Below are 57671 nucleotides of genomic sequence, written 5' to 3'. Positions count from 1 at the left end.
ACCGCATTGATATATGCATTCACACTTGATTTAACGATATCGGTGCTGATACCACGACCATGGTACAAGCGACCGTTGTATTCCACCTTGAGGGTGGCTTCCCCGAGGGCATCTTTACCGGCTGTAATCGCGCGGATCTGGTAGTCTTTCAGGCTGATCGGCAAGCCAACCACACGTTCAACGGCCTTGAGGGACGCGTCTACCGGACCGTCGCCGACCGCAGCATCCGCTCTTTCACCATCCGGAGTCATGAGACGGACATCAGCGTATGCGTAACCTTTTTCACCCAATTTGTAGTATTGAGCCACGAGCTCGAACGCTTTTTTATGATGAATATTGTCCACCACAAGGGCGATAATATCGTCGTCGTACACTTGTTTTTTGCGGTCCGCCAACGCTTTAAACTTCACAAACAGATCGTTGATTTTTTCCTCCGTGAAAGTATGGAACCCAAGGGATTTCAAATGATCATCGAAGGCATGGCGCCCCGAGTGTTTACCGAGCACGATGTTCGTCTTCTCGGCCCCGACGGACTCAGGTGTCATGATTTCATAGGTTTCAGGATTGTTGAGCATACCGTGCTGGTGAATACCGGATTCATGCGCGAATGCATTGGAACCGATAATCGCCTTGTTCGGCGGCACTACAACGCCTGTTAAACGACTTACGAGTTTGGATACCTTTGTAAATTGTTTCGTATCGATATGTACCTGGAGGTCGCCGAAGTAATCGTGACGCGTTTTAAGGGCCATCACGACCTCTTCGATACCGACATTGCCGGCCCGTTCGCCAAGTCCGTTGACGGTACATTCCACCTGACGCGCCCCCGCCTCGATAGCCGCCAGGGAGTTCGCATTGGCAAGGCCCAGATCATCGTGACAGTGAACGGAGATAATCGCCTTATCAATACCCGGTGTATGTTCCCTGATGTAGCGAATCTTATCGGCAAATTCTCGCGGCATCATATAGCCTACCGTGTCCGGCACATTGAGAATCGTAGCGCCGCCGGCGATAGCTACGCCGAATACTTCACACAAAAAGTCAAGATCCGTACGGGATGCATCTTCACCGGAGAACTCGATTTCGTCGAATTTACCCTTGGCAAATTCCAAAATGGATCGTACCTTTGCCAACACCTCTTCACGAGTCATCTTCAATTTATATTTCATATGGATTTCGGATGTAGCGATAAACACATGCAACCGGCTGCGCTCCGCATCCGCAAGGGCCTCCGCCACCTTCTGTACATCCTTCTCATTGGCGCGCGCCAAGCCGCAGATGGTTGCGCCCTTCACTTCGCGTGCAATGGTCTGTACCGCTTCAAAATCCCCCGGAGATGCGGCCGGGAATCCGGCTTCGATTACGTCGATGCCGAGGCGTACTAGGCCTTTCGCAATTTCCACCTTCTCCGGTGTCTGCAGTGCCACACCCGGTGTCTGTTCTCCGTCACGAAGCGTTGTATCAAAGAAATATATGCGATTCTGTTCCATAATAACCACCTTTTCCTATACTTTCACAAATAAAAAAGCCCCTCAGAACAACCGTCGTTGCTCAAAGGGGCGTTATATTCATAACACGGTACCACCCTAATTGGGACTCGTTTCGGCGATAACGGAACCACCGTCGATGACTACTGACGTTCGCCACCGAAGCTCGCGGGAGAGTGTCAGCGTACAACCTCTATTGCCTCGCACCGGCCGGCAACTCTCTGAAAGCAGGATTTGTAAACCTTTATACCCGTTCATCGCTTGATTTAAGATATAAAGGTATTATACGGCATTCTATAGAACTGTGTCAACAGGGCGGACATGTGAGTTTTGTGAAAGCACAGTTTTATCATTACAATTTGACATAGACCATGATTTCTCGCATACTGAAAGTAAGCAGTACCAAAGATTGGAGGAATTATTATGAGTGGTTCAAGCAGATTATTCTTTATTGTATCGGGCATTGTAAGCATTATCCTGGGGATATTCTTACTATTAAACCCCGTTATTAATCTCATGGCTTTTGCCTGGCTATTTTCTATTATCTTTTTTGTCAGTGCAGTCAGCTCCATTATAAATTATTTTATGTTACCCTCTGAACTGCGTAGCGGCTGGTATCTCATCAGCGGCATTATCAATGCTTTATTCGGTATCTTTCTCGTGTGCGGCGGATTTGCATTCCTACCGTTGGTATTCCCGATCACAATCGGTATCTGGATGGTAATCGATGCTATCATCATTTTCATTAAATCCAGAAATGCCGACTCCATGGGATCACTACTGGGAGGCAGTGCAAAATGGCTCGCACTTGTTCTGTTACTACTAGGCCTGTTACTCATATTCAAGCCGATTGCTTCCGGTGAGGTATTTATATACTTTATCGCTTTCGGTTTCCTGTTTGACGGTATTCACTCCATCGCGGAGGCTTTCAGAAAATAAAATAACAATACACTGTTAGATTGACCCGTACTGCCACATAACTGTCACAATTGCGATTATATATCGTTCTTGTGACAGCTATCTTATTTGATAGTATCTATCTAAAAACATCCTACTAGTCAAACATAATGTAAATGCTATAATGAAAGCATCAAAAGGGACAGATGCTCATACGTTGCTATTTATAGCCTCATGTTTCTGTTCTAAAACTATATAGTCAGCAGCATATATAGGAGGTACTCATGACACACGCACAATTAACACAACTCGTACAAGCTTTATTAGATGCACCGACCAGCAATGAAACGGTAAAAGAGTTCGCTCAATCCTGGCTCAATGCGGAAGGCACACCTAAACAAGCGGAACTCACAAAACAACTCGTATCCGTGGCGGAACAGAATATCGCCTTCATCGATGAAACAATAGGCTTTGCAGGCTCCGATCTGGCAAAACAAATGCTCGGTGCCGAAGTAGCCGCACAGTTATTGCAACACGCAAAAGACATTAAGGCAAAAGGCGCTAAATTCTGCGACTGTCCGGGATGCACGGCGGCTAAACATATTATTGATTTGAAAGCGGAAATTGCATAGTAATATATTACTTATTGAGAGGTCATCAACACACGTTGATGACCTTTTTATATACAAAAAGCGACCCCTCATGGAGGAGCCGCTTTATTTAACAATATGTCTGTATATCTATGAAAGCTTTCCGTTCACAGTCTAATCAGATTGTCTTTGTAACGTCTGTAATATTTTAAAACTCACCGCAATGTTTACAAGGATAAGCAGCAATGTTATGAACGAATACGCCAAGAGCCAGTAATTCGCTGATACCACATCATACATCTGATAAGTACAATAACCGGCCGTGATGATGCCGCTAAGGACACCCGGTAAGTACTGTCGCAGGAAAATACTTTGGAATATATGCCCGATCACATGGTATATATACGCTATGATGACGGTGATGTAAATGTCGAAGCTTTTAAAATAAATACTCAAGCCCAGCACAATCAACAGGAGTATAAATTCCTGACAAACGATGGCATTGAATCTAGACGGTGTAAATGCCCCCGCCAAAAATCGACGTTGCAACTGCTGATTTTTCCCCATAAAATGAGGAAACAAGAGCATCTCCTCAAATTCGTGCAACATAAAAATACTGGGAAACAATAAGAAAAAACTATTCAGATCCATAAGGTACCTCATTCATAATTCGATCAATTTCCATACCAATCGGTATTCCTAACTGACTATCAGCATAAATCGAATAATGATTTCCATCAACGTAATTCACATGAATTTTATCCCTAAATCGCTTTTGCCACAAAGTCTTATCCAAGTATCGAATATCAAGCTTTTGTAACAAATCAAGGTTTTCAGCCTCTTTACAAATAAAAATATAAAGATGACTATGAAGCATTTCACTGGGAGCTGTATACCCCTTTAGCATATCATGGTTAAGTCTCCATATAAGACCGTATTTCTTTACATTTTCATCAGCAAGCTCTTTCCCTACAACACCTTGTTTCACAAATTCATGTACAGCGTCTTGAATATCGATATCTGTAATGTGTTTCTTAGTAGACTCATTATATGCTTCAACAGGATGCGAATCAATCATAATCACATCCGGTACATCAGAATTCCTCTCTGACTGAATTTGATGAGCAATCTCAAACGCTACATTTCCTCCAAATGAATACCCGCCTATGATGTATTCTGATGGATTCTTTTTCAAAAAATCTGAAATACATTCTTTATAATAGCTAGCCAACTGTCTTAAGCTAAACAACTTCACAAATTTAAGATTAGCAAAAGGAAAGGAGATTAAGATGATATTATAGTCATTATCTATATCCTTGAAGAAATTACTATACCCATTAATTGTTCCGCCGGCCGGATGAATTAAAAATAAGGTCTTACGTCCCTTATTGAATGTCCCCAGTGGATGTAATACTTCGTTAAATGCGTTACTTGTATCGGACTCATTTAATTTACCCAGAACACATTCTATTAACGGTTTATCGATTTCCTGAAAGTCACTCATATCCAACATAATATGGAATTTATTTTCTATTGCATCAATTAAATCCAATAATGTATACGATTCCAAGTCTATTTCACTTATCGTTTTTTGTACAAAACTAATATCTTCACCCAAATATTCACTGATGAATTGAGCAATGTCCTCTCCACTACTAGCTGTTATAGAGCCTCTATTTTTTCTTACATCATTTCTAGACTTTAATGGCGCAATCCAATACGGTCCGGATTCTGTAAAAGAAACAGGTATAACCTTAGAGACTTTAAAATCTGAATTATATCTTTGCAATATGATATGCGCGTTTGTTCCACCGATGCCGAATGAATTAATAGCTATATTATTAATAGGCGCCTCTTGAGAGCTCTGATTAATCATTATTCGATCATTATTTAAAAATGGATGTTTTTCTGAAAAGTTAGCTTGCTTAGGCATTACTTGATTCTCAAACATCAAAATCACTTTAAGAATTGATAAAAAGGACGAGCTATTATCTAAATGACCATAATTTGCCTTCGCTGAGCCAATATTTAAAGTACAATCAAATACTTCTGATATACTTTCAAACTCAATGGCATCCCCAATGGCAGTACCCGTACCATGAGTCTCAAGATAATCAATATCCGATGGTACTAACTCACAAGAGTCATACGCAGCCATAATAGCTCTGCACTGACCGCTAACACTAGGGGCGGTATAGCTCGATTTTTCACTTCCATCATTCGATATACCTATAGCCTTAATTACAGCTAAAATGGAGTCACCATCTTTCTCAGCATCTGTTTTTCTCTTTAATGCCAATACAATACTTCCAAAGCCCGGAACCATACCGGCACTAGATTTATCAAAAGGGGCACATAGGCCTGTCTTAGAAAAAATTCCATCTTTTCTATATCTATATGAAATAGAGTTTTCAGTCGGCAATCGCGATGTACCTACAATGGAACAATCCACCCTTCCTAGCATTAGGTCTTTAACTGCTTGTTCAAGTGCTAAAGACGCACTTGAGCAAGCTGTAGAGATATTAACAGAAGGTCCATGGAAATTAAAGTTATAAGATATCTTTGTGGCTGCCGTATCCGGTACATTATTTATATATGTTGTATAATCTACATTTTCTTCAGATGCTAACAAATTATGTAACAAATAATGACTCGTCCCAACAGCAGTATATACACCGGTATTATTAACATCATTTCCTATATGCGTTAAATTATAAGTATGTAATAACTTATACGTTAATACCAATAATCTCCTATGTTGAGGATCCATCTTCTTAATTTGCTCAGCAGTATACTTAAATAACTTGTCAGGAAATTTTTTAATCTTATCCAAATCATAATTATTTAATGTAAACTGAGATTGCTCTTTATCATGACAACTATAATAAGTTATAACCTTTCCGTCATATAAGTTACGCCATAACGTATCGAATGTGTCTGTATCCTGTAATTCAAATGTAGCTCCAACAATTGCAATATCCACGATTCCGCTCCCTTATGCAAAATAAACATCTTCAAATAACGTTATCGATTTAAATTGAAATAAGTCTATAACATTAACCGCTTTTTTCAATTTAAATCGATCCATAATTTTTTTATGAAGATCTATAAGTTCTACCGATGATAATCCTAATCCCATAAATGAGGTATTTCCAAAATCTATACCTTCTAATCTATACTCTCTGAGTAACCATAATTCAAACTCTGTATAATCATCTATATTACTTGCTTCATTCATTATGATTGTATTGTCATATATATTTTGCAACTGTTTTTTATCAACTTTACCGTTAACGGTTAGAGGCATACTATCAAGCATGATAAACTTTGCGGGAATCATAAATTCAGGCAACCTGTCTTGAAGGCGTTCCTTTATATCAATACTTTTACCATTCGCAACCCGTGTGTAAAAGCACAAAAGCCGATTTTGATACTTAATGATTTCTATATGTCTAAGACTGCGGTCAACATCTAAGATATTAGCCTTAACATCATCCAGCTCAACTCTAAAACCATTGACCTCCACTTGATCATCTATACGCCCTATATAATTAATGTCCCCATTCGGAAGATATTCCCCTAAATCACCGGAGAAGTATAATCGACCGTCCTTGCCAGTCTTAAATCGCTTATCATTTTCCGCAGGATTATTGATATATCCAGCACTAACCGTAGGCCCACTAACGACGATTTCGTAATTATCAGTATTGGGAATTCTTTCGAGATACACATTATCCCCAAATATTCCTTTACCTATATTTGAAAAAGTCGTATTAAAATCATTCGCTACCACCTTATGGAAAGTACCATGTATGGTAATTTCTGTAATGCCATATAAGTTATAGAATTCAACACCCTTAGGATTATATTCCTGATAATATGGCTGTAATTCCCCATAATCTACCTTTTCACCGCCAAAAATCACAGCTTTCAAATTACTTATAGTTTTCGTATCTAAAAAATTCATCAAAGAGAAAAAGGCAGTGGGCGTCTGATTTAATATCGTCACGTGACTCTGCTTGATAAGTTCTGAAATCTTATCAAATTCATAGATTTTTGCATGTTTTCCCAGTAAAACTAGATTGTTTTTATAAAAAAGCGGTCCGAAAATTTCCCAAACAGAAAAGTCAAACTCTAGCGAATGCAAATTAATCCAAGTATCGGATTCAGTAAACGTGAAAAATTTACCTAATTCAGTAAGCAAACTGATTAAATTATCATGTGTAATCTTTACCCCTTTAGGCTTACCTGTAGTACCGGAGGTAAATATGATATAGGCGAGATTCTCATCATTTTTATTCGGGCTAAATTCATGGGGAATGATGTCTAATGTTCCGTTATCATCGATCCTAATTTCACTAAATGTTTCTAACGAACTCTTTATTAAATCGATTCGCTTCTTAGGAGTAAATTTATTAATCGGCACATATGTTTTTCCGACTTTCCATAAAGCTAATATAGTTGCTAAACAATCAACAGTACTTTCCATATAAACAATCACTAATTGATTGATCTTACTTTCAGAAATAACTTTATACTTTTCTTCAACACGATCAAATAACTCTTTCATAGAAAATTGTTTATCATCTTCCATGATATAATTATTCAAGTTATCACGTAAATTTTCTTCTAATATCTGATATGTGTTATTAACCGTCATATATGCTACCATCCTTCACCATTACTATAATTATTAAGAATATTTTGAATGCTATCCCGAACATACAGTTCGGGATCACCAAAATATCCCGTTTGTATTTCTGTCATTAAAACATTATTATCATTAAGCATGATATGAATAGGGGCCGGAGAATTAATTGTAAACAACGAATTAACTCTCAAACAGCTATTTCCGCATTGCACATGAAAATCTGATGGGTAATACGTAAACATGATGTCAAACTTTGAAACCTTATAGAAATAGTTGTTATAATCAAAAAATTGCATTTTCAAATTGTCAAATAACTGACAACATATACTATTTCTACAATCTTCTAATGTATCCCCTGCTTTTACCAATATTGGATATGTTGTAACAATGCTCGTAACTAACTTTCTATTATTACGATTTCTATTCGGAACCGGTACGCCAACTAAAACACTACTTTGATTCGTCATCTCTAGATATTTATGAGCGAACGCAGCAATGATAACCGAAGATCGATAATTATTACCGGTCTTCAAATCCAGATTAAGCTGATTTCTATATTCATATTTTTCTTCACTTAATAAGTCAACTGATTTCATCGTAGAAATATCATCAATATTTCCCATAAATCTAGTTTGAAACTTATCAATAAAACTTTGTAATTCTCCTTTCTCTCTAAAAATATCTATTGTATCCATCTGTTCTCGAATAATATCTTCTTCAAGCAAATTATTCTTTGCTTCAATTTCATCCACTATTTGCTGTGAAAAAGCTACGCCACTATAGAAATCAAAAATAAAATGATGCACTGAAAATAATATATAAAACCGCCCTTCTCTATCTTCAATTATTTTGATTCTAAACAATCGTTTATCCGATAATAAATCAAATGGGATATGAAATAGATCTTCCTTTTTTAAGTCTTCTAAGCTCTTTGTTGACCATTCATACTCGATTTCTTCCGGTAAAAAGGGCTCCCCAACGGACAAATAAATACTTGATTCTTCTACTATAGGCGTGGATATTAAAACCGGCTGTTTATTCACAACACGACAAATCAAATCCTTAATTTTAGTCTTACTTAATGATTGCAACGTACTTAATGAAAAAATCAAATTGATACTATATTTCGTGTTTGCCGACTTATTCATTAAACACTCTAAATAAAAGTCTCTTTGTATTGGGCTAATCTCAAATTTCATCAAGTGTTTTCTCCATTTTTTCTACGAATAACGGTAAGTCACTTTCATTAGTAACTAAAGTCACTATATAATTTTCCTTCAAATACCCTATACCTTTTAATGTCGGAAAATTAAAAAACTGCGCCTTATACATTTTTTCTCCACTCATCTCAATTAAATCAATTTCAAAAATCTCCTTTCTTGCCATTAACCCTATTCCTAAATATTTTCCCAAGCTCTCTTTAAAACTTGTCATTAGCTGCAATAAATATTCTTCTGAAAGATATCCGTTAATCCACGGTCGTTCCGAATTAAACCACTCTAACTGATATCCTATGGTAAGCTCTTGAAGGTCGACCCCTACAGTCAACTCTCTTGTAGTTTGGCACACTAATGTATAATGTCCCGAATGTGAAATAGATACATTATAGATGCCAACCGGCACAGGTTTTCGGTTAGAATCATGCGCATATAAGTCTTTCCAAACTCCTTCTAGTAAATAAAAGTGTATAATAATTTCACCTCCTGACCGCAGCTTGCAAATGACAATCCCTCTCAATTACTATCTATTTGACTCCTTAGAAATGAAATATTCATGAGTAATTTTTGGTACATTATGAAATTCAAGAAAATGAAATGAGCCCTCTATATTACGATAACCGCAATATAGAGGGCTCATTAAGCTTTCAAAATAATCCATTTTAAATTTGTATTATATTTACATTCATAAATTTAACTGAATTTTATTATAACGTTCTTATCTCTACCCCCTTTTCACCTGAACGCGCAGTACAGTCTTCAATTTTGCGGGCTCCACCTTTCGTGCATCGGACAAGTAGATTTCCCGATGCCACTCGTCGTTAGCACGTTGCAAGTCATGAGCAGAGCAGAATTCATCTACTTTCATAAACGATTCCGGTTCATTATCATAAAGCCCGATATGCAATATCTGTACGCAATCCCCATCCTCTATCGATTCGAGCCGCACGTCCTTAAATCGAGGCAACGATTTTTTCTTGGACACATTAATAATGGCCGCCTCCAACACGTCAGGAGTCACAAAATCAGGTTGTCTGATCATCACCCGATATTGCAGATTATTTTTATCAAACTGCTCCGTATGCTCAATCTGCTTCCAGAGCGCCTCCAGCGGATACACGGTGTAATCAAAGTACCCATCCGGCGTCACGCCCTTTTTCGGCAGCATCTTTATCCCGTAGGACAACGAATATAATGCCTCGATATCATCGGCAAAGGCCGCATGATTAGGATTTCCCACGCCGTCCAGCACGAGGAACTTCATGCTCGGCACCGTAACCTGCACCGCCTGCTGCTTCGGACAATACAATTCCTTTTCGTGCTTACGCCATTCATGCTTTACTGCTGTCATAATCAGACCTCTCTTTCTGAAAGAAAACATGTGATTTCTTTTATGGTAAGGGAGGAATATGAAAAAAGCGTAAAAGCTTATAAAAATCATAAATAGTATTCTCTAAACTACGCTATTCTCTATATATTATCTCATCTAATTGTGAATCACTTAACCTACTATATTTTTCACTATAATAATTCGGTAACTCTTTATGATATTCATCTAAAGCATCATTATTTTTCTGCGTATAAGAAGTTACTTCATTATATTGCCAATATTTTCCCGAATGACGTTTACTTTTAATAATCTCCTTTTTAGGAATAGGTTTTCCATCAATCATGTATCCTCCCTCTTCACGTATTCGTTCAATTATAATCCTAGAAAAATATTGTCCTGTACCAAACAAATAGTTTTTTCTAAGGATACACTTAGGAACAAGCAATAATTCCCGACCATCAACACAACATACTGGCTTTTCCAATTCTTCCCAATATGCCTTTTCCTGATTCCAACTCCAAAACTTCTTCGTCTCAATACTATTCATCCCATATTTTTTCATTTGCTCCAATGTATAGTCATTTAAATGTTTATGTAAAATATTGGTCAACAAATCTGACAATCCATCCTCTGCAAAACCTGGAAGTAGTACTACCAAGTCTACATCTTTCTCTATAGTAGGAATTTTAGTAATAAGTTTTTCTAAAGGCTTAAATAAGTTAAGTAACCCTTCTGCAGTATTGCCTTTTCCATTACTCCCAGAACCATACCCTAAATGAGTTGCATTTTGTTCCCTTGCATGTAGCAATAATTCTTTCTTCCTTTTCCTATTGTTTTCTTTATATGCTTTATAAAGCTCATCAAAAAATGATGTAATAATTTCTTTTGCTTCTTTACACCATTTATTTTTTTTAGTCTCAATCAATACAGGATCAATAAATAGTAAATTATCACTATTTACTGCTACATCTGCAAAATCATAATTAGAATGTCCTTTTATTTTCTTATTACAAATATCTGATACAAACTTTTTCATATGATTTCAAACCTTCTCCCCACAAAAACATATAAAATCACATTATACGCATTTACTTATCTTCTAATGCCTGTAACCATTGTACTAACCTATCTATATATTCATAGATATTATCGATACATTCAATTAAATATTTAAATACCTCCTATACACAAATAATACGTTTTACCTCATACTATTATATTTCTACAAATTATTAAAAACTCCTGCATATATAAGTACAGTTAATTTATTTTTATAAATTTTATACTTTTGATAAATTTTTAGGCTATTAAACTTTTTACAATCAGAACCACCTGTAAAACGGGTGGTTTGCTCACGGGCTATAAACCCGTAGTACTAGGCCAGCGTCTAAAGGCGCTGGCTTTCACTACGTTCAAGCCACATAGCCATTGACTCGTAACCTTCCCCTCAAAGGGGATATGTATTACTTGCTACCCTTAAAAGGATCCTCATATTCTTTTACACTCAACTTATCCTTCATTTGGTTATGTAACTCTTGCTCACGTATATATTTTCTTACTGTTGCCTCATTTAGACCTACTGTACTAACATAATATTCCTCGGACCAAAAGTGTCTATTTCCAAATTTATACTTTAAGTTTGCGTGTTTATCGAGCATCATAAGTGCACTTTTACCTTTTAAATATCCCATAAAAGATGAAACTGCTATTTTAGGTAGGATTAATACTAACATATGCACGTGATCTACCATAAACTCCCCTCTATAATCTTGACGTCCTTATATTCACATAAACACCTCAATATTTCACGTAAACTATTTCTATATTGATTATATATAACTTTGCGTCTATACTTAGGTGTAAATACTATGTGGTATTTGCATAACCATTTTGTGTGCGCAAGACTCTGTGTCTTTGTTGCCATAAAAAAATCACCTTTCTTTTGCATATAATGCGGCTTGAACACCTACATTATACTTAAGCAAGGTGATTTTTTTGTATAACTTTCGTTGCCGCACCCGCATAACGGGTGCTTTTATGATTCACGACTACGTCGCGAACCAGTCTAAAAACAATGATATAATAAAAAATAAGTTTTTGATATTAAAAGTAATATTATTTAGGTAATTAGAATGGCGGCTCATCTTCTTCAAGATAAGCATTAATTACATCCATATCTTCCGTATGTCTACTACGTCTATAACATTGGTCATTCGTATTATATATATCAACAATCCTTCGAAGATCTGAAGCAGTAAGTTCCTCCACATGATTTTTTAAAAAAGCCATATAACAATCTGCATCATCAAATCCATTATAGTCTGGAATAGCAGAAACCATAATACTACAGAATTCATATAAATTAAAATCTTCACAGTTTTTAACTACTTCAAAAAGCTCCTTAATATATTTATTTTTATGAAGAGATGAAGTATCCTTAAAAAATCCGTACTCAGACCTTGGGTCCTGAGGATAGAAAGCACGATACTCCGCTAAACCGGTTGGAATTAAGACACGTTTTTTCAAATATTCAAATACTTCCACATTTTCTCTAATAATTTCCATAATAATAGAATATTTCAATACCATAACAACCAAAATATCAATACGAATAGAGTGGTTTTCTAATTCATCAACCTTAATTTTGGAAAATTCATCTAATATTGCTGGCTCTCGAAGAAGAGCTATACGGCCTTGTTCTATTAAATAAGTAGTCATAGAAAATATAAACGCATATAATCCAAGTATATTCCTAATACACTCTTCATCATCTGAATTATACAAAAGTTTAAGAAACGTTTTATAAGATTTCCTTAATGAAACATCTGTCATCCTTTGCAAATATTTATCTATAACTTTTCTTTTTATTGTTTCATTTAATCCATCTGGATCAAATATCCTAATTTGTTCAGTAAATTTTTCAATATCTTTTTTTGCAAGCTTAAATAAATCCATAATAAATGGTGCTTTAACAGAAAGAACATGATCATACATAGAACAAATCATCATTTTAGCATGATAATCATTAGGAACATATAGGGAATTATCATTTACTTTCAAATGAGCACATTTGTTACGACAAGTTTTCAAATAATCAATATCTTCAATAAATCTTTCAAAGTACAACGAACAATTCTTTTTAAAGAATTCAATAATCTCATTCTCTACTTTTGAATATTTTTCATCTGAGTTTATCATATCATTGATTTCATCTAATTTGTTTTTTGCTTTACTATCACCTTCATCCGCCATAGTTTGTAACTTAATAAATAAATCATAAATCACAAATGAATATAGTAAAACAATTGTAGCTCGATAATTCTGACTATAATATGATTGAAGTATTTCTTTGAAATAGTTCCGAGAATCTGAATTATCAAATACACGCAAATCTTTTTCATCATATAACATATAACCACCGCCTAATAATATTATTTATTAATCATATCTATTTTTATAAATTTACATATATATTATTATATCAAAACGGATATATTTTTTATAACCACGCTTAATCACAAACTATCAATATATAATATAAAATAGCCCCTCATAATGCATTATAATTTAAAGTTAAAACAACTCATTTATACGCTATTATAGAGGGGCTTTCGTTTATAGACCCGCTTCCACTAATGCTCGTGTATACGGGTGTACCGCTTCTTTGAGTCGTTTTGATTCGATTATCTCTACGATTTGTCCATCTTTCATCACTAGGATTCGATCTGTGACCGCTTGTAGCAGTCCGATGTCATGGCTCACAAACACATAGCCGAAGGGTTGTTCTTTATATAGTTTTTGTAATAAATCGAGTACGAGTTTCTGGTTCACCGCATCAAGGGCCGATGTAGGTTCATCAAAGAGTACCAGTTTCGGCTTCATCAGCATGATTCGCGCCAGTACGACACGCTGCAATTGACCTCCGCTGACTTCGTGAGGGTATTTTCGGATAATCGTTTCCGGTAAATCTACATGTTGGATCCATTTGCGGATATCTTCCTTCGCTTCGGCCATGTCCATGATTCCATAGTTAATGTACGGCTCAAGTAGAAAGGCTTCCAAGTTCATCCGCGGCGGAATGACCGCCAACGGATTTTGAAACATCATCTGCAGCGAGCGGTACACTTCCGTATGGTTTTGGATCTGCCATATATCTTCGCCGAAGAGTAGCAACGTACCCGATGTAGGTTTTTCCAGCATCGCCACGAGTCTAAGCAGCGTACTTTTACCGGAACCACTACCGCCGGCGATGCCTACCCGTTCATGTTCAGCAACAGTAAAGGACACTTCATCAACGGCACGCACCATATGATTGTGGTTCGTATAATATTTACATATATGCTCAGCTTGTATCATATTACACCACTTTCATCACGGAATCCAACAATATACGTGTATAGTCATCTTTAGGATGCGCCATTACCTCTTCGGTAGCGCCGATTTCAACGAGGCGCCCCTTATTCATCACGCCGATGCGGTCGGCAATGCGCGCAGCCGCCTTGATATTATGGGTCACCAGAATCACGGTTGCCCCGAGGGCCTGTGTTACTTCTTTCAGTAAATCCAGCACCGACGATTGTACCAGCATATCTAAAGCACTGGTCGGCTCATCGGCAAATACGATGTCCGGTTTCAGAATCAGGCTCAATGCAATCGCCAGACGTTGCTGCATGCCGCCGCTCAGTTGAAACGGATAGGATTGTAAAATACGTTCCCCCTCCGTCAAGTGAACGAGCTTTAACATATGTAGCACGCGATTTACATCATACGGTTCATCATGAGCACGCAGTAAGTCTTTGAAATGGTTTTCCACGGTACGAACCGGATTCAAATAAGCACTAGGATTCTGAAAAATCATCGACGTACTCATGCCGCGCATTTGTCGCCAAGCCTTATCGCTCAACGTCGTAATATCAGTGCTGTTCAGCAAAATTTGACCACTTATAGTAGCTTTCTTCAGCATACCGAAAGCGGCGCGAATCAACGTCGATTTCCCGGAGCCGCTTTCACCGACGATGGCAAATACCTCACCGGTATGCACGGAAAAGGATACATCGCGTACGGCCTGTTCCGCACCGTATGAAATTGATACATTGTCAAATACTATGCAATCAGATTTATTCAATAGTAGAATCCTTTGTTAATAAGTAGTAATCGATCGGATGTACCGGTACATTTTTAACCTTGGATGTGGAGACCACATTGGCAGCAGGATACAACAAATAGATGTCAGCCACGTCATCAAGCAAAATGGACTGTACTTGTTTAGCCACATCAGTACGTTCATTTTGATCGAATGTAACCGCCAGTTTATCGATTAATGCATCCACCTGAGGATTGTTATAACCGCCCACATTGGCTTTAGAACCGGATTTATAGAACAAGCTGAGGAACCAGTACGGATCGTTTGTGGACATGGTCACCACATTGCGTTCCACCAAATCAAATGCGTCTGCGCCGAGGGTATCCACTTCATTAGGGCTCTGCAATTTTCTGAGTTCTACCGCGATGCCTGCCGGTTTCAATTCCTGTTGAATTTCTTCATACATGCTGGTATCCTTACCCCAAATAGCGAGGGTCAACTTCAATTCCTTGCCGTCTTTTGCATAGATACCGTTGCCGTTCTTCGCATAGCCCGCTTGCGTCAACAATTCATTTGCTTTTGCAAGGTCAGTGACTTCCTTATTTGAAAGCCCGTCATAGCCCAAGTCTGCGGAAGGAGGGAACGGAGCACCGCCCGCCAATGCACCGCCGCCGATAACTTTCGCCATCGTATCATAATTGATGATATGAGCCACCGCGGAGCGTACATTTTTATCATGCAGCGCGGATGCTTCCGTATGATTAATTTTTAGCATCATTATGCGAACACCTGCCACCTCTTGAATGTTGAATCCGTCTTTAAACAAGCTGCGATTAGCGGAGTCCACCTTTTGAATGACATCCACATCTTTAGATTGCAACGCCATAGCGCGTTTATTGTTGTCTTCGATATCTTTTACAGTTACAGAATCAAGGCCCGGTTTGCCGCCCCAATAATCGGCGAACGCCGTTAACTCGAGGCTTTCACCCTTTGTGAAAGAAGTGATTTTGTACGGCCCTGTAAGAACCGGTTTAGATGCCACATCTTTTAGGTCCGCCGTATCCATAATAACGAACGCAGGTTCAGTCAAGCTGGACAACAAGGAGCCGTTGGGCTCCGTAGTTTTAATGATCAAGTTTTGACCATCGACGGTAATGGATTCGATTTTAACGGCCTTTGCGGAACGAGGACTCTGTTTCATCGTATACTCGATGGACTCTTTTACCTTTTGAGGTGTCATCGCTGTACCGTTGTGGAATTTTACATTTTCTCTGATATGGAATTTCCATGTAGTTTCATCAATGTTTTCCCAGGAATCAGCTAACTGTCCGACAAATTTCATATCCGGTGTCACCGTAGCCAAGGTTTCCCCTGCCCCGATACGTGTCAATGTCCACGCATCCCATTCATGCGTCGGATCTAATGTTTCACCAAACCAGTATAGGCCGACATTCAGATGCTTGCCTTGTTTAGCCGTATCATTGCCGCAGCCCACCAGAAGAGCTACCATACACAGCATGGATACACATGCCAATAACCAACGTTTCATAAATACTCCTTTTCACACACCCCATCGTAATGAGGCTTTCACTAAAAACATTCATATTGTACGCGGTCATCGTGACACATCGAGAGCATCGCGCAACGCATCGCCAATATAGTTAAACAGAACAACGGTAATGAAAATTGCAAGCCCCGGATAGATCAACAGCCAAGGCGCGGTTTGCAGAAAATCGCGGGAGCTCAACAGAATCGCTCCCCACTCGGGATCAGGCGGTTGCACGCCGATACCGATAAGCGAGAAACTGGCCACCAGAATGATGGCGTCCCCTAAATGTTGAATAATGACAATTAATAGCGGCGGCAGTACATTCGGCAGAATATAGCGCCATAGAATGCGAATCCTCGAAGCGCCGGACATGCGAGCAAAGGTAATATACTCGGCGTGGCGTTCGATATGCACGAGCCCCCTCGTGATGCGCGCATATTCCGCCCATTTAGTAATGCACAGCGAGATGATCACATTCGTTATACTTGGCCCCATGATACCGATAAACGCAATGGCGATCACCATATTCGGAAATCCCAGCACCAAATCGATCAATCGCGACAGCCAACGGTCGATGCGCGGCGTGGAAAATCCCGCCAGTCCGCCGATAACGATGCCTATCGCTCCGCTGATACCGATGATGGCGAAAGCAATCCACAACGACGCCTTCCCGCCATAAAGGATACGGGACCATACATCGCGTCCCAGCTGATCGGTCCCGAGCCAATGAGTGCTGCTGATATCCTGCAACCTGTCGGCCACATTCGTCGCCTCCGGATTATAAGGCGCTATGTACGGAGCGCAGAGGAAAAATACGATCCACAACACCGCCAGTACAAGCATGATATATAGGCCGTAAGGCTTTCGTCTATTCATAAGAGCCTCCTTGTATAGCGGCCCTTCGTTTCGGATTAAGCCAGATACTCAATACATCGATGATGATGTTGATTACGATGAACACCAATGTAATCCAGATGATATACCCCTGCATCAATACATAGTCACGGGCGGTTATGCCCTGTACCATCATATAGCCTATGCCTTTGATGGAGAACACCGTTTCAATAACCGCGGAGCCGCCTAACATGGCCCCCATCGTAACGCCCATCATAGGCAATAACATAAGTCCTACATGAGGGAAGATATAGCGACAATATACCATCCACTCCGGTAAACCGAGAGCTCTGGCCCCTTGTACAAAGGGTTGTTTCTCAACCTCCAGAATAGCATTGCGCAAACGGCGAATGTATAAGCCGCAAATCCAAAGAGCAATCGTCAAGGCCGGCAGTATATACACGGTGAAGCCCTTTGTATTCGTCACCGATACAAGCTGCAGCTTCACGCCAAATAAATACAATAGCAAGAGCCCTACCCAGAACCCCGGAATCGCCAAGGCTAAGAACGTAAATAGTCGAATCACATGATCGACCCAGGAATCCTGATACCGTGCCGACAACATGCCAAGCGGTATCGTTACGACTACGCCCATAATAAGTGCTAAGGATACGAGCCCCAATGTATTCGGCAGTGCGCCGCCCAAAATAGTTGCTACCGGTAGCGAATACAATATAGATTCACCGAAATCGCCTCGCACCAGTTGGCCCAGCCAGCGTACATATTGCTGCCACCACGGGTCATTGAGGCCCAACTGTTCCCGCATCTGTGCTACTAATACCGGATCAGGTGTAGCCCCTACCAGATTAAACTTCATCGACACGGGGTCAATGGGGGATACTTTCATCAGTAAAAACATTCCCAAGGTGACGGCCAATAAAATACCTGCAATACTGACCAGCCGTTGCAGTACCAATCGATACAATCCATCACCTTCTTTCATTTATAAATACTCATAATAATATTTTAGCAAAAACGGCGTGGACATATGTATACCCGTGGCGGTATATTGGAATTATTCTCATTATGAAAGTTTGGCATAATACAGAAACGACGTTTCATATTAAACCGTAATAAAACTGAATACTTATGCTATTATAATGCAAAAAACAGCCCCTACTAAAGGAGCTGTTACATTATGAATTATTTTGTATATTTTGTATGTTGTTTTTGCACCACCGTATTGGCAATGATCGCTTTTGCCATATCGCGTGTCACAGGGCGTTCAAATGACATCGAATGGTTTTGTCCGTCCTTAGCCCAGTTTACGAGATACACCATTTTCTCGCCGCCGCTGAAAGTCACTTTCACGCCGTCAACTTTTTCAGTCGCAGTCACTTTGTGCTGTGTATATTCACCGCTGATGTCCTCTTTCAACGTGGAAACACGATAGGTAATGCGTTTGCCGTTCGCCTGATTTCGTGTTGCATCTTCGCCGTCCCGGTATGTATAAATCACTTGAAGGATATCCTTGTTGATGGTGCTCACAGATTCAATATTATAGCCCACCGGCAATACCTTCGGCATCTGCGGAACTATATTCATGTACTGAGCCGCTTCATCAACGGTTTTAAATTCATGCATCGGATTCGGCATGCCTGTCTTAGGTGCCGCAGCTTCATTAGCCACCTCCACGGACTGAGACATGTCAGCCTTTACCGCATCACCTTTTAACACATCGGAACTGACGCCCGCCGCACCGGCCGTACAATATGAAGCTGTACCCACACAGGCACAAGCCACAGCTGTTAACAAAATTTTTTTCATCGTAGATTTCATTGTTACTCCCTCACACAACAAATTGCATAACTCTACATTATTAAAATTTTATTAAATTTTCTTTAACAATATTAGTATAGCTTAAAATGTGAAGGAATTCAATCAAATTCGTCATATATGATGCTTGACTCCGCTTTCACGTTAATTCGCACCGGTGCCTCATTTTTTATGTACCATAAATCCCGCCGCCTGCTGATTCGCCATGATGGTTACGTCCGAGATCTGCATCCGTTTCGGCTGGTTCGTCACATACACGACGACGTCGGCCACATCCTGCGGCTGCACCGCATCAATGCCGGCATAAACGGCTGCCGCTTTTTTCTTATCCCCGTGAAAGCGCACTTCGCTGAACGGCGTTTCCACAATGCCCGGCTGAATGGTGGTCACCTTGATATCCGTGGCGATCGTATCCATGCGAATACCGTCACTGAGGGTTTTAACCGCCGCCTTTGTAGCGCAGTAAACGGCTCCGCCCGGATATGCATAAATACCGGCTGTTGAACCCATATTCACGATATGCCCCTCATTTTTGGCAATAAAGAACGGCAATACCGCCTTCGTCACATACAGGAGGCCTTTCACATTCGTATCAATCATCGTTACCGCATCATCAACAGAACTATCCTGAAACGGATCGAGCCCCTGTGCAAGACCTGCGTTATTCACGAGAATATCGATACCGCCGAACGACTCAATCGCAGCGGGCACCTTGGACATGACATCATCACGATTCTGTACATCAAGCACCAACGTTTCCACGCGCACGCCGTACTGTTCCATCAATTGAGACTGCACCGTATCCAACAACTCGGTACGACGCCCCGAAATCAATACATTATCGCCATTCTTGGCATACGCCTCTGCAATCGCAAGACCGATACCGGACGTAGAACCGGTAATAAATACATTACGAGACATAATAAACACCTCACATTCTCACAATTCATATACACCCTATCCATATTAAATGATGTGTAGGCGCATCGTATACAGCTAATAATACATTCAAAAGGATTACCGTCTTAACATAAGTATAATACTTTATAAGAAACACCTTGCTAATGTCAATTTACTTTAGTAATGAAATTGAGGTCCCCCTTTCCGAAAACGACTTGGCACACGAAGTGGGTGGCCTTGGAGGCTTTCGGGAAGGGGACCTCATACAAAACTTACAAAGGATACCCACAAGGTATTTCTCGTATATTAAATTGTCTATCGAAAGGCGGTAATCCTTTATAACGAATCTATACGGCTATTTCAGATGCGCCAACATATCATGTAAAACTTCCATGCAATCCCCCACAATCCCATAGTTCGCGTGTTGAAAGATTTCCGCATCAGGATCGTTATTGATGGCCACGATGGTATCTGCACCGGAGATGCCGCTCACATGTTGAATGGCTCCGGAGATACCGAATGCCAGATACAGCTTAGGGCTCACGGTCTTACCGGTCTGTCCCACCTGGTACGGCAGTTCAATCCAGCCCTTTTCAACGAGAGGACGGGTTGCGCCTACGACGCCGCCGATGGCATCCGCCAGTTCATAGAGTTTATCAAAGTTCTCCTTCGAGCCCATACCTCGACCGCCGGCAACGATGATATCCGCCTCCTGAATGTTATAGCCGGACTTGCTGAACGGAATGAATTCGAGGCGTTTCGTCCGAATGTCTTCAGATGAAAGTTCAAACGCTTCATACTGAATACGGCCCCAGCTCGCATCATTGCGTTCCGGCTTCTTGAATACGTTCGGACGAACGGAGCCCATTTGAGGGCGATGGTTCGGGGAAATGATCTCCGCCAGTATATTGCCGCCCAGTGCCGGACGAGTCCACTCAACGAGGCCTTCCTCCGTATCGACCGTCAAAATCGTACAGTCCGCTACAACGCCGTTCTTCATACGTCCCGACATGCGAGGCGCCAGATCACGGCCGTTATTCGTCGCACCGATTAAGAGAATATTCGGCTTATGGTCTTCAAAGAAATCCGTCAATACCTTCGTATAGCCGTCAGTTGTGTAGTATTTCAAAAGAGGGCTTTCAAAAACATGGACAATATCCGCCCCATACGCGACGAGTTCCTCCGCCTGGGACTGAACATTTTCGCCAAGGAGCATAACCTGCACCAGCTGCCCCATTTCCTTTGCGATGCGGCGGCCTTGTCCGACGAGCTCGAATGTAACCGGATGCACCACGTCATCGATGGTATCGGCCACGACAAAGACGTCTCTATATTCATCAAAGTTTGTTACAGCCATTACCGGTCACCTCCCTGCACATCTGTTGAACCATCCGTACTTGCTTCGCTATTATCGGGGGCAGAAACTGCCGCATTGCTCTTCGCACCGGCGGCCCGAGCCGCCTCCCTGTTCTGATGAAGCGCCGCCACGACCTTGAAGTCGCTGGGCGATACGCTCTCTACGGATGCCGCACGCTGTACGGGATCCTTTACATCTACTCCGTCATCGACATCCTCCGGCGCCTCCTGTTCCTCAGGAACGTCCACGGGAACAAGCAGATGGGCAAACTTCTCCGGTTTAACAAGGTACGCCAGTTCGAGAACCTTTTTAGCCCCTTCTTCGACGGAGTTGATCATTTCCACCTTGCCTCGAAGCGGCGGCTGATACACCTTACGCACCCGGGTAGGCGAACCGGTGAGACCGATTCTGCTTTCATCGATACTCGGCATATCCCGCAACGTAAGATTTGAAATCTCATAGCGTTTTGCGTAAATGGAACTCCAAAGCCCCGGTTGACGCGGCTCGTTGAGTTCCGCCGTAGCCGTCACCAACAGAGGTAACGGCGCCTCAATCACTTCATAACCGTTTTCGTGTTCCCGTTTAACGATGGCCTTTTGCGCCCCTTCATCAACGGATAATTCACATGCATAAGTGGCCTGCGCGATGCCGAGTTCCTCCGCAATCTGAGGGCCCACCTGTGCCGTATCACCATCAATCGCCTGCTTTCCACAGAAAATCATTTGGAACCGGCGATTCATATTTCTTTCAACGTGACGGATAGCCATCGCAATGGTATAGCTCGTCGCCAATGTATCGGCGCCGCCGAACGCACGGTCCGTAACCAGCACCGCATCATCCGCGCCGAGGGCCAAACACTCCCGAAGCGCAGCCTCCGCCTGCGGCGGGCCCATGGTGATAACCGTTACACGACTGCCTTCGTACTGATCCTTCACGGATAGCGCCGCCTCAAGGGCATGCATATCGTACGGATTGACGATGCTCGGAAGGCCGGTACGGATCAGATTATTCGTCTCCGGATCCAGCCTGATTTCAGATGTATCCGGCACCTGTTTTATACATACTAGTAATTCCATGCACTCACCCCTGTCTAAATTCAATGCCCTTGCTGTTGCGCGGATATTTCCAGGCTTTCACAATCGTATCACCGCACAGAACGCGGCACGTGCCGCACTCGAGGCAACCCGCAAAATCAAAGACCAAATCACCGTTTTCCTGCAAGGTATACAACCCCGCCGGACAACCGTTGACGAGCTTCATTTTCTCTTCCTTGCTGAACCCCGAGCCATCCACCTGAATGTGAGGACACGTTTCATCTACATAATATTTATTGGCACCCAGCCGTTCTTCCAATCTCATAGGGAACGCACCCCTTTCCATGCATCACGAATCAAGTTGGTCAAGCCTACATCACCCACGCGGTGCATTATCTTTTTCATCATCGGCACCGCACCGTCGCCATTGACGGTGAACACATCGCGCATCAGATGATTCACAAATTTCGGATATTCATTGAAAATACGCGGATGAGTAGCGAGGAATTTCGGCATATCCTTATAGAGCTTCAAATCCTTATGAAGCCACGAATTCTTGATATTCTTTTCGTACAGTTTCGGAACGCGGTCCATATTTTCGTCGCGCAGACCCACATTGACGGCCTCCGCCGCACAGATACCGGACTCAATAGCGAGGTCCATGCCGCGAATCGTATACCCCAGATTCATGCACATCCTAGCCGCATCACCGATGATGATATATCCCGGACCGCCCAGCTTCGGCATCGAGCGATAACCGCCCTCCGGCACGAGATGGGCGCTGTGTTCCTTCAACTGTCCGTTCTTCAATAACGGCGCGATGCGAGGATGGCTTGTGAAAGCAGTGAGCATATCGTCCACGGAACGATTGGCGGAACCGATGTCATCAATGCCCACAACCATACCTACAGACAAACTGTCTTTATTGGTGTAAATAAAGCCGCCGCCCAGCAGCCCGTCCGTCATATCGCCCAAGGTAAGCCAGGCCATACCGTCATCACCGGTCAGCATGAGTCGATTTTCAAGGTCCTCTTTCTTGAGTTTATACACCTCTTTAACGCCTACGGCCATCGTCTTCGGATCCGTAGGCCCCGTGAGGCCCGCTTCTTCCAACAGAACCGTATTGGCGCCTTCAGCGATAATGACAAGCTTGGCATAGACTTCGTCATCATGACAGCGCACGCCCACAACGCGGCGCTTTTTGCCTTCCCCTTCGGTGATGAGCTCCGTCACCTGCACGTTCGTTACGAGAAGGGCACCCTTTTTCTCCGCCTCTTCCGCAAGCCATTTATCGAATTTCGCACGCAATACGACATACGATTCCTCGTTCGGCTTCACATCCTGATAACTATATTCAACGGTCGTCATTTCATCGCCTGCACCGATGGAAATGCGTTCTTTCGTCACCTTTCTCTCAAGAGGTGCACGGTCTCTGAAATCCGATACGATGCGTTCCAAGGAATGGGTATAAATACGCCCCCCCATCATATTTTTAGCACCCGGTGCGGTACCTCGTTCGATGAGCAACACTTTCACCCGTTTCTCCGCCAGACGCAACGCCGCGGCAGCCCCTGCAGGCCCTGCACCGACGACGATCACATCAAATGTTTCATTTCGATCAATTGCCATATACTCAGCTCCTTTTGATGAAAGCTTGAACTTACATAAGTCTATATAATATATATTCACGATAAAGACCTAAAATACCTGCCCAACATACCACAAAAGTATGAAAATAATCTGTATTCATGAATGTAAAATGTAAGATTCCGGCAGACTTGCATAACCAAGATAGACTTTCACATACTTATTCATGCAATACATTTTCAATGTGCAATAAAATTCATCAATTCGTGAAATTTATAATTTTTTCTGGCTTTCACGGAAAAAAGAGGGTATGATAAAGGTAAGAAAACCCTATACGGAGCAACACGCGTATAATACGACCGCATAATGCAGGACCACGGTCAAGGTTAGGCACTCATTATTTTGGAATATATCACCAGAGGAGGCCATATGGACCCGTTAAGAATCTTGAAAGCATTATCAAATCCACATCGGTTAAATATTATATTGTGGCTGAAACGCCCGGAGCAGGAATTCGGTGTACAGATACACGCCGACAGTCTCATCGATTTCCCACACAGCGTCAGTGTTAAAAGCATCCAGAAGCGCTGCGGTGTATCGCAGTCGTCCATTTCCACATTCATGAGCATCCTGGAAAATGCGGAACTCGTAGAATCCCGTAAAATCAATCAGTACACATATTTCCGACGCAATGAACCGGTTATCCGCGAATTCGGTAGCTGGTACAACAAGAAAATCTCCATCCAGAACGACGACGCCGAAAAATTGCTGCAAACCGTGAACCTGGAAGACACATCGTACCCCATCGCAGAGGAGTCGGCCCTCTCTAGTGAATGTCCGGCTATGGAACTGCGTACTAAGGGGACTCGCGATGAAGATGAAAATAGATAAGAACAAACTGTTAATCATAATGATTAAACATTCAAATATAGTTACACAATAAAATGACCTTCGCAAACTAGATGTAATCTAATATGAGAAGGTCATTTTGCTATTCATAATAAATTTCTTATAAGAGCTTAATTGTAGAATGAAATTGAACAAATAAAAAATCCATAGTGAACCTTGTGTTATGATTTAGGTGCCTAATCAAAATATAACCGAGGTAATCACTATGGACTACAATAATCATAACACGACATTACGCACAAACAAACACTTAAACTTCGAAGAACGATTTTATTTAGAAAAGAGAATCGTTCTAGGAGACAGTATTACTGCAATTTCACGTGCACTGGGCCGTTCCAGAACAACTATTTATACAGAATTAAAACGCGGTACTGTAATTCAAATTCGACAAGGTAAATCTCAACTTGTATATTTAGCTGATTCTGGACAGGCAACCTATGAAAGACAACGTATGGGCTCCTTTAATACCATGAGAGTTGGTGCTATAGAATCTTTTATAAATTGGATTGAAAGCAAAGTTCTAAATGATCATTGGTCCTTTGATGCTGCTGTTGGATATGCTAAACATAAGGGTTTGTTTGTGCGTAATGAAATGGTTTGTGCTAAAACTTTATATAATTATCTTCACAAAGGTGTATTGAGAATAAAAGCAATTGATTTACCATTGGTAGTACGGCGTTCCCAACGAAAATCTATTTCTAGAAAACATAAGCGAGAACTTGGTAAATCCATAGAGCTTCGTGATCCTAATATTGAAACGCGCGAGGAATTCGGACATTGGGAATTAGATACCGTCCGTGGAATAAAAGATAAGACAGACCATGTTTTAATCTCTTTACTTGAGCGTAAAAGCAGATTGTATGTGGCTTTACGATGTCCATCAGCACGGGCTACTGATGTAAAAGAAACACTGCATGCATGGTTAAATACGTTTAAAGATGTTAATCTAGCCTGCTTATGTAAAACAATAACTGCAGATAACGGTTTAGAGTTTTCAGAGATATCTGATTTAGAAAATGAAACTTTGTCTATTTATTTTGCTCGACCTTATTCTGCTTGGGAACGTGGATCGAACGAAAGGCATAATGGTTTACTTCGTAGATGTATACCGAAAGGAATGCCAATAAAAGCCGTTTCGGAGGAAACAATTCAACGAACACTTCAATGGTGTAATAATTTGCCACGCAAGCTTCTAAATTATAGAACCCCTTTGGATGTCTTTCTTGAAGAAGTTAATAAAATTGTAGATTTGGATACTGTTCAATTTCATATTGCAATTTAAGATTTCTTATAAGAATATAATTACTAAATTAATATCACAAGTTTTGATATACTTTTTCAATCCTATGTATCTCCGTTTGAATATCATATCCAGCCTGTCTTAACTTATCATGAGCATCAAATCTTGATACTGTTTTATATTTTGAAATACACTCTACCCATTCGTTAATATCATCAATAGATAAAAACTCTGTCGTATCTAAAATCTTTGATTCTTTAGTTATTGTATCTGCCAACAAACACGGAATACTCGTCGCCTGTGCTTCAACAGCGACTAGTGGAAGTCCTTCAAAATTAGATGGCAGTAAAAATATATCGGCTGCTTGAAGTAATTCAGGAATATCTTGTCGAACCCCCAAGAAAACTACGTTATTCTTGCATGACAAAGTATTAAGTTTGTGTTGGATCTCTAATCGAAGTGGTCCATCGCCAACCAATAAAAGTACCGCATTATTATCTAACTTATAATATTCATTAAACACATCTATTAAAAATGTATGATTTTTTTGATAGGTAAAGCGTCCGATATGAAGTAAGAGTGTTTTATCCGTAATCTTTAATTCTTTTCTTTTTTGTTCACGAACCTCTCGCTTAAATCGGAAAGGCTCTAAATCAATAGCATTATTTGCAACTATAACTTTATCTTGCACCCTTGATGGATACAACCACTTACCGGCCAACTTTGAACAGGCCAACAAAGTATTACCTATAAAAGGTGTCACTTCCTTACCAATTCGATGTATAGCCGTCTTTACAACCCTTTTCACTGCATTAGCATCATCAATTTTGGAACTATGAGAATGAATAAGAATTTTTTTATAACCGGCTAATTTAAAAGCTAATAATACGATGATATTTGCATACGATGTATGAATGTGTACCGCTTGATAATTATATTTAAGTCTAATAGCTCTTAATCTTTTTATATAACTTATAAAATATATTGGCGATGTAATTCGATGAAATAAAGCACCTTTCTTTATAAACTCTTCCTCAAAATCTAAAATATCTTCATAAGTTAAAAAGCCGAACTGATATTGATCTTTATCAATATATCTATAATTTTGACAAATATATTTTGTCAATCCTCCCTTATCATTAGATACAGTCGCTTGCAATATTCTATACATTTTCCCTCTTACACTTCCCCCAAAAGCAAATATACTATTTCAATTTATTAATAACCTTATATACCAAATCATGTTCATAATTATTAAATGAGAATTTAATATAACACGCCAACAGTAGAACTACATAAATAAAAATCAAAACTATCCATACACTCAAAGATGGTTGTGTATATAAATAATTCTTTATATACAGCATAATCGGAACCAACACACAAGGAATAATCGCAATCTTTATAATTTCTAGCCAAAACTTTACTATATTTATATTCATATAACGATAGTAATAATAATTCATTACAAAGCCGTTGCCAATTAACATACATAAAGCAGTAGAATACGCTCCCCCAATAATGCCATATACCGGTATCCAATAATAAGAAAGAGCTATATTAAGTACACCGACAATTGTATATACAATTGCACGAATATAATATACATTACGAGCTTGCATAATCGTTAATCCTAAATTTTGAATAAGGTCAATCGTAAAAGCACTAATTATAATTAATACTACTTCGAATACCAGATCAAACTTAGCACCAACCCAAAAATATAAAAATTCATGCCCGAATATAATAAACCCAGATAAGATAAGCGATAAAATATAAAACTGTAATCGCCCTACTCTAATAAAAACATCAGTAATTTCATTATCAGAAGCATTTGTAGCAATCATAGCTGTCACTTTGGGTAATAAAACACCTGATATGGCAAGCGAAATATTCATATAGTTAATATAAATCTGACTGGCAATCGCATATGCGGCTACATAAAAGCTACCTAATTTGGCTCCAATAATCAATTGATTGCTTTGCCAAAATATTTGATCAACTACGCTAACCACAAAAAAGCTAAGTGATAAATTACTAATATTCTTAACGACTTTGCTATCCCAGCCTGTAAATGAATACGTAAAGCCCATATACCATTTAACATACATATACTTCGCAATAACCAGAGCCACATTTGTTAACGTTTGCACTATCACAACTGTTAAAGCATACGGATAATAAATGATAGCAACAACAATAAAAACAGGTTGAATTAAAATTTGTACAATACCACAAGTTTTTAGAAATATAAATCGCTCGTCACTTATGATAATCGCATCAAATATTTTAGTGCTAAATAGAACCAAAATATTAAATAATAAAAACAAAAGAATAATTTGCCCGCTATTTAATAAATCAGTACTTAATTTAGGAAATAAAGTTGGAAATAGAAAATAAAAATAAACACCTATAGATGCAATAATAACACCAATTCCTGTATATAACAGGCCTGCAACAGATAGCAATTTATTAATATTTTCTACTTCACCATTAACTTTATATTTGACTAAAAATCGAACAATAGTTGCAGACAGCCCAAAATCAAGGACTCCAAAGTAAGCAATAAAAGAACCAAGTAATTTATATAGACCAAATTGATCGATTCCTATATAGTGAATCAAAATCGGTACATACGCTAAATTAATAACTGTATTTGATAATAAAAACAAATACGATAAAAGAACACCTACACGTCTTTCTTTAGATCGATTACTTGATGACATACTATCCATGATACTCATTATAAATGTCTAATAGCATACGCCGCAGAAATATAAGGTAAAATTTCACCCAAAATTAAACGATGTGATTTTGGAACGTAAATCATATCTCCATCTTGTAATGCAATATTTTGTTTTATATCTTGTTTTTTAATAAAACTTTCTAAATCCACTTCACGAACATATACGGTATCATCAATAACTCGTACCACTTGAATATGTTTTGGCCTTCCTTTTCGCAAGGTTCCATTAGCACTTGATATAGCCGCAAATACATTCATATAATCAGCTCCAAGTCGATAAATACCGGGTTTAGCAACCTCACCCATTACATAGATTTGTCGGCCTCCATATTCGGAAACATTAACTGATATATGAGGCTGTTTAATATAGTTAGCAAATTTTTCGGTTAACACTTGATTCGCCTCATCGAGTGTTAATCCTGCTAACTTAACTACCCCTGTGTACGGTGTACTAATACGACCATCCGGGCCAATAACTAAACTAATTCCAGAATTACTAGTAGCATCACCCGAATTACTACTAAATCCTAAATCTCCTCGCGAATATCCTAATATTTGAATATTAATTTTATCATATTTAGCAAGCCTATATTCTCCAATATCCGGGCGAGCTAGTGTAAAAACACTAGCCTTTGGATCTATATATTCACCATTTTCAATAACTAATTTAGCTTTGTCCTCTTTTGAAAGATTCTGTTTATGCTTAACCCGTAAATTAGCTTCCATTTTACCGGTTGATACCTCACTGATCTGACCAGCTGTCATTTCAATTGATGAATTTGGCATTTCACCCTCATACGACATATCTGCAGCAAAGCTGAACTGACAGATACTGGTTGCTATAAAAGCTGCTATAACGCCACTCTTAATTCCTCTATATTTCATAAGTAACTCCTTGCCAACACTTTTGTTAATCATCTCCGGATAATTCTACTGTTTATTTTTTAATCTACAATATATCATCAAAAGAGTCGGCCCTAATAAAACAATGCTGTTCCAAGCTATATTTTTAATAAGCCCTAACCGTCTACTCACATAAAAAGTTATAGGCACACATGAAAGGATCTTATTAACTCTTTCTCTATACTTTAACCAAGTATTATATTCTATATTTATATTTTTCTGATCAACTATATAGGAATATTTATTAATCAATGCCAATGCATGTGTGATATACATATACTTTTGATTTTTTATCTGTCGGCTATGATAAAAATTATATGCAACTTTTAAGTTTTCAACACTACCCTCAAAAGCTTTTAAATTACGTAACTTTGACAACGAAGATTCATTTCTATCAATCACTTGATATACTGCAGCACTTTCATAATAATAAGCATCTATATACTTATAATATTGAAAGTTAAATATTTGATCTTCCGCTAAACTATACTCCACAGGAAAACGTATATTATATTTATTTAAAATATCCCGTCTATATAATTTTGCTACCGGTCCTAAAAGATTAGGTTGCAATAGGGAATAATAATCCCCAAAGCTTCCACATAGAGGAATATTCATTGCATCTTTCAGTGTAGTTTTAATTTGTTTTGTATCTCGATTTATAATCTCAATACTACCTACAACTAAATCCGCCTCTTTATGATGTAATAATAAGTTCTCCACATAAGTAGCATCTATAATGTCATCAGCATCAACAAATAAAATAAATTCACCTGTCGCAATATCAAGCCCTTTGTTTCTAGCACTACTAACACCTTGATTAGATGTAGAAAATAAAATAATATTATCTCCAACAAAGCGCTTACAAATTGACTCTGTCAAATCTGTACTGCCATCATTAATAATAACAATCTCAGTTTTTGTATAGGTTTGTTTTCGTACACTGTTAATGCATTCTTCGATATAATTCTCACCATTATATACCGGAATGATAATACTTACTAAAGGATTATCTCCATTCATGGATGTCTCACTTTCACTAACCCACTAATCAAAGATTTTAAAGTTAAAACTATAATTAATATTCATGCTAGACGGATTTGTATTTCGCCAATGTACATAATAATTTTGTGGCGTATTATCCAATCCTCTGAGGAATATAAACGTAGGCAAAACAAGAAGTAAATAACCTAAAGGAAGTAAATATCTATATTTTGTCGTTTTTATTATAATCTTATTATTTAAATACATTACACATAATGCCCAAATAATAATTGTAAAAAACTCAAAATATGCAGTGGTTCGTACTATTGGCAACGAAAAAGCAAATATAAAGTGCCCTAGCAAGCCAAAGAAGCAACAGTTAAGCATTTGAGCATATTTAGGATTAAGATCTTTAATTGCCAATCTAGCAATTAAAATAACACCCAATTGATATATCAAATAAAGTCCGGTCATATTACCAGCCGCATCTTTATCGGTCAAATATACCATATACCAAATATCCCCTAATAATATGCTACCTAATTTGATAACAATATTTGCCATGATATTTAATTTCCAGATAACTAAGGAAATAGCAAAGGCTATAACGTACCAATACCATTGATATAATTTTCTAGGGACAAAATAGAGTAATATTGCAATAACTGCACTATTATGGATAAAAAAGGCCACCAAAACAACTAATATATAGGGTAAAAGTCGACGCTTCAAACAATATTTATAGCCCCAAAAAATAATCAACATAGCTAATTCTTGACGGATCCCATTTAATGTCCCCATATATTGACTTAAAAAGAAAAATATTAAAGCCAAAAGAATTATTTCATAGTTATTACGTTCATAGTACCTCAGTCCTAACCATAAAAACGCCATGATTAAAACTTCATAGATAATAAACATCACCTGAAAAGAAAATCCATTGCTTCGTAAAAAATCTACAAAAAGTATAAAACTTAACTCAGGATATATGTCACCGACTTTAGCCGTATAAAAGAGCAATGAATACCAATCATAATCTGTCCCGATTTGATAGCGAAACATCCCTAGAAAAGTCAGTACTATAAATAATAAAATAGGTATACTTTTATTATATGTTTGAGGAATAGCTTTATAGAAAACGATTGTCCCTAATGTAAGGATCGTTAATCCTATCCAAAACAGCATCTATATCACCTGCTTAACTCGTCTGGAGTATCCGATATATAAGTAGCCTATAATAATCAAAGCATAAATTAAACCTCCAACCAGAACAATAAGAGCTCGTTTTGGCCAGGAATGTTTAATAGGAAGTGATGCTTTATCAACAATACGCACATCCATGCTATCAAGGTTTTCTTTCATTTTTAGAGATTCAGTAGTTTTAACAAGAGTTGTATAAGTTTCCTTAGCTATATTCACATCTCTTTCAAGTTTAAAAAACTTAATTGATTTAGTAGAAAACTCATTTGTTAACAGCTTATTCTGTTCAGCCAATGTTTTTAGTGTTTCAATACTTGCCTGCGCTGCATCTGCATTGCTTTTAGCTACAATTCTTTTTTTGAGGATTTCTGCCTGAGCCGCACTTAACGATACATTTTCAGATCGTACCGCCTTACTAACAGTCGTATCTAATTGTTGATTTAAATAGTTTACATTTTCCTGAGCCTTTATAACCTCTGGATATGTATCGGTAAATTTAAATCGTAATGCTGCTAAGTTTTGATTTGCATTCAATAACTTGTTTCTAATTTCCTGAATTTCCGGATTATCCGCCATTTTAGATTCTAGCACTTTAGCATTTTGATCCGATAATTGAGATTCCATATTACTAACAATTGCTGAGTTAGTGTTTAATTGTACTTCCGCATCTGCTTTAGCTTTATCATAGCCTGCAGATTTTTCTAGTAACATTTTTTCTTGATCTGATGGTGCATATACACCACTTTCCTGCTTATATTTTTCTAAAGCTTGAATTTTTTGCTCTAAATCTTTTTTTGCAGCATCAGTTTTTTGACTCAATAGTTTAACAATTCCCGAATCTTGTGTTCCACTCAAATCACTTAATGCTAATTGAAATGACTCAGTTACATTCTGAGCAATAGTTTGAGCTTCTTCAGGAGAATCCGCTTCTATACTGAAAGTTAAAATATCCGTACCACGAGGATTATCCACTGTTAAATATTTTTTAGCAAATATATCAGCAGTCATTTGTTCTTTATCTTCATCTGGAATATCCAATTTTTGAATAACCGGCTCTAAAACACGACTACTCTTTAAAATAGACATATATGTAAGTGACGAATCACCACCATTAAAACCCACCAAAGCGGCTAATGCGCTATTACCAGCTACTTGAGCAGAACCTCGAGGTTTTACCTGAAACATAACATTTGATGTATATTGTTTAGGGATAGTAAATGCAATGATAAGACTTATTGCTAACATAATAATGCCAAATAATAAAAATCGTTTCCATTTTTCTTTAACAATATCTTTTAAAATGCTATATTCAATAGTTTTTGCTTCCATAAAAGCATGCGCTCCTTTATTATCTACATACTATAATATCAATTTTCTAAATAGCTCTACATTTGTATTGATGGAAGTATCCTTACAAAATAAACCAGAGGATCCCCCAACAAACATATCTGCACCAGCTTGACGCATTAATGGGGCATTCTCTGGTGAAACATTCCCATCAACTTCTATAGATATATGATGATACCCTCGTGCATCCAAAAATTTACGAGTATCTGTTAGCTTTTGTAATGTCATGGGTACCATCGTACGACCTGCAAATCCCGGATTTACAGCCATAATATTTACCATAGATAAATTTTTTAATAAATAACTCAATATTTCAATTGGAGTTGCTGGACTAAGCGCAACAGCCGCCTTAGCACCTTTTTCTTCAATTAATTGTAAACTCCCTAATACATTAGATGTTGATTCATAATGAATAGATACAAAATCTCCTTCTCGAATATCAAACCAATCTAATTTTGTTTCCGGATTCATAACCATTAAATGAATGTCAAATGGTAGTTTTGTTATTGAGCGAACCGCTTCAATAAATAAATTATTCAGCATAATATTAGGGACAAATAAACCATCCATAATATCAATATGCATATAATCTACACCAGCCGCTTCTAATTCACGAACATCTTTTTCAATAGTCAATAAATTAGCACACATAAGTGATGCAGAGATTTTACTTTCTAGCATAATTTCTCCTATTAATTCACAAACATAACTTTACATGTATGAATCTGCTTATCTTTTATCGACTCAAAAGCCTCTACATAATTTTGTAATTTATATTCATGACTAATTAAAGGCTCTACATCTATGGCTTTTGTGTACATTGCATAGATAGCATCTTTCCAATCATCTTGAACCAAATTATGGCTACTATTCCATGTACCAATCAGCTTCAGTTGTTTACGTAAAATACACCAGTAATCGGCTTGTGCTAACTCAATCTTACCAGCAGGATTTCCCATAGTTAATAACGTGCCTTCCCTTGCAATAGATTGTAACGCTTCAGCTAATGGTTGACTTGCACCAGTGCCTTCAATACAAACATGAACACCTTCATTATCTGTTATTTCTTGAATCGCATTAACTACGTTTTTCGTATTACTATTAATTAAATCTGTAAAACCTAGAGATTGTGCAAAATCTAACTTTTTTTGATCTCTTGCAACGAGAATAATTTGTTTAACTCCAAACCGCTTTAACCACATAGCCACTAAAAGCCCAATAGGTCCAATTCCCCAAATTGCTACCCGTTCAAAACCTTTAAGTCCTGCTTGACGAATGGCGTGAAGAGCTACAGCACAGGGCTCTGCCATTGCAGCATGCCGAAGATCCATATCATCAGGAACTACCACGATATTATCAAGCTTCACTTGCAAATATTCAGCAAAACCACCATCACGACGAGAGCCATAATAATCATAGTGATTACACAACTCATATTTACCAATCGAACACGATTGGCATTTTCCGCAAGGAATGAGTGGAAAAACAGCAACCTTTTTACCAACTAATAATTTATCATTAGCATCTGTAATAATACCGGAAAACTCGTGTCCTGGAATAGTAGGGAAAGTATAGGTTCCTTTCTCAAATACTCGCGGGACATCACTACCGCAAATTCCCGCTGCCTGTATATGTACCGTTACTTCATCATCTAATCGTTTTGATAATTCTACATCATCATAACGTAAATCACCAATCCCATGAAGCACTAATGCTTTCATTCATTTCCTCCCTCTTCAATAATAGTCTTAAAAAGAGCTATATCTTCCATTGTAGTAATCTTAAGATTCTCCTGTGAACCTAAAGATAACCCCACTGGAATATTTAATTTCAGCAATAAACTTGTTGGTGAATCAATATAAAGCCCTTTTTGCTCAGCTTCTTTATATGCATTATATGCAATACCATATTGAATTGATTCCGGTGTTTGCCCTTTGAAAAGTTCCTCTCTAGGAAACACATCATCAATAATCGTTCCATTACGACTAACAAACATAGTATCATAACAGGATGCTACCGCAAGAGCTGCCCCCTGAACCTTTGCCACTCTAAGACTACTATTAATTTGATTGGTTGTCACACAAGGACGTACAGCATCATGAATCAATATAAGGTCTGATTTATCAGCAATATCTTCAAGCGAAATTAAGCCTTTATAAATTGATTCAAAACGAGAACTACCACCTGTAATAATATGAGTGAGCTTTGTAATAGAAAAAGTATCTTTTAATCTTTCTATATAATCTTCCCATCCAGCTACAGAAACAACTATAATTTGATCAATCTCAATAGCTTTTTGAAACGTTTCCAACGTATAAGCAATAATTGGCTTATTATTAATTTCTACAAATTGCTTAGGAATATTAGCCCCAAAACGACTTCCCACACCACCTGCAATCAACAATACTATATTCATTATAGCACTCCTACATATATACCGCTTTATCAATCTCCGAAAGCAGACTACTTATTTGTACCAACTCTATATACTTTCATTTCATGAGTAAATCGTTTTTCCTCGGGTGGTAATTTCATATAATCACCATACATTCCCTGTAGATACGTTTCCCAACATGAAAAAGTAGGTAATTGTACTCCCTCAAACTCAAGAAGCACAGTCTTCTCAAATTCGTTCTTAGGTACTCTTTCTCCTATTCCATTCAATCCCCAAGTAACTCCACCGACCCATTTTGCATCTACATAAGGACTAGCCAATGCTAAAGATTTAAGATGATTCGCTAATCGTTTCTCACCATATAGTTTAAGTAAAGGTTGTATAACTAGTTTAATTATTTTCTTAAAGAAAGATTTTCCTGTACCAAGTTTTGCTTTAGTTATTTTCAACAACATTAACAAATAATGTACCTTCTTATAAAGAACTTCCGTTTCTTTTAAAGAATCCGGCAACCCATCAATAGGAAAAATATCCAACCAAAGATAAGCCGCCTTACTTGTTGAGTACTCTAACTTTATTTCTAAATTAGGATTAATAAGCTTTGCATAAGGGAACTCGAAATCGCCAAGTTCAAACGCCCTAATTTGTAAATCGGTCTCTTTATTTCGAACAATCTGAATCATTCTATCATAGTCAGGACGCGGCATAGATACATCAATATCATCATCCCAAGGGATAAAGCCTTTATGTCTTACTGCACCTAACAGCGTTCCACCACACAAATAATATATCAAATTATTTTTTTTACAAAACTCCTGAAATTGCAGCAGTAAATTTAATTCTTCCTGTTGAATTTCCTGCAAGCTTAATCGTGTCATACATAAATCCTATCTATTATTTACATATTTTAACTCTTCTATAACATTAACGATTTTTATTTTTCCAGCCAATCTTCCTAAACAAAAAAGCACTTCCTTTTTTCACCCAGTTCTGCGGCTCCATAAAGGATACATTTTGTTCCTTATACTCAATGCGATTCGCTTCGAGCCACACATCGAGCAGAATTTCGCTGACAAATCCGTAAATACGCGATTCGTACGCATCATAACCGGAAATATCCACGCGCATTTCCAGCTCAGCCAATATGGAGAACATCCATTCACAATACTGATTATACAAATCCCGACGCATCACAAACATATTGAACATATGCGCCCATGTACGATTGCAGACCGTCGTGAAAGCGGCACTGTATTCAGGATATCGCTCAGCGATGATCTGCTCCGCCACATCAAGGCCTTCACTATGATGAGCATTGTTGTAATGAGACCTGTTCGTTTCAATATAATATTTGCGCTTATCCGCTACCACCACAGGGTATTGTGAAAGCAATGTTTCCCATTCCTCGCCGGTGAGGATCTGGTTCTTTTTATCCTCTACAGAACGCACCTCTTTACGCGTAAAATATCGTCTGTAATGAACAAGACCGATATAATCCGCCTCAAGATTCTTCCATGCCCAATATAAACCCGTCAACTCGCAGTAATTTGCGTTTTTCTCGGAGATATTGTCCCCCGTATGATCTCCAATATAACCAATGTCAGATTTGCCCGCTCTCCCCACATGGATTGGCATATAGACAGAATCTGTCGGCATCCAATATTGCTTATGAGTGGCTACTAAAATTTTTATATTCACTGTTGTGCTCCTTACACACACTATATATTTTCTTACACACGTTCAACAGTTACAGCATATCAAGACAACTACAACTCACAATTTACAAATTAATGTAATACATCAAATATATTTGTAACCTGTAAAAAGATAATTAAACCAATTCTCTTTCAACCAGTGCCAACGCACTCGCAATGACCTTATCCATATCGTAATATTTATATTCCCCTAAGCGGCCTCCGAAGATTACCTTCGTCTCCGCTTCGGCTTTTTTTACGTACTTGGCGTATAAATCCAAATTCTTTACATCATTTACGGGATAATACGCTTCTTCACCTATTTTCCAGTCTTTCGGATATTCTTTCGTCACATAGGTAACGGGCTGCGTACCGAATTCAAAGTGCTTATGCTCGATGATACGGGTATACGGGATATCCGCTTCCGTATAGTTCACAACGGCCACACCTTGATGGTTTTCTTCTTCGAGACGCTCTGTTTCAAAATGAAGACCTCTGTATTCCAATATTCCTTCAGAATACTCGAAATATTCATCGATAGGGCCCGTATAAATAATCTTTTTCGCTATGCTTTCATATTCATCGCGATGCGTAAGGAAATCTACGCCCAATCGCACCTCGATACCGTCCAGCATACGCTCAATCATCTTCGTATAACCGCCCATAGGAATACCTTGGAAGCGATCATTAAAATAGTTATTATCGTATGTATAACGCACAGGTAATCGTTTAATGATGAAAGCAGGCAGTTCCGTGCATTTACGGCCCCATTGTTTCTCCGTATAGCCCTTGATAAGCTTTTCATAAATATCCGTACCAACAAGGCTGATTGCCTGCTCCTCAAGGTTCTTCGGCTCGCCCGTAATTACCTGACATTGCTCCGTAATGATCGCCTCCGCCTCTTTCGGCGTGCGTATGTTCCACATCTTGGAGAATGTATTCATGTTGAACGGCAAATTGTACATCTCGCCCTTATAATTCGCTACCGGACTGTTCACATAGTGATTGAATTCGGCAAACCGGTTCACATACTCCCACACATGCTTCATCGATGTATGAAAAATATGGGCACCATATACATGAATATTGACATCATCCTTGCTTTCACAATATAAATTACCCGCCACATGATGACGTCGATCGATGACGAGAACGGATTTACCGCGCTTGTGCGCCTCATGAGCAAATACGGCACCGAACGGGCCCGCCCCTACAACTAAATAATCGTATATCATTAATACGCTCCCTTTCCCTTCACAACGGCCAATACCGTTTTTATCAAATATACAATATCAATCCACACGGACCAGTTATGCACATACCAGGAGTCCATTAACACCCGTTCTTCATAGGTGGTATCACTGCGACCGCTGACCTGCCACACACCGGTAATGCCGGGCGGTACAAGATAGAAATCATTGATATAATCGCCGTATTTTACGATTTCATCTCGAACGATAGGACGCGGTCCCACAAGGCTCATATCGCCCATGAGGACATTCCATAGCTGCGGCAGTTCATCGAGGCTGGTCTTGCGCAGGAATTTTCCGATTCTTGTAACCCGCGGATCATCCTTTAACTTGAAGTCCCGTTCCCATTCTTCGCGAGCTTCCGGATGTTCTTTTAAATAAATTTCCAACGCTTCCTGCGCATTGGGAACCATGGATCTGAATTTATAGCAGAAAAATTCCTTGCCGCCCTGACCGACCCGTTTATGGCCGAACACGATAGGTCCCGGAGAGTCGAGATAAATCAACACCGCCACGACAGCGATAATCGGCAAGATCAAGATACCGCCGCAGACGGTAGCCACGATATCAAAGATGCGTTTCATGATGCGGTTGGACTTACGCGCTAAATTGTTCTGCACCCGCAATACGACGGCCTGTTCCTCCATCATGCCGCGAGCCGAAATATTGCTGGCCGGCAATCCGAACAGCTCCGGTACGAAGGAAACCCTTTTTACAAGCAGCTGTAAGCGGTTAATTAAGGACACTAATTTTTTTGATTCAAGACCGGGAGCACACACCAATACAGTGGATACGTTATATCTTTTAATGACGGCCTCCACGTCATTAAAGCCGCCCAAACGCGGATACTTTTGCGCTAATAATGAGGACTTCGGATTATCGTCCACAAAGCCGATAATTTTATAGTAATTAATAAGCATTCTGTCATGATATCGATCAACTAATTCCGCCGTTTTTCCCGCTCCGACCAATAAAATCGGAATATATAATAATTTCAGCTTTATCAATATTTGTACTAATATATATCGTAAAACGATAACATATAACAGTATAAATATATAAGATAAGCCGACAAATAAACGGGATACATTGTCGATAATATGCCCCGCATACATCAGAACGATGGATACAACTATACCGATTGTTATGGACCGAAATATAATTTTAATCTTATCCCAATAGGCCTTATCCATATTATATGCACTGTTTAATAACAGCACGATAATAAACACTATAGGGGTAATAACATATCCATAGAAAAAATCTACATGTAAACTATTAGCACCATTCCAGAACGGCAATGCGGTTCTGATATTATATGCGGAAATAATGCCACATACAATAGCAATATAATCGACGATAATCATTAAGGCCTGTACTAATAACGGGGGACTAACCCACTGTTTATTCATAGATTTTTCCTCTCTTAATAAATGTAACGAACAAACTGAATTATATCTTCTATGATAACACAGTTTCATTTATTTTTCATGATTTATCTGAAATTTTCCCGTTAAATTCTCTACCGATAATCGACTTTATCTCATACTATAATAATCAACTTCATCTCATGTTATAATAATAGACAGTATTCATATTTTTTTCACCTATGAACACAAATCATCTCTACCATTTACTAATAGAAGTCTCATTTAGACAGCAAAATAAAGTTTAGGTAACAACATGAAGCTTTCACAAATACATTCAGCCGGTGATTTAAAACAATGCACCGAAGCAGAGTTACTGGAAATAGCACGGGAAATACGCGAGGCAATCATTCACAGAACATCGATTCGAGGCGGCCACGTAGGTCCATCATTGGGCGCCACAGACATTATTCTTGCGCTTCACTACGTATTTAACTGCCCCGGCGACAAGATCATATTTGACATATCCCACCAGAGTTACGCCCACAAAATATTGACCGACAGGCTCGAAGGGTTCACGCAGGAAAATAAATTCAGCACTGTTTCAGGTTACAGTAATCCACGTGAAAGTAACTGCGATCTGTTTCACCTGGGGCACGCATCCACCGCTCTAAGTCTGGCATGCGGGCTCGTAATCGGTCGCGACCTCAATAAAACAAGGGAAAATATCATCGCGCTCATCGGGGATGGCGCATTATCCGGCGGCGAGGCCTTTGAGGCCTTAAATCATCTCGCTACGCTACGGTCCAACTGCATCGTGATCATCAACGATAACGACCGGTCCATCGCCGAAAATCACGGCGGTTTGTACACACATTTAAAAGAATTGCGGGACACGAACGGAACTTGTACGAACAATATATTTAAAGCTCTCGGCTTTGATTACCGCTATATCGAAGAAGGCAACTCGATTTTATCATTGATCGCGGAATTTAAATCAGTAATAAATTATCCGCGCCCCGTCATCTTGCATATCCGCACGACGAAAGGGTTCGGTTATACAGCGGCGGAAATGGCACCGGAAGACTTTCACAATCCGTCATCATTCGACGTCACCACAGGCGTAGTCAATAAAAATTATAATAACACATACGAAGCTATCGCTGCAAAGGAATTGATTGCCGAGTTGGAAGCGAACAAATCGGCCTGCCTCATCACGGCGGCCACGCCCGGCGGATTTTGTCTGACGCCTGAGGTTCGTCAGAAATTGGGCGCTCAATATATCGATGTGGGCATCGCCGAGGAACATGCCGTGACTCTGTCGGCCGGCATCGCTCGCGCCGATGCAAAGCCGATTTTACCGATATACAGCACATTCCTGCAACGGGCTTACGATCAGCTGGTAAACGACGTATGCATTAACAACAGCAACGCTTTGATTCTCGTATATCGCGCCTCCATTTACGGTACAAAGGACATCACGCATCTGGGATTCAGCGATATTCCTATGCTCACCAACATCCCGAATCTGACCTATATTGCGCCCGCCACTGTGGAAGAATTACAGGCGTCCATTCAGTTCGGCTTGCAGCATCATGATTATCCTGTCGCCATACGGGTTCCCGTAGGGACACCGACTCACGAGCCTCTTCGGACACAAGGCATTACGGATGTTAGTCTCCGCAGCTGGGAAACCGTCCGGGAGGGCAGTAAAATCGCCATTATAGGTGTCGGTAACTTTTACCGGCGTGCCATTTCCCTGGCCGAAGCGGTGAAAGCAAAACATGCTATCACACCGACCGTGATAAAGCCGCTTTTGATATCGGAACCGGATACGGCTCTGCTCGACCGATTACAGGAAAACCATTCTCTCATCATCACGCTGGAGGACGGCGTCATTGACGGCGGCTTCGGACAGAAAATTGCCGCATACTATGGCAGGCAGAACATCAAGGTCATGAACTACGGCATTCAAAAAGGCTTCTATGACAGATATGATCCCGATAAATTACTGAGAGACAATCATATGGAAATTGATCAGATACTGCAGGATATCATGCTACAGATCTAATCATGAATACATTCACTGCGGGCCTTTAAACAGAAAAGTGCTCTACGTTTACGAGTGTTGTAAACGTAGAGCACTTTTATTTTCAATATGATTATTCCGTCCGTTGTGCCTCATAGGCTCTGAACAGTTTAGATAACAATTCCGGTGCCAAGCGCAACAGTTCCGGATCTTCACAGAACGACACGCGAAGCTGTGTTCTGCCCGGATTGTCTTCCTTGCCGCGACCGCTGTAGAAGCCGTTCAGCGGCGCCATGAGCAATGTATATTCCTTGCCGTCATCCAGGCTGACCGCACCGTGTTCGGCGCACCAGGACGCAAACTCTACGCCGTCAAAGCCCGGTTTCGCTTCATTCCGCACGTCGATGACGAAGTAAATGGACGCTTGCGGTCTGGACACGATAAAGTTCGGTTCCACCTCTTTGAAGCCTTTATGGAGCTCAAAAATCATCTTACGGTAGTAATCCCGCTGTTGTTCATACCAGTTGTGCAGCTGTGCATGCGACTCATGAGCCAGTGCACCGAAGATATATTGCCCCAATGTATTGGCACTCAAATTCGCCGTATATTCGGCAACGGACTTTTCATAGCACATCTTGTTATCCGTAATGATGGCCCCTATGCGCAGTCCGCACGCATTCCATACCTTGCTGGCCGTTTCAAGGCTGATTCGGCGGCCTTCAATGCCCGGCACGTCCTTATCGGTTAACGCCCAGATACTCGATGTTTCCTTGCCTTTTTCATAAGCCAGTTCACGATACGCCTCATCGGAGATGATCCACAAATTATGCTTAACACATAACTTCGTATATTCGATAAGGGTTTCCTTGCTGAACAGCTGTCCCGTAGGATTATCGTAAGGAATGATGAGCAGTGCACCCGGTTTCGTTTCTATGATGCGCTGCTCCACCGTTTCTACGGACGGCAGTTCAAATTCGCCTTCTTCATTGAGTTCGCGCTCAACGGTAACCGTTTTACGTCCGATGCGATGGCCTACCGCATCATAATTTGTATAAGACGGATTGAACATCAACAGAGGGCGTTCCTCTTCTCCGGCACCGCCGCAGACACCGAGCATGATGATTTCCATCGCCATCGATGCCCCATCCGTAACAAGCACATCAAGTCCCGTCGTATCAAAGCCCTGACTGCGCAGAATATGAAGGAACGCTTCCCGGCATTCCTCGGTTCCCGTCGTCGGCACATACGGAACAATACCCGATTGAAACGGACTGTCCGGTCCGCCCAGATTAAATAAACGACGCTGCATGGCGGGATGCATAGGACGCATAACATTGCCGATGGAACCGTTCACCAGAATCGGCGGGTTCTTACGCTCTAAAAATTTAATTTGTCCTAGTCGAATCCCTGACGGCTTGCGAGCCATCATATAAGGGGATAAGATTGGTTGTTCCGTCATAGTACAATCCAACTCCTCTTTAATACAATTTACGCCTCTGATCATACAAGTAGCAACACATATATCATATATTATAGTGCTTTAAGGTGATAAAATCTACACTTTTCTGCTCGCAGACAAGGCTCTCTCTTTTGCAAGGACTATACTAACAACCTTTTCTGAATGATTTATGATACCAATGCTCATCCCCTATGCGCCACGGCCCTGTACGACGCTATATAGTGAAGTATATCAAACTTTCACAATGCCGCCTTATGTGACATTACGGCCTCTGAACGGCGTCTGATAAATGGATCAGAACGTAACCTCCATGCCGACTCTGAAGTTGCGACCTTGACCGGTCCACCAGTCGCCGGGGTTACCATAACGGACATTGGACTGTTCCGCATAGTACGTGTTGAAGAGATTATTCACGCGCCCGAATACGGTTATATTGTCATTGACGCGATAGTTGGCGCTGAGATCCGTAATCCAGTACGTCGATTTAGGGAATGCATTCGCCCCGGTGCCCGGACGGTCAATATTCCCGCGAATATCAAGATGAGCGTCCCACTTGGCATCATTATAGTCGAGACCCGCATTGACCGCATGTTTCGGCACGTATCCGTCCACATTGGCACGTCGTGTCGGAGTCGCATCAATGTGCGTATAGGTATAGCCGACGCGAGCGGACAGATGATTCGTCAACTGCTTGCGTAAATCTACCGATACGCCATGGGCCCGTTCCGTATCAAAATTGCGATATTGGCCTGTAAAAGTCGCCGGATCCGTCATAACCCAACCGATCTTATCCTTCGTGCGGCGCGTGAAGAAGTTAAGATTTCCGTTCCACGTACGTCCGAACTTATGATGTACACCGAGATCCCATTCACGACCGCTTTCAGGTTTCAAGTTCCGATTACCGTTATACCCGTCAAACAACTGATACGGAGCCGGTGCCAAGAAATATTCATTATACGCTACATACACATTGGTGCGCTCATTCACATCATACCCTAAGGATACATGTGGCGACGTATGCGTTCCGAATGCGGAATGATGGTCCACGCGAACGCCCGGTGTCAACGTCCATTTAGGCGCGAATTTCCAGGCATCCTGCACGTAGTACGAACTGTTCGTCAACTTGACACCGTTCATGTTGAGGACCTTGTCCTGACGCCAGTCAAAGCCACCTATAACGGTATGATCCTTGCTGCGGAATGTCACCTGATCCCCGACAGCACGTGTTTTTACGTCCGTCGTGTATCCGTCATAAATCGTTTTATAGTGATTATTCATGCCATATAACTGATGACTCCACTTATCGTTGATCTTGCTGTTCCATACGGCGCGAAGGGAGTCATTGGCTTCATGGCCGTATCTGAGTTGATTCAACTGCCCCAAATGATTGGAATACATCACATCGCCGCGATATGTATCATAAGAAATGCGCACATCATTATTCTTATCGATTTCATTACCGATCATAAAAGACATGTTATGACCGTTTCCATGTTGCGGAATACGCACATGATGGGCATCCTTATAACTTCCGATGATGTCCTTTTCATAACCTAAACGCCAGTACCATCTATCCTGACGACCTTCATTCATCAACGCGTACTGCTCCAGATCATAGCTGCCGCCCATGATACGGGCCTTTGTTCTGACGCCCTGCTCAGGCTTCGCGGTAATTACGTTAACGACGCCGCCTACAGCACCGGACCCGTACAATGTGGACGCCGCCCCGCGCAATACTTCAATGCGTTCTATGCCTTCCATGTTTTTAAGAATCGTCATCGGCGGATTAACTCCGGCCGCATTCATGTTGATGCCATCCACCATATATAGAACCTGATTGGATCCGTTGATACGGAACACATTGGAATTCGTATACCCTACACCGCCGCCGTATGTATTGATATCCACGCCCGGCGCTATGCGCAACGCTTCATTCATATTCGTCGCATGACGTTCTCTCACATCGTCTCCGCTGACAACCGCTACGCTGGCAGGTACTTTTGAAAGCTCCTGCTCGCTTCTCGTCGCCGTAACGACAACAGTATGAGTCTCTTTCACGTCATCAGGTTCCTCACCTTGCACCCCGGGAACCGTAAACATACAGCCGCTGACTAAGATCATCGCCACGTAAGCGGCTAATTTCTGATGTTTAAATGCTTTCATCATAACCTCCACATTACTAAACACACACCAAAAATATGCAACCGAATCGATATATATACATCGTCGGGTATACATCACTGTACATTGTAAATATAACGCGTCATATCGAGCATCGCCTTCGTCATGAACTGAGAATAACTCATGAGCATGCGCGCATCCACCGTATACACTCGATGATTCTGAATCGCTTTCACCCCCTGCAACGCGGGATCCGAGTATAGCTGATCCATATTCACCTCAGAATATTGGTCCTGATTATAAGCCTCCGAAGGAATGATTATCACATCCGGATTGATCCGTATCAAATCCTCCCTCGTTCCGTTATCCGTGAGGCCCAAACCGATTGCAGCGGCACCATTTTTGACATGCATATACCCGCACATATCATCAAAGGTGGAGCCTTTGCCGCCGGTCACACCCAATCTCGTGTAGAGTACGGCTACCGGTTGCGCTCCATCTGCATGAGATGTTACAATGCCGTCGATTTCGGCCAGATCCTTATCCATGGCTGCAATCAGGGAATTATCGGATGCTTTCAGTACCTTGGCAATCTCACCCATCACCTCTTTTGCCTCTTTCACCGTTCCCGGCGTTTTATATACGTATAAAGGTATATTCATACCTCGTATTTCGTTTATATTCTCCGGCGATACCCAGTCTGGCATGATGACCAGGTCCGGTTTGACCGATAACAGGGATTCGCTGCTGGATTTCACGCGCCCCTTGACATGACTCGATGCATCGGGCACATTGTTAGGCAACGTTCCTATGGCCGCCACTCTGTCCGGTGTCACCATGGACAACACGATATCCTCCGTACTGACACCGATCGGCACGATGCGCTGCGGCCGTTCCGATATGTTGACCGCGGTACCCCTCGCATCCGTCATGGTGAAAGCCCCTGTATTCTGCTGATTACTTTGCTCCGGACCGCACCCGCATAGCAGAAACATCAGCATAAAAATAATACCGAATATACTCCATGTTTGTTTTATGCCGATGGATTTCATACCCATGTCTTTCATAGCGCAGTCCTTTCTACAGATATAGGCGTTACGTCCTGAATTCTGTCGCATCTCTGGCGCGGTGCGCCATCCGTGATTATTATTTCATTCATAATGTTGTCCTTTCTATAAATATAGACATGGATTCATCTATCTCCGTACTGCGCCGGTACGGCGTAATATCCGTCGTCCCTTTAGGAAATATGTAAATGCGCTGCTGCTTGAAATACGGGTCATCGTATACGGCCGACGAAAGGTGAAAGGCGCTGTGCAGATGATCCGCCGTCAACACATCGCGAGGATTTCCGGTCGCCATAATTTCACCGCCCGAAATAAGTACCAGTTTCGTACAGTATTTTGCGGCCAGTTCCAAATCATGAACGACGATTAAAATCGTTTTCCCCTGCTCACAGAACCTGCGCCCCTGATAGAAAATGTCATCCGCATAGACAAGATCGAGCGCCGCCGTCGGTTCATCGAGGAGCAGCACTTCCGTCTGTTGCGCCAAGACCTTCGCAAAAAATACGCGCTGTCGCTCACCGCCGCTCAACGATTGAATGGAGCGTTCTCTCAAATGCCATACACCGGTTTCCTTCATCGCCTCTTCCACAATGCGGTGATCGTCAACGCCCTCCTGCTGCCACCATTTCAAATACGGATAACGGGCGGTCATCACGATATCCTGCGCTTCGTAACCGAAGGAAACGTCTACGGACTGCTGCATATACGCTACCCGGCGGGCGATTTCCTTTTCTTTCATGGACGACAGATCGTCCCCGTCCCATAGAATGTGTCCTTTCTCAAGGGGATACAAACCGCGCAAGGCTTTCATCATCGTCGTTTTACCGGAACCGTTAGGCCCGATGATGCCTACAAATTCCCCCGCCTGCACGCCGAGAGACGCGTCTTTCACAATCGTACGGCCCCCTAACGAGACAGATACGTTCTGAACATCCAGTTTCATCATACCCCTCCCTTACGGCGCAAACGATGCAGTAAATATAGGAAATACGGCGCCCCGAGCAATGCCGTCATGATGCCGACACGGATTTCCACCGGCTGTGCCACGACGCGGCCCAAGGTATCACAGAATACCAGAAACAGCGCTCCGCCCACGGCGGACATAGGCAGCAATATGCGATGATCGGGCCCGACCAGCAGTCTCACGATATGCGGTACCACAAGGCCCACAAAGCCGATGGAACCGCTCACGCATACGGCGGTCGCCGTAATGAGCGACGCCAGGAACAGAAATAAAATCCTGTACAGCATCACGGGCAACCCCAATGCACGGGCCTCCGTATCGCCCAGAACGAGCACGTTCAGATGGCGGCCCAGCATCATAAGAATGACGCTGCCGACCATAATCGGTCCCACTGCGAGCAGGACATGGTCCCAACGTCTGAAATCGAGGCCGCCCACCATCCAGAACAGAAATTCTCTGAGGCGATATTCGTTAATCATCGTCAATATGCCCGATGTGAAAGCCCCCAGCAGCATGCTGACCGCTACGCCGGCGAGCAGTAAGGTCGTCGTATCGAGGCGATTATTGCGCCATGTCAGCATAATCGTAATTCCCACGGACACAAAGGCGCCTACAAAAGCGAATAAAGGCATATAGAACATGCCAAGTGAAGTCATCCCCAATGCGATGGCGATAACGGCCCCCAGTGAGGCCCCTGCGGAAACACCCATGATGCCGGGATCCGCCAAAGGATTCGAAAATACCCCCTGCATGACGGCACCGGCTAAGGCCAATGCGGCACCGACCAATAAGCCGATCATGAGACGCGGCATGCGAATAAACCACAACACTGACTCCTGCTCCGCACTGATAGGCTCCGCAAATGAGATCGGAATCCCGATTCCGTGCAGGATACTCTGCAGACCGCCGCCGACGGGTATCATAATCGTGCCTACATGCAGGGCCAAGATGACACATATACCTAATGCGGCTCCGATTAAGGCTGCCGCCGTATATCCTTGATGCCGTTTATTCATGAGACTTCCTTTCTAATTGGGGATACACAATATACATAATAGAAAGCATCGCTTCCCCGATATGTTGATTTGACGCATATAAATATGAAGCGGGCAAAGACTGAACTTGATTATTTTTCATCGCCGTCAACGATTGGAAGGCCGGTGTATTCAAAAATCTATCTGACAAGCCTTTATCCATGCCCTTATAAGAAGGAATAAAAATATAGTCCGGATTCATCTCTATGACCCGTTCATCCGTAAACGATGTATGAGGCGCATATCCAGCCGCAGACGGTGCATTATAAATGCTCATATAGCGGCACATATCATCAAATAAACTGCCCGTTCCCGTATATCCATCCATGGAGGAGACAAATAAAACGCGACGACGTTCATTCAAAGGGATAGTCTTTCCCAGTCTGTCAAGCTCAGCAATTTGCTTATGAATTGTATCCACATGTTCCCGTCCGATCTCAGCTTCATTAACGATTTCAGAAATATCCTGTACATTGTGAATCACTTCATCCACCGTTTTTCCTGTATTAACGACGACCGTAGGGATCCCCACATGCCGTAGGCCTTCAATGACATCACTTGTTATATATTCAGGGGCAATTACCAAATCCGGATGTAATGCGATGATGCGCTCTAATGAATAGGAGCGCATTCGAGTCTTAACCTGTTTCGCCTTTTCCGCCTCCATCGAGTACTGTTCATACGTTGACAAAGAACTGATACCGGCAAAACGATCCGTATCTACGAGGCCAAGTAAAATCGTATTATATGCTGAAGACAAGGCTATAATGCGTTTTGGATGATCCGGTACAGCCACCATAGCACCGTCCGCACTTTTTACAGTTCTATTATATACGGTATTTCCGGGTTCTACGCTCGGACCGCATCCAGTAAGGCAACAACAAAGGAGAAATATCAAACTTAAAATATAATACCATCTCTTATATTTCATGATGTCACTCCTTATGAAAGTCTATGAACGGCTTAAAACTATGCATCTAAACAATATCAATATGCCTTCTAATGTAGAATATTGATACATTAGAATTTTTGAGTATAAGTAATCTGATAGTTGAAAGGTTCATCCCAGTATTCCCAATCTCCATTGGAAATAACATTATGACGGTTAAGAATATTTCGCGCATCAATGCGTAGCGATGAGGATTCATTAAATTGATACCCTACATACGCATTCCACGCCACGAGATTAGGGTTGATGCCGCCATCCCGGTTTTTCATGCGTTTCGTCACAAAATTAAAGGATGTGCCTGCAAGCCACGTAGGACTCGTATAATGCAATCCACCGGTAAATTGTAATTTCGGATTAGCTTGCTTCCAATAAGACTGATCGATTTCCATCTGTTTCGGATTCGAATAGGATACACCAACATTAAACTTCAATCGATCGGATAATAATCGCCCATATTCGGCTTCTATACCTGCATTACGGTAACGTCCTCCATTGACACGAATTGTCATCCTGCCATCTGTATCAGGCTTCCATGCGAAGAAATTTTTAAAGTCCATATAGAATAGAGCTATTTTCCAACTATCTTTCTTGGAAATATGTTTATACCCTAATTCATAATTCCAACCCTCTTCAGGCTTCAAATTCCGACCACTTACGGAATGAAATTGATTACTTACCCGTTTAAAAGTGTCGCCCAAATTAGGCATAGTAAATGCTTTCCCCACATTTACATAAAGAGAGGACTCCTTATTGATAGAGTGAAGCATCTGGAATTGAGGCGTAAGTACATGTTGATCTTTTACAGGATCCTTAATATCCGTATAGCGAAGGCCTAAAATAGTTGTCCACTTCGGATTTATCTGATAAGAATAACTGCCATAAACAGCATAACTGCTACGATGAGGATTTGCATAAACAGGCCCGGACTCCGTCTTATATGTCTCCCGTTTTCCCAATATACCGGCGATTAAATAATCCTTACCGCCTCTAAAGTTCCATTCATGTTGAATATCAATGCCATATTGACGAGCAATATATTCGCTGTCGCTAGGCTTATAAATATGACTGCTATGAACGCGATTCCATCCGCTCAAATCCCGATCATTATAAAAGATTGTGCCCGTCGTGGTTCCATTTTTATATATCAATGATGCTATATTCTTATCGTCTTTATATTTATATGTCGTGGAATGCTTTGCACGCTTTATCGTATTGCTCTCCGTACTAAGTTGAGTAAATGCGGATTTTGACTCGGAACGACTGTAATTTAACGTCCAATGATCAGATAACTTGCCGCTGAAGAATAGGCCTAATGTATTCCCCTTTTCACGAGCCGTATAGTATTCATACCCCTTCTTACGAAGTCCTATATCAGAGCGAACCGGTGTTGACGGATCTTGACGGCCGAAATAATTACGATCTACAGCGACAAAAAACTTTGGTGTACCATAGGAAACATTATAACTTTTACTACCCATATTACCGATGCCGACGGAAACGCTGCCCCCCTCCTTATCAGGCGATTTCGTAATAACGTTCACAACACCGCCCAATGCTTCAGAACCATATAATACAGATGCCGCACCTTTTACCACCTCAATATGATCGATAGATGCTACAGGGATGGAACTAAGACCCCCTTTACCGTTAAGATTTACAGGCACTCCATTAACGAGAATTAAAGCACCTCTTTCAAGACCGCGGATATTAGTACGACTATCCATTGCCCCGTATTCAAAGCCGGATGCACCATAGGAAAACGACGTAACACCGGGTATATCGGTAACAGCATCAAATGCATTTTTAGCACCGCTATTCTTCAAATCCTCATGCGTGATTACGCTCGTAGCCGCCGGCGTATCCAAATCAAGCTGCTCCGTACGGTTAGCCGTGACATTTACCGTATGAACCTCCTTGACATCCTGCTCCGAAATATCAGCCGCCACACCGACCTGAATCTCTAATAATACCGCTAAAATACTTACACATAATGCCTTTCTACGGGTATTATACATGATTATACCTCCCTATACACACCTTAATATACACATAATCTTATATCCCCAAATACATTATTTGAACTTATACACCACATCTACTTCAATAGAGATAGATTCTCCTGTTGAATTTTCTATCCCCCCTTGGCTCGACACTAAGGCATATCCCGCTTTATCCAAAAGACTTGATCCACTACTATTAATTATCTCTGCAGAATCGAAATTGCCGTTGGAATCAAAAACAACCTTAAATGTTACAGTACCGGTTATACCCCTTCTAATAGCCTGATCAGGCATAACCGTATTCTCTCTAACTCGTTTCATATATTCAGCCGTATTAAACGTACCTTTACCCGGTTGAGAATCCGGTCCCGGAGGACCATAGGAAGGACCTTTTCCCTCATCTTCAAAGCCTCCATGCCCCTTAGTGCGACTTATACCCGGTCCGGGCTGATTATGTTGCCCCGGGTTTCCTACCGGTGCGTTGATATTACCATTTACATTAACCGGTGCCGGTTCGTTACCGCCTAAATAGGGATTACGATCTTTCGGCCCCGGTGCAGGCTTTCCGGATAAATCAGGCAGTACAGCACCCGATTTGCCGCCGGCCGGGCCATGGTCTGTCGGCAATGGTGTTTCCTTCTTTTCAGCCTGCTTCTTTTCCGGCTCCTCATATTGACTCATGTCCAAATCAACAACCAGGTCCTTATGAGTATGGCTGAAATCTTTCAAATGCTGTGCCCAATCGCCAACCCACCCCCAATACAGGAGGTTTACCACAATCGCTGCAGCCAACGGAATTCTATAGCGTTTATTCAGCATAGAATCACTTCCGTTCCGTAGCAACGCTGACATATTTAGCGCCGCTCAACTTGAGGTTATCCAGGATTCCTATCACATCTTTATACGGCACATCCTCTGAAGCGCGAACGACGAATGCCTGTTGCGGCTCCTTTGACACCAGCTGTTGAATTTCCGCCCCCAATTGTGCAGGCACAATTTCCCGTTCATTAATATACATCTTGTGCGTCGCTGTGAGAGAAATGGTAACCGGTTCAATCGTCTTGGCCGTCGATGATGATGCTTTAGGCAAATTCAACGGTATTTGCTCCTCCGTATTCATATACAAAGTGCTCATCATGAAGAACACGAGGAGGAAAAAAACAATATCAATCATAGGGATGATCATAATGGACGGTTCTTTTTGTATACCTATCGAACTGCGTTTCATTTCATATGACTCCTGTTAAAGATATCCAAAATAGATCCCAAATTTTGTTCCAATACAGAAATATTCGTGTTTACCTTATCGGAACACCAACTGTAAAAAGCCAACGCCACAATCGCCACGGATAAGCCCGTCGCGGTGGCAATCAACGCCTCCGATACACCGCCGGTAATGACCGTAGGCGCCCCGATATCACCGCCCACAGCCGCAAAGGAACGAATCATGCCGACTACGGTACCTAACAACCCCAATAAAGGCGCCATCGTAACCATCATATTAAGCCAGTTTAATCCACGTTTTAAACGAGCATCCATATAAGCCACCACATCTTGTAAGCGGTTCTCCAAACCTTCAAGATTATAAACCGAGTCAATAATAGGTGCCATAAATACAGATAACTCCTGTCGATCATTATCGATAGCCTGCTGTAGTACGTCCCAATTCTTTTCCGTCTGAGCCTGATCAATGCAAGCATGCAGCGCCTTCAGTTCATCGTTGATCTTTCTATAGGTGCGTATGCGCTCAAACAGAATTGTCCAAGCCGCTACCATAAACAAAGCCAAAGGATACATAACGGCCCCGCCGGCATTAAATAAATGAATTGCATATTCCATAATAGCCTCCATGCATTTAACCACATTAATCAAAAAAACTGTTAACAAATCAGATTACTTTATACACCAGTAAGATAGTTCATTTTAGATATAACAAAAAGCATATCCATGCAATAGATATGCTTTATTACTGACTCCACAAGAACTTATCTACTGCAGACAGCCAAATTTGGAAAATCCGAATAACATGTAATAAGACAGCTTAAATATTTCTTAATAGAAAAATCTAAGTAATTCTTATATAAAAATCCATATAAACCTTCATCGGAAAATCTAGATTAGTCTGTAATCACCGTTATTATCACACAAAATAAAGGCCTGTACAATAAACCTATACCCCTTATACGTATATCAATTTCAGTTGTTTCTTGTAGGAAAAATAGAAACAGAAAAACCACAATTACAAAAGGCTAACTTTTACAAAAAAAGAGGAATGCCCTAAAATAGGCATTCCTCCTGTAAAGTCGACGTAATAAGGTTGCGACTTTCATATTCTATATAGTACTGATAGCGATAAATACAGCTGTATTTATAAAAAACGAGCAAACATGAATCAATATTATAGCATAATGATTCTAATTCATAATTGATTTGTATCAACTAACTACTCAAGCTTACTAGCTAAAATCAGATGAATTTATATAATCGTATCTGGCTTATAATTTATCCGCATTTAATTCATCAGTATATTTATATTTAGATTATCGATCTATTTTATGCGCATTCAATTTATCGGTGTATCCGTATCTAGATTATCGATCTATACTACCTCTTCTGGAATCATCACGTGTTGTATCTTTTTGCTTTACCGACTTCTGCTTCAGATTTTTCTGTTTTATATCCTTCTGCTTAACCTCCGCCTTTTTAACGTCATTCTTTTTATCGGCTTTCACCTTAACAGGTTTCTTGGCGGTAACCGCCTTGCCCGCCGGTTTTGCAAAGGCATTATTAAGATTTGTCGCCACCTGTAGCGCCACATCGGAATCCGGTGTCGTCACGATGGATTGCCCCGCTACGGTAACGGTGTCGCCGCTATACGATGCGGACCCCTGACCGACCTGATTATCATGATACAGGCGAGCCAATTTCCCCGCCATATAGTATGCCCGTTCCTCGCCGGAATAACGGCCGCTGTTAGCCGGTGTATAAATATTATCTCCATTTACATAAACAGTTCCGTTCGAAACATTTACATGATTGCCGGAATATGTATACATACGACTGATGTTATTATTTACGCGGTCGCTCGTCTTAGGATGATTATTAGGCGCAATGACCTGTGAAAGCCCTTCACGGTAATGATCGCCGTATTTATTGCGCAATACCGCCATCGCACCGGCTGAACCGCCTACATTATACGGTGACTCGCTGATAATCTTGAAGCCTAATTCATCGGCCGCCTTTTCCTGTCCCATTGTAAAGACCTGATTCTGCAAATAGTTGCCCGCTAAATTAGATAAAATAGCCGCACTTTCACCACCGCCGGCCGCAATACCCACAGCCGTGGATAAACCGACCTGTTTTTTTACGCCGTTGATGATATCCTTATGCTCGCCGTGCGCGATTTCATGGGCCATAACATACGCCAGCTGATCGTCGTCAAGTGTGTCGAGAGCCCCTTTATTGACGGACATAACGCGACCGATCGTAGCAAAGGCGTTGAATTCTTCACTCGGGTTCGCATACACCACATAGGAACGCTTCACGCTAGGCGTCGCCTCCAAAGTCTTCATGATGCGTTGTACACGCTCTTGTGCCGCACTATCCTCCAAATAACCGGTTTGCTGTTTAGCACGCGCCAGACTCTCTTTCTGACCTTCCGGAGAATTATCCATTCTGTTAAGTGCTGTGCTCACATACGCCATAGCAACAGCGCCGCCCGCCAATGTCTGCACCGCATTGGACGCCGCAACAACAGGTGCCGTCTGCATAACTGCGGGCGCAAACGTCGCCGCCATCACAACAGACATAGCCGTAGCCGTTAACTTCTTCATACTCTCAACCTCTCTTTACATACCGTAATAATCACAATAATAAAAAATCACCGATAAAAACAATATATCGATGCATGTATAATAAAATACCGATACAACTGTTATGTATATTTGTATAAAACTATGATGAATATCTGTATAAATAAGATTAACTATCTTAATTTTAATACACAAATTTGCATTCTATGAACTCCGATACTTATCATACGTCGTTACTGTAAAAGTATCATGAATCGACTATATTTATAAACTATGATTCTTTCCGTTTCACCTCGCGTACAAGTCGGTAAATAAGCCGTCGTAACACCTTTCTTTTGAAAGATATGGGGGAAACCTTACATCAGATCTTCTTCCCGACCGAATTTACCCTGTTTATATTCACCAAAGGCTAGAAGAAGTTCAGTGCTGTCGGTCATCACAAATGGCCCATGTTTTACGACGGGTTCATTAATTGGTTCACCGGAAAGAACAAAGAGTTCAAGACCTTCATCACCGGCTTCCACTTCAAAGCAGTCCCCATCATTATTAAAGAGAACAAAATCTGCAGTAGTATAGCTTTCACCATTAGTGGAGCCCGAACCGGACAGCACAAGAAAACCCGTGTTCCAAGTCGCCTGTTCAGAAATAGAAATGGATGAATCAGGTCGTAATTTTAATTTATAAATATTCATTGGCGTATAAGATTTACCGGGTCCTGTAATATGTCTGAAAGTACCGGTATATACCGTAGCTTCGATTGTTTCATCAAGAGATTGATAATATCCCATCATATCAGCTGAAAGATATTGATAGCTAGGATTATCATTTTTATATCGTTCAGGAAGATTAATCCAAAGTTGTAACGCATGGAATAAACGACCACGTTTTGCATATTCCGTTTCATGAAATTCTTCGTGAAGAATACCACGTGCAGCAGTCATCCATTGAACATCACCGGAATTAATGATACCGGTATTACCGGCTGTATCTTTGTGCGCTATAGAGCCGGAGAAACAGAATGTAACAGTTTCAAACCCCTTATGAGGATGTGGATTTACACCGGTTTTAAAAGGCCCGCCCTGAAAATAATATGGTTCATTATAGTCTAACAGCAGGAACGGTGACATACGATCAAGCATAGGTGATGTATCACCGTTCGGGAAATACTGGCGTACTCTGAAGCCAGTTCCAACCCAGTGAATATCCGGAGCTTTAATAATTTGTTCAATTGTTCTTATAGGAGTCATTCTATCACCTCATAATCATATATGACCCGTAAACTCAACGATATATGAGTAATTATTCATATATTATTATATCTATTTTCTTCTATATGTCAAGTGTCCCGCTTATCGGACCACTGAGAAGAAGGAAGTCATGTACACAAAAAAAAGACACACCCTCAGGTGTGCCTTTACTTCAATCAGCGACTTCCTATCCTCCCGGGCCGTCTCCAGCCAAGTACTTTCGGCGTTTATGAGCTTAACTACTGTGTTCGGGATGGGAACAGGTGGATCCTCATAGCTATCGCCACTGAATCTGTCAGAGTTTGTACTCTGAAAACCACATAGAAGTCATATATATTTATTGCACATTTCTGCTTAATTGTGTTTTACGCTGCTTAAGTAAAGCCCTCGATCGATTAGTACCAGTCAGCTCCAAGCCTCACGGCTCTTCCACACCTGGCCTATCTACCATGTCGTCTACATGGGATCTTACTAGCTTACGCTATGAGAAACCTCATCTCAAGGCTGGTTTCACGCTTAGATGCTTTCAGCGTTTATCCGTCCCGAACGTAGCTACCCAACTGTACCCTTGGCAGGATAATTGGTACACCAGCGGTTCGTCC

The 57671-nt window shown here is 40.9% G+C and carries 50 protein-coding genes, 2 rRNA genes, 1 pseudogene and 1 other annotated feature (2 of these 54 running past the window's edge); of the genes and pseudogenes, 5 read left to right on the top strand and 48 right to left on the bottom strand.

All coding sequences use genetic code 11. The features are described 5' to 3' along the window. A protein-coding gene (locus tag CKV62_RS00550) for a 2-isopropylmalate synthase (protein ID WP_095064799.1) crosses the window boundary here: on the bottom strand, window positions 1-1490 show its 5' portion. The gene continues 49 nt to the left of window position 1, outside the view; the window shows 1490 of its 1539 coding nt (coding positions 1-1490); it begins with the start codon at window positions 1488-1490; its stop codon lies beyond the left edge, outside the window. A gap of 62 nt (window positions 1491-1552) precedes the next feature. Next, window positions 1553-1754, bottom strand: a binding site (T-box leader). A 156-nt stretch (window positions 1755-1910) separates the two neighbouring features. Here CKV62_RS00550 and CKV62_RS00545 point away from each other — a divergent pair. Together CKV62_RS00545 and CKV62_RS00540 are read left to right on the top strand one after the other, a co-directional pair. Continuing rightward, a complete protein-coding gene (locus CKV62_RS00545) occupies window positions 1911-2426 on the top strand; it encodes a DUF308 domain-containing protein (protein WP_095064797.1) in 516 nt (171 codons plus the stop codon). Between the two features lie 242 nt (window positions 2427-2668). After that, complete coding sequence (locus CKV62_RS00540) at window positions 2669-3016, top strand: hypothetical protein (protein WP_095064795.1); 348 nt, start codon at window positions 2669-2671, stop codon at window positions 3014-3016. Window positions 3017-3148: 132 nt separating this feature from the next. On the opposite strand, the gene CKV62_RS00535 is transcribed toward CKV62_RS00540, so the two are convergent. The 20 genes and pseudogenes from CKV62_RS00535 to CKV62_RS00440 all read right to left on the bottom strand — a co-directional run bounded on the left by CKV62_RS00535 (window position 3149) and on the right by CKV62_RS00440 (window position 24394). Next, entirely contained in the window at window positions 3149-3625 is a 477-nt protein-coding gene (locus tag CKV62_RS00535; protein ID WP_095064792.1) for an HXXEE domain-containing protein, read from the bottom strand. Then, window positions 3612-5957 carry a beta-ketoacyl synthase N-terminal-like domain-containing protein gene (locus CKV62_RS00530; protein WP_095064790.1) on the bottom strand — a complete coding sequence of 782 codons (2346 nt, stop codon included), beginning with the start codon at window positions 5955-5957 and terminating at the stop codon, window positions 3612-3614. The genes CKV62_RS00535 and CKV62_RS00530 overlap by 14 nt, the downstream gene beginning before the upstream one ends. A gap of 12 nt (window positions 5958-5969) precedes the next feature. Beyond that, window positions 5970-7568 carry an AMP-binding protein gene (locus CKV62_RS00525; RefSeq protein WP_157728904.1) on the bottom strand — a complete coding sequence of 533 codons (1599 nt, stop codon included), beginning with the start codon at window positions 7566-7568 and terminating at the stop codon, window positions 5970-5972. Between the two features lie 71 nt (window positions 7569-7639). Continuing rightward, window positions 7640-8824 (bottom strand): condensation domain-containing protein, encoded by a 1185-nt coding sequence (locus CKV62_RS00520; RefSeq protein WP_095064786.1) that lies wholly within the window; start codon window positions 8822-8824, stop codon window positions 7640-7642. After that, on the bottom strand, window positions 8814-9362 hold the full coding sequence (locus CKV62_RS00515; RefSeq protein ID WP_095064784.1) for a 4'-phosphopantetheinyl transferase family protein: 549 nt from the start codon (window positions 9360-9362) through the stop codon (window positions 8814-8816). The genes CKV62_RS00520 and CKV62_RS00515 overlap by 11 nt, the downstream gene beginning before the upstream one ends. A 204-nt stretch (window positions 9363-9566) precedes the next feature. Continuing rightward, the gene (locus CKV62_RS00510) at window positions 9567-10193 is read right to left on the bottom strand and encodes a GyrI-like domain-containing protein (protein ID WP_095064782.1); all 627 of its coding nucleotides are present in this window, start codon (window positions 10191-10193) and stop codon (window positions 9567-9569) included. 112 nt (window positions 10194-10305) lie between these two features. Beyond that, window positions 10306-11208, bottom strand: a complete 903-nt coding sequence (locus tag CKV62_RS00505; RefSeq protein WP_095064780.1) for a hypothetical protein — start codon at window positions 11206-11208, stop codon at window positions 10306-10308. A 427-nt stretch (window positions 11209-11635) separates the two neighbouring features. After that, window positions 11636-12096, bottom strand: a pseudogene (gene tnpA, locus CKV62_RS00500) (IS200/IS605 family transposase). A gap of 203 nt (window positions 12097-12299) precedes the next feature. Further along, window positions 12300-13583 (bottom strand): hypothetical protein, encoded by a 1284-nt coding sequence (locus CKV62_RS00495; protein ID WP_095064778.1) that lies wholly within the window; start codon window positions 13581-13583, stop codon window positions 12300-12302. Between the two features lie 204 nt (window positions 13584-13787). Then, window positions 13788-14528, bottom strand: a complete 741-nt coding sequence (locus tag CKV62_RS00490) for an ABC transporter ATP-binding protein (RefSeq protein ID WP_095064776.1) — start codon at window positions 14526-14528, stop codon at window positions 13788-13790. 1 nt (window position 14529) lies between these two features. After that, entirely contained in the window at window positions 14530-15297 is a 768-nt protein-coding gene (locus CKV62_RS00485) for an ABC transporter ATP-binding protein (protein ID WP_095064774.1), read from the bottom strand. Next, on the bottom strand, window positions 15290-16804 hold the full coding sequence (locus tag CKV62_RS00480) for an ABC transporter substrate-binding protein (protein WP_095064772.1): 1515 nt from the start codon (window positions 16802-16804) through the stop codon (window positions 15290-15292). Before CKV62_RS00480 ends, CKV62_RS00485 begins: the two co-directional genes overlap by 8 nt. A 66-nt stretch (window positions 16805-16870) precedes the next feature. Then, window positions 16871-17680 (bottom strand): ABC transporter permease, encoded by an 810-nt coding sequence (locus tag CKV62_RS00475; RefSeq protein ID WP_095064770.1) that lies wholly within the window; start codon window positions 17678-17680, stop codon window positions 16871-16873. Further along, a complete protein-coding gene (locus tag CKV62_RS00470; protein ID WP_095066678.1) occupies window positions 17673-18623 on the bottom strand; it encodes an ABC transporter permease in 951 nt (316 codons plus the stop codon). Before CKV62_RS00470 ends, CKV62_RS00475 begins: the two co-directional genes overlap by 8 nt. 218 nt (window positions 18624-18841) lie before the next feature. Beyond that, window positions 18842-19477 (bottom strand): hypothetical protein, encoded by a 636-nt coding sequence (locus CKV62_RS00465; protein ID WP_231968336.1) that lies wholly within the window; start codon window positions 19475-19477, stop codon window positions 18842-18844. A gap of 159 nt (window positions 19478-19636) precedes the next feature. Continuing rightward, on the bottom strand, window positions 19637-20395 hold the full coding sequence (locus CKV62_RS00460) for an SDR family NAD(P)-dependent oxidoreductase (RefSeq protein ID WP_095064768.1): 759 nt from the start codon (window positions 20393-20395) through the stop codon (window positions 19637-19639). A 334-nt stretch (window positions 20396-20729) separates the two neighbouring features. After that, the gene (locus tag CKV62_RS00455) at window positions 20730-21731 is read right to left on the bottom strand and encodes an electron transfer flavoprotein subunit alpha/FixB family protein (RefSeq protein ID WP_095064766.1); all 1002 of its coding nucleotides are present in this window, start codon (window positions 21729-21731) and stop codon (window positions 20730-20732) included. After that, entirely contained in the window at window positions 21731-22807 is a 1077-nt protein-coding gene (locus CKV62_RS00450; RefSeq protein WP_095064764.1) for an electron transfer flavoprotein subunit beta/FixA family protein, read from the bottom strand. Before CKV62_RS00450 ends, CKV62_RS00455 begins: the two co-directional genes overlap by 1 nt. A gap of 4 nt (window positions 22808-22811) precedes the next feature. After that, window positions 22812-23090, bottom strand: a complete 279-nt coding sequence (locus CKV62_RS00445) for a ferredoxin family protein (RefSeq protein WP_095064762.1) — start codon at window positions 23088-23090, stop codon at window positions 22812-22814. Beyond that, entirely contained in the window at window positions 23087-24394 is a 1308-nt protein-coding gene (locus CKV62_RS00440) for an FAD-dependent oxidoreductase (RefSeq protein WP_095064760.1), read from the bottom strand. The genes CKV62_RS00445 and CKV62_RS00440 overlap by 4 nt, the downstream gene beginning before the upstream one ends. Window positions 24395-24781: 387 nt before the next feature. Between CKV62_RS00440 and CKV62_RS00435 the strand changes: the two genes are divergently transcribed. After that, entirely contained in the window at window positions 24782-25243 is a 462-nt protein-coding gene (locus CKV62_RS00435; RefSeq protein WP_095064758.1) for an ArsR/SmtB family transcription factor, read from the top strand. 223 nt (window positions 25244-25466) lie between these two features. Continuing rightward, on the top strand, window positions 25467-26543 hold the full coding sequence (locus CKV62_RS00430) for an IS30 family transposase (protein WP_095064756.1): 1077 nt from the start codon (window positions 25467-25469) through the stop codon (window positions 26541-26543). Window positions 26544-26577: 34 nt separating this feature from the next. Here CKV62_RS00430 and CKV62_RS00425 read toward each other — a convergent pair whose 3' ends face one another. The 13 genes from CKV62_RS00425 to wbaP form a co-directional block, all read right to left on the bottom strand. After that, entirely contained in the window at window positions 26578-27672 is a 1095-nt protein-coding gene (locus CKV62_RS00425; RefSeq protein ID WP_095064754.1) for a glycosyltransferase, read from the bottom strand. A gap of 34 nt (window positions 27673-27706) precedes the next feature. After that, window positions 27707-29236 carry a lipopolysaccharide biosynthesis protein gene (locus CKV62_RS00420; RefSeq protein ID WP_169835169.1) on the bottom strand — a complete coding sequence of 510 codons (1530 nt, stop codon included), beginning with the start codon at window positions 29234-29236 and terminating at the stop codon, window positions 27707-27709. Between the two features lie 8 nt (window positions 29237-29244). Then, window positions 29245-30132, bottom strand: coding sequence for a polysaccharide biosynthesis/export family protein (locus tag CKV62_RS00415; protein WP_157728903.1), 888 nt, complete (start codon window positions 30130-30132; stop codon window positions 29245-29247). 45 nt (window positions 30133-30177) lie between these two features. Then, a complete protein-coding gene (locus CKV62_RS00410) occupies window positions 30178-31173 on the bottom strand; it encodes a glycosyltransferase family 2 protein (RefSeq protein WP_095064748.1) in 996 nt (331 codons plus the stop codon). 24 nt (window positions 31174-31197) lie between these two features. Continuing rightward, on the bottom strand, window positions 31198-32319 hold the full coding sequence (locus CKV62_RS00405; RefSeq protein ID WP_095064746.1) for an EpsG family protein: 1122 nt from the start codon (window positions 32317-32319) through the stop codon (window positions 31198-31200). After that, the gene (locus CKV62_RS00400) at window positions 32320-33663 is read right to left on the bottom strand and encodes a GumC family protein (RefSeq protein WP_095064744.1); all 1344 of its coding nucleotides are present in this window, start codon (window positions 33661-33663) and stop codon (window positions 32320-32322) included. Between the two features lie 30 nt (window positions 33664-33693). Further along, window positions 33694-34362, bottom strand: a complete 669-nt coding sequence (locus CKV62_RS00395; protein ID WP_095064742.1) for a ribulose-phosphate 3-epimerase — start codon at window positions 34360-34362, stop codon at window positions 33694-33696. A gap of 11 nt (window positions 34363-34373) precedes the next feature. After that, window positions 34374-35402, bottom strand: coding sequence for a galactitol-1-phosphate 5-dehydrogenase (locus CKV62_RS00390; protein WP_095064740.1), 1029 nt, complete (start codon window positions 35400-35402; stop codon window positions 34374-34376). Beyond that, the gene (locus CKV62_RS00385) at window positions 35399-36097 is read right to left on the bottom strand and encodes an IspD/TarI family cytidylyltransferase (protein ID WP_095064739.1); all 699 of its coding nucleotides are present in this window, start codon (window positions 36095-36097) and stop codon (window positions 35399-35401) included. The genes CKV62_RS00390 and CKV62_RS00385 overlap by 4 nt, the downstream gene beginning before the upstream one ends. 47 nt (window positions 36098-36144) lie before the next feature. Next, window positions 36145-36954, bottom strand: coding sequence for a LicD family protein (locus CKV62_RS00380; RefSeq protein ID WP_095064737.1), 810 nt, complete (start codon window positions 36952-36954; stop codon window positions 36145-36147). A 46-nt stretch (window positions 36955-37000) separates the two neighbouring features. Next, window positions 37001-37774 (bottom strand): DUF4422 domain-containing protein, encoded by a 774-nt coding sequence (locus CKV62_RS00375; protein WP_095064735.1) that lies wholly within the window; start codon window positions 37772-37774, stop codon window positions 37001-37003. 133 nt (window positions 37775-37907) lie between these two features. Continuing rightward, on the bottom strand, window positions 37908-39005 hold the full coding sequence (gene glf / locus CKV62_RS00370) for a UDP-galactopyranose mutase (RefSeq protein WP_095064733.1): 1098 nt from the start codon (window positions 39003-39005) through the stop codon (window positions 37908-37910). Beyond that, window positions 39005-40432, bottom strand: coding sequence for an undecaprenyl-phosphate galactose phosphotransferase WbaP (gene wbaP / locus CKV62_RS00365; protein ID WP_095064731.1), 1428 nt, complete (start codon window positions 40430-40432; stop codon window positions 39005-39007). Before wbaP ends, glf begins: the two co-directional genes overlap by 1 nt. Window positions 40433-40703: 271 nt before the next feature. On the opposite strand from wbaP, the gene CKV62_RS00360 reads away from it, so the two are divergent. Next, window positions 40704-42458, top strand: coding sequence for a 1-deoxy-D-xylulose-5-phosphate synthase (locus tag CKV62_RS00360; protein ID WP_095064729.1), 1755 nt, complete (start codon window positions 40704-40706; stop codon window positions 42456-42458). A gap of 91 nt (window positions 42459-42549) precedes the next feature. Here CKV62_RS00360 and CKV62_RS00355 read toward each other — a convergent pair whose 3' ends face one another. The 14 genes from CKV62_RS00355 to CKV62_RS00290 form a co-directional block, all read right to left on the bottom strand. After that, the gene (locus CKV62_RS00355; RefSeq protein ID WP_095064727.1) at window positions 42550-43875 is read right to left on the bottom strand and encodes a pyridoxal phosphate-dependent aminotransferase; all 1326 of its coding nucleotides are present in this window, start codon (window positions 43873-43875) and stop codon (window positions 42550-42552) included. A 294-nt stretch (window positions 43876-44169) separates the two neighbouring features. After that, complete coding sequence (locus tag CKV62_RS00350; protein ID WP_095064725.1) at window positions 44170-46038, bottom strand: TonB-dependent receptor plug domain-containing protein; 1869 nt, start codon at window positions 46036-46038, stop codon at window positions 44170-44172. 74 nt (window positions 46039-46112) lie between these two features. Further along, window positions 46113-47114, bottom strand: a complete 1002-nt coding sequence (locus CKV62_RS00345) for an ABC transporter substrate-binding protein (protein WP_231968335.1) — start codon at window positions 47112-47114, stop codon at window positions 46113-46115. Window positions 47115-47151: 37 nt separating this feature from the next. Continuing rightward, entirely contained in the window at window positions 47152-48006 is an 855-nt protein-coding gene (locus CKV62_RS00340; RefSeq protein WP_095064723.1) for an ABC transporter ATP-binding protein, read from the bottom strand. Continuing rightward, window positions 48006-49043 (bottom strand): FecCD family ABC transporter permease, encoded by a 1038-nt coding sequence (locus CKV62_RS00335; RefSeq protein WP_095064721.1) that lies wholly within the window; start codon window positions 49041-49043, stop codon window positions 48006-48008. Before CKV62_RS00335 ends, CKV62_RS00340 begins: the two co-directional genes overlap by 1 nt. Beyond that, window positions 49036-49992, bottom strand: a complete 957-nt coding sequence (locus CKV62_RS00330; protein WP_095064719.1) for an ABC transporter substrate-binding protein — start codon at window positions 49990-49992, stop codon at window positions 49036-49038. Before CKV62_RS00330 ends, CKV62_RS00335 begins: the two co-directional genes overlap by 8 nt. 89 nt (window positions 49993-50081) lie before the next feature. Continuing rightward, window positions 50082-52025, bottom strand: coding sequence for a TonB-dependent receptor plug domain-containing protein (locus CKV62_RS00325; protein ID WP_095064717.1), 1944 nt, complete (start codon window positions 52023-52025; stop codon window positions 50082-50084). 57 nt (window positions 52026-52082) lie between these two features. Further along, the gene (locus tag CKV62_RS00320) at window positions 52083-52829 is read right to left on the bottom strand and encodes an energy transducer TonB (protein ID WP_095064715.1); all 747 of its coding nucleotides are present in this window, start codon (window positions 52827-52829) and stop codon (window positions 52083-52085) included. Between the two features lie 4 nt (window positions 52830-52833). Beyond that, window positions 52834-53238, bottom strand: coding sequence for an ExbD/TolR family protein (locus tag CKV62_RS00315; RefSeq protein WP_095064713.1), 405 nt, complete (start codon window positions 53236-53238; stop codon window positions 52834-52836). Beyond that, on the bottom strand, window positions 53235-53849 hold the full coding sequence (locus CKV62_RS00310; protein WP_095064711.1) for a MotA/TolQ/ExbB proton channel family protein: 615 nt from the start codon (window positions 53847-53849) through the stop codon (window positions 53235-53237). The genes CKV62_RS00315 and CKV62_RS00310 overlap by 4 nt, the downstream gene beginning before the upstream one ends. 752 nt (window positions 53850-54601) lie before the next feature. After that, window positions 54602-55780, bottom strand: a complete 1179-nt coding sequence (locus CKV62_RS00305) for a M48 family metallopeptidase (RefSeq protein WP_197696286.1) — start codon at window positions 55778-55780, stop codon at window positions 54602-54604. A 398-nt stretch (window positions 55781-56178) separates the two neighbouring features. Then, window positions 56179-57069, bottom strand: a complete 891-nt coding sequence (locus CKV62_RS00300; RefSeq protein WP_095064707.1) for a pirin family protein — start codon at window positions 57067-57069, stop codon at window positions 56179-56181. Between the two features lie 174 nt (window positions 57070-57243). Beyond that, window positions 57244-57360: ribosomal RNA gene (gene rrf / locus CKV62_RS00295) — 5S ribosomal RNA — on the bottom strand. Window positions 57361-57444: 84 nt separating this feature from the next. Next, window positions 57445-57671, bottom strand: a 23S ribosomal RNA gene (locus CKV62_RS00290) (it continues 2708 nt past the right edge of the window).

It is taken from the genome of Veillonella rodentium, from assembly GCF_900187285.1.
Classification (GTDB): domain Bacteria; phylum Bacillota; class Negativicutes; order Veillonellales; family Veillonellaceae; genus Veillonella; species Veillonella rodentium.
Note: the sequence above shows the minus strand (reverse complement) of the source record. Positions and strands in the feature narration are given on the sequence as shown.

Excerpts from the sequence above, each read along its gene's own strand:
- glf (WP_095064733.1), bottom strand. The coding sequence starts at position 39,005 with ATGATATACGATTATTTAGTTGTAGGGGCGGGCCCGTTCGGTGCCGTA.
- CKV62_RS00390 (WP_095064740.1), bottom strand. The coding sequence starts at position 35,402 with ATGAAAGCATTAGTGCTTCATGGGATTGGTGATTTACGTTATGATGAT.
- CKV62_RS00525 (WP_157728904.1), bottom strand. The coding sequence starts at position 7,568 with ATGGAAGATGATAAACAATTTTCTATGAAAGAGTTATTTGATCGTGTT.
- CKV62_RS00445 (WP_095064762.1), bottom strand. The coding sequence starts at position 23,090 with ATGAGATTGGAAGAACGGCTGGGTGCCAATAAATATTATGTAGATGAA.
- CKV62_RS00395 (WP_095064742.1), bottom strand. The coding sequence starts at position 34,362 with ATGCTAGAAAGTAAAATCTCTGCATCACTTATGTGTGCTAATTTATTG.
- CKV62_RS00475 (WP_095064770.1), bottom strand. The coding sequence starts at position 17,680 with ATGAATAGACGAAAGCCTTACGGCCTATATATCATGCTTGTACTGGCG.
- CKV62_RS00545 (WP_095064797.1), top strand. The coding sequence starts at position 1,911 with ATGAGTGGTTCAAGCAGATTATTCTTTATTGTATCGGGCATTGTAAGC.
- CKV62_RS00420 (WP_169835169.1), bottom strand. The coding sequence starts at position 29,236 with ATGGATAGTATGTCATCAAGTAATCGATCTAAAGAAAGACGTGTAGGT.
- CKV62_RS00435 (WP_095064758.1), top strand. The coding sequence starts at position 24,782 with ATGGACCCGTTAAGAATCTTGAAAGCATTATCAAATCCACATCGGTTA.
- CKV62_RS00335 (WP_095064721.1), bottom strand. The coding sequence starts at position 49,043 with ATGAATAAACGGCATCAAGGATATACGGCGGCAGCCTTAATCGGAGCC.
- CKV62_RS00300 (WP_095064707.1), bottom strand. The coding sequence starts at position 57,069 with ATGACTCCTATAAGAACAATTGAACAAATTATTAAAGCTCCGGATATT.
- CKV62_RS00440 (WP_095064760.1), bottom strand. The coding sequence starts at position 24,394 with ATGGCAATTGATCGAAATGAAACATTTGATGTGATCGTCGTCGGTGCA.
- CKV62_RS00315 (WP_095064713.1), bottom strand. The coding sequence starts at position 53,238 with ATGAAACGCAGTTCGATAGGTATACAAAAAGAACCGTCCATTATGATC.
- CKV62_RS00415 (WP_157728903.1), bottom strand. The coding sequence starts at position 30,132 with ATGAAATATAGAGGAATTAAGAGTGGCGTTATAGCAGCTTTTATAGCA.
- CKV62_RS00535 (WP_095064792.1), bottom strand. The coding sequence starts at position 3,625 with ATGGATCTGAATAGTTTTTTCTTATTGTTTCCCAGTATTTTTATGTTG.
- CKV62_RS00425 (WP_095064754.1), bottom strand. The coding sequence starts at position 27,672 with ATGTATAGAATATTGCAAGCGACTGTATCTAATGATAAGGGAGGATTG.
- CKV62_RS00450 (WP_095064764.1), bottom strand. The coding sequence starts at position 22,807 with ATGGAATTACTAGTATGTATAAAACAGGTGCCGGATACATCTGAAATC.
- CKV62_RS00430 (WP_095064756.1), top strand. The coding sequence starts at position 25,467 with ATGGACTACAATAATCATAACACGACATTACGCACAAACAAACACTTA.
- CKV62_RS00340 (WP_095064723.1), bottom strand. The coding sequence starts at position 48,006 with ATGAAACTGGATGTTCAGAACGTATCTGTCTCGTTAGGGGGCCGTACG.
- CKV62_RS00520 (WP_095064786.1), bottom strand. The coding sequence starts at position 8,824 with ATGAAATTTGAGATTAGCCCAATACAAAGAGACTTTTATTTAGAGTGT.
- CKV62_RS00480 (WP_095064772.1), bottom strand. The coding sequence starts at position 16,804 with ATGAAACGTTGGTTATTGGCATGTGTATCCATGCTGTGTATGGTAGCT.
- CKV62_RS00380 (WP_095064737.1), bottom strand. The coding sequence starts at position 36,954 with ATGACACGATTAAGCTTGCAGGAAATTCAACAGGAAGAATTAAATTTA.
- CKV62_RS00405 (WP_095064746.1), bottom strand. The coding sequence starts at position 32,319 with ATGCTGTTTTGGATAGGATTAACGATCCTTACATTAGGGACAATCGTT.
- CKV62_RS00400 (WP_095064744.1), bottom strand. The coding sequence starts at position 33,663 with ATGGAAGCAAAAACTATTGAATATAGCATTTTAAAAGATATTGTTAAA.
- CKV62_RS00455 (WP_095064766.1), bottom strand. The coding sequence starts at position 21,731 with ATGGCTGTAACAAACTTTGATGAATATAGAGACGTCTTTGTCGTGGCC.
- CKV62_RS00505 (WP_095064780.1), bottom strand. The coding sequence starts at position 11,208 with ATGAAAAAGTTTGTATCAGATATTTGTAATAAGAAAATAAAAGGACAT.
- CKV62_RS00305 (WP_197696286.1), bottom strand. The coding sequence starts at position 55,780 with ATGCAGACGGCACCTGTTGTTGCGGCGTCCAATGCGGTGCAGACATTG.
- CKV62_RS00310 (WP_095064711.1), bottom strand. The coding sequence starts at position 53,849 with ATGGAATATGCAATTCATTTATTTAATGCCGGCGGGGCCGTTATGTAT.
- CKV62_RS00325 (WP_095064717.1), bottom strand. The coding sequence starts at position 52,025 with ATGTATAATACCCGTAGAAAGGCATTATGTGTAAGTATTTTAGCGGTA.
- CKV62_RS00345 (WP_231968335.1), bottom strand. The coding sequence starts at position 47,114 with ATGCGACAGAATTCAGGACGTAACGCCTATATCTGTAGAAAGGACTGC.
- wbaP (WP_095064731.1), bottom strand. The coding sequence starts at position 40,432 with ATGAATAAACAGTGGGTTAGTCCCCCGTTATTAGTACAGGCCTTAATG.
- CKV62_RS00460 (WP_095064768.1), bottom strand. The coding sequence starts at position 20,395 with ATGTCTCGTAATGTATTTATTACCGGTTCTACGTCCGGTATCGGTCTT.
- CKV62_RS00410 (WP_095064748.1), bottom strand. The coding sequence starts at position 31,173 with ATGAATGGAGATAATCCTTTAGTAAGTATTATCATTCCGGTATATAAT.
- CKV62_RS00510 (WP_095064782.1), bottom strand. The coding sequence starts at position 10,193 with ATGACAGCAGTAAAGCATGAATGGCGTAAGCACGAAAAGGAATTGTAT.
- CKV62_RS00385 (WP_095064739.1), bottom strand. The coding sequence starts at position 36,097 with ATGAATATAGTATTGTTGATTGCAGGTGGTGTGGGAAGTCGTTTTGGG.
- CKV62_RS00495 (WP_095064778.1), bottom strand. The coding sequence starts at position 13,583 with ATGTTATATGATGAAAAAGATTTGCGTGTATTTGATAATTCAGATTCT.
- CKV62_RS00330 (WP_095064719.1), bottom strand. The coding sequence starts at position 49,992 with ATGAAATATAAGAGATGGTATTATATTTTAAGTTTGATATTTCTCCTT.
- CKV62_RS00465 (WP_231968336.1), bottom strand. The coding sequence starts at position 19,477 with ATGAAATCTACGATGAAAAAAATTTTGTTAACAGCTGTGGCTTGTGCC.
- CKV62_RS00350 (WP_095064725.1), bottom strand. The coding sequence starts at position 46,038 with ATGAAAGCATTTAAACATCAGAAATTAGCCGCTTACGTGGCGATGATC.
- CKV62_RS00355 (WP_095064727.1), bottom strand. The coding sequence starts at position 43,875 with ATGACGGAACAACCAATCTTATCCCCTTATATGATGGCTCGCAAGCCG.
- CKV62_RS00320 (WP_095064715.1), bottom strand. The coding sequence starts at position 52,829 with ATGCTGAATAAACGCTATAGAATTCCGTTGGCTGCAGCGATTGTGGTA.
- CKV62_RS00540 (WP_095064795.1), top strand. The coding sequence starts at position 2,669 with ATGACACACGCACAATTAACACAACTCGTACAAGCTTTATTAGATGCA.
- CKV62_RS00360 (WP_095064729.1), top strand. The coding sequence starts at position 40,704 with ATGAAGCTTTCACAAATACATTCAGCCGGTGATTTAAAACAATGCACC.
- CKV62_RS00490 (WP_095064776.1), bottom strand. The coding sequence starts at position 14,528 with ATGATACAAGCTGAGCATATATGTAAATATTATACGAACCACAATCAT.